Annotated in this window: 55 protein-coding genes and 1 pseudogene (2 of these 56 cut by a window edge); 28 read left to right on the top strand and 28 right to left on the bottom strand. The window is 59.7% G+C overall.

The genetic code is table 11. The features are described 5' to 3' along the window. Positions 1–212: the final stretch of an MFS transporter gene (locus tag TU74_RS06315; RefSeq protein ID WP_048375608.1), read on the top strand. 991 nt of this gene lie to the left of the window's left edge; only the last 212 of its 1,203 coding nucleotides appear in the window; the start codon falls outside the window, past its left edge; the stop codon is at positions 210–212. Positions 213–226: 14 nt separating this feature from the next. After that, the gene (locus tag TU74_RS06310) at positions 227–622 is read left to right on the top strand and encodes a hypothetical protein (RefSeq protein ID WP_047273427.1); all 396 of its coding nucleotides are present in this window, start codon (positions 227–229) and stop codon (positions 620–622) included. A gap of 68 nt (positions 623–690) precedes the next feature. Here the strand turns inward: TU74_RS06310 and TU74_RS06305 are convergent, their stop codons facing one another. The 4 genes from TU74_RS06305 to TU74_RS06290 are packed head-to-tail and all read right to left on the bottom strand — an operon-like array spanning position 691 to position 5,526. Beyond that, a complete protein-coding gene (locus tag TU74_RS06305) occupies positions 691–1,569 on the bottom strand; it encodes an efflux RND transporter periplasmic adaptor subunit (RefSeq protein WP_047280056.1) in 879 nt (292 codons plus the stop codon). Between the two features lie 10 nt (positions 1,570–1,579). Continuing rightward, a complete protein-coding gene (locus tag TU74_RS06300) occupies positions 1,580–1,780 on the bottom strand; it encodes a DUF1656 domain-containing protein (protein WP_016781859.1) in 201 nt (66 codons plus the stop codon). Continuing rightward, a complete protein-coding gene (locus tag TU74_RS06295; protein WP_047282096.1) occupies positions 1,770–3,956 on the bottom strand; it encodes an FUSC family protein in 2,187 nt (728 codons plus the stop codon). Before TU74_RS06295 ends, TU74_RS06300 begins: the two co-directional genes overlap by 11 nt. Positions 3,957–4,014: 58 nt before the next feature. Next, positions 4,015–5,526, bottom strand: a complete 1,512-nt coding sequence (locus TU74_RS06290) for an efflux transporter outer membrane subunit (RefSeq protein ID WP_048375605.1) — start codon at positions 5,524–5,526, stop codon at positions 4,015–4,017. A gap of 222 nt (positions 5,527–5,748) precedes the next feature. Here TU74_RS06290 and TU74_RS06285 point away from each other — a divergent pair, with 222 nt between their 5' ends. Together TU74_RS06285 and TU74_RS06280 are read left to right on the top strand one after the other, a co-directional pair. Then, the gene (locus tag TU74_RS06285) at positions 5,749–6,681 is read left to right on the top strand and encodes a LysR family transcriptional regulator (protein ID WP_047273423.1); all 933 of its coding nucleotides are present in this window, start codon (positions 5,749–5,751) and stop codon (positions 6,679–6,681) included. A 127-nt stretch (positions 6,682–6,808) separates the two neighbouring features. Continuing rightward, positions 6,809–7,798, top strand: a complete 990-nt coding sequence (locus TU74_RS06280) for a 2-hydroxyacid dehydrogenase (RefSeq protein WP_048375603.1) — start codon at positions 6,809–6,811, stop codon at positions 7,796–7,798. Positions 7,799–7,810: 12 nt separating this feature from the next. Here TU74_RS06280 and TU74_RS06275 read toward each other — a convergent pair whose 3' ends face one another. Further along, the gene (locus TU74_RS06275; RefSeq protein WP_047273421.1) at positions 7,811–8,707 is read right to left on the bottom strand and encodes a DMT family transporter; all 897 of its coding nucleotides are present in this window, start codon (positions 8,705–8,707) and stop codon (positions 7,811–7,813) included. Between the two features lie 135 nt (positions 8,708–8,842). Between TU74_RS06275 and TU74_RS06270 the strand changes: the two genes are divergently transcribed. Continuing rightward, complete coding sequence (locus TU74_RS06270; protein WP_048375654.1) at positions 8,843–9,718, top strand: helix-turn-helix domain-containing protein; 876 nt, start codon at positions 8,843–8,845, stop codon at positions 9,716–9,718. A gap of 4 nt (positions 9,719–9,722) precedes the next feature. Here TU74_RS06270 and TU74_RS06265 read toward each other — a convergent pair whose 3' ends face one another. The 3 genes from TU74_RS06265 to TU74_RS06255 form a co-directional block, all read right to left on the bottom strand. After that, entirely contained in the window at positions 9,723–12,158 is a 2,436-nt protein-coding gene (locus tag TU74_RS06265) for a TonB-dependent siderophore receptor (RefSeq protein ID WP_048375601.1), read from the bottom strand. 240 nt (positions 12,159–12,398) lie between these two features. After that, complete coding sequence (locus TU74_RS06260) at positions 12,399–13,385, bottom strand: FecR family protein (protein WP_186349312.1); 987 nt, start codon at positions 13,383–13,385, stop codon at positions 12,399–12,401. Then, entirely contained in the window at positions 13,385–13,939 is a 555-nt protein-coding gene (locus TU74_RS06255; protein ID WP_080960300.1) for an RNA polymerase sigma factor, read from the bottom strand. The genes TU74_RS06260 and TU74_RS06255 overlap by 1 nt, the downstream gene beginning before the upstream one ends. Positions 13,940–14,120: 181 nt before the next feature. Between TU74_RS06255 and TU74_RS06250 the strand changes: the two genes are divergently transcribed. From TU74_RS06250 to TU74_RS06235, 4 genes are all read left to right on the top strand, one after another. Continuing rightward, entirely contained in the window at positions 14,121–14,609 is a 489-nt protein-coding gene (locus tag TU74_RS06250; RefSeq protein WP_047280069.1) for a sigma-70 family RNA polymerase sigma factor, read from the top strand. Next, positions 14,606–15,571, top strand: a complete 966-nt coding sequence (locus TU74_RS06245; RefSeq protein WP_048375598.1) for a FecR domain-containing protein — start codon at positions 14,606–14,608, stop codon at positions 15,569–15,571. Before TU74_RS06250 ends, TU74_RS06245 begins: the two co-directional genes overlap by 4 nt. A 95-nt stretch (positions 15,572–15,666) precedes the next feature. Further along, entirely contained in the window at positions 15,667–18,003 is a 2,337-nt protein-coding gene (fecA, locus tag TU74_RS06240; RefSeq protein ID WP_048375596.1) for a TonB-dependent Fe(3+) dicitrate receptor FecA, read from the top strand. Between the two features lie 202 nt (positions 18,004–18,205). Next, positions 18,206–18,634 carry an HPF/RaiA family ribosome-associated protein gene (locus tag TU74_RS06235; protein WP_047273415.1) on the top strand — a complete coding sequence of 143 codons (429 nt, stop codon included), beginning with the start codon at positions 18,206–18,208 and terminating at the stop codon, positions 18,632–18,634. A gap of 77 nt (positions 18,635–18,711) precedes the next feature. Here the strand turns inward: TU74_RS06235 and TU74_RS06230 are convergent, their stop codons facing one another. Then, positions 18,712–19,212, bottom strand: coding sequence for a phosphate-starvation-inducible protein PsiE (locus tag TU74_RS06230; protein WP_047273414.1), 501 nt, complete (start codon positions 19,210–19,212; stop codon positions 18,712–18,714). Positions 19,213–19,468: 256 nt separating this feature from the next. Here TU74_RS06230 and TU74_RS06225 point away from each other — a divergent pair, with 256 nt between their 5' ends. Further along, positions 19,469–19,726 (top strand): YebG family protein, encoded by a 258-nt coding sequence (locus TU74_RS06225; RefSeq protein WP_047273413.1) that lies wholly within the window; start codon positions 19,469–19,471, stop codon positions 19,724–19,726. 102 nt (positions 19,727–19,828) lie between these two features. Here the strand turns inward: TU74_RS06225 and TU74_RS06220 are convergent, their stop codons facing one another. The 4 genes from TU74_RS06220 to hmgA all read right to left on the bottom strand — a co-directional run bounded on the left by TU74_RS06220 (position 19,829) and on the right by hmgA (position 24,230). Continuing rightward, positions 19,829–20,851: a Glu/Leu/Phe/Val dehydrogenase family protein gene (locus tag TU74_RS06220; RefSeq protein ID WP_047275527.1), complete on the bottom strand. Its 1,023-nt coding sequence runs from the start codon at positions 20,849–20,851 to the stop codon at positions 19,829–19,831. Between the two features lie 118 nt (positions 20,852–20,969). Beyond that, complete coding sequence (gene maiA / locus TU74_RS06215) at positions 20,970–21,608, bottom strand: maleylacetoacetate isomerase (protein WP_048375594.1); 639 nt, start codon at positions 21,606–21,608, stop codon at positions 20,970–20,972. A gap of 10 nt (positions 21,609–21,618) precedes the next feature. Further along, entirely contained in the window at positions 21,619–22,923 is a 1,305-nt protein-coding gene (fahA, locus tag TU74_RS06210) for a fumarylacetoacetase (protein ID WP_048375593.1), read from the bottom strand. Positions 22,924–22,925: 2 nt separating this feature from the next. Further along, positions 22,926–24,230: a homogentisate 1,2-dioxygenase gene (gene hmgA, locus TU74_RS06205; protein WP_047273410.1), complete on the bottom strand. Its 1,305-nt coding sequence runs from the start codon at positions 24,228–24,230 to the stop codon at positions 22,926–22,928. Positions 24,231–24,394: 164 nt separating this feature from the next. On the opposite strand from hmgA, the gene TU74_RS06200 reads away from it, so the two are divergent. Continuing rightward, positions 24,395–25,189, top strand: a complete 795-nt coding sequence (locus TU74_RS06200) for an IclR family transcriptional regulator (RefSeq protein WP_048375591.1) — start codon at positions 24,395–24,397, stop codon at positions 25,187–25,189. 12 nt (positions 25,190–25,201) lie between these two features. Here TU74_RS06200 and TU74_RS06195 read toward each other — a convergent pair whose 3' ends face one another. The 4 genes from TU74_RS06195 to TU74_RS06180 form a co-directional block, all read right to left on the bottom strand. Further along, the gene (locus TU74_RS06195; RefSeq protein WP_048375590.1) at positions 25,202–25,561 is read right to left on the bottom strand and encodes a hypothetical protein; all 360 of its coding nucleotides are present in this window, start codon (positions 25,559–25,561) and stop codon (positions 25,202–25,204) included. A gap of 104 nt (positions 25,562–25,665) precedes the next feature. Further along, complete coding sequence (locus TU74_RS06190) at positions 25,666–26,037, bottom strand: hypothetical protein (RefSeq protein ID WP_047273407.1); 372 nt, start codon at positions 26,035–26,037, stop codon at positions 25,666–25,668. Between the two features lie 488 nt (positions 26,038–26,525). Next, positions 26,526–27,212 carry an LrgB family protein gene (locus TU74_RS06185; RefSeq protein WP_047273406.1) on the bottom strand — a complete coding sequence of 229 codons (687 nt, stop codon included), beginning with the start codon at positions 27,210–27,212 and terminating at the stop codon, positions 26,526–26,528. Further along, entirely contained in the window at positions 27,202–27,588 is a 387-nt protein-coding gene (locus tag TU74_RS06180) for a CidA/LrgA family protein (RefSeq protein ID WP_047275470.1), read from the bottom strand. The genes TU74_RS06185 and TU74_RS06180 overlap by 11 nt, the downstream gene beginning before the upstream one ends. A gap of 99 nt (positions 27,589–27,687) precedes the next feature. Here TU74_RS06180 and TU74_RS06175 point away from each other — a divergent pair, with 99 nt between their 5' ends. Beyond that, positions 27,688–28,584 carry a LysR family transcriptional regulator gene (locus TU74_RS06175; protein ID WP_047273404.1) on the top strand — a complete coding sequence of 299 codons (897 nt, stop codon included), beginning with the start codon at positions 27,688–27,690 and terminating at the stop codon, positions 28,582–28,584. Here TU74_RS06175 and TU74_RS06170 read toward each other — a convergent pair. Beyond that, entirely contained in the window at positions 28,565–29,020 is a 456-nt protein-coding gene (locus TU74_RS06170) for a flavodoxin (RefSeq protein WP_047273403.1), read from the bottom strand. The genes TU74_RS06175 and TU74_RS06170 overlap by 20 nt on opposite strands. A gap of 160 nt (positions 29,021–29,180) precedes the next feature. Here TU74_RS06170 and TU74_RS06165 point away from each other — a divergent pair, with 160 nt between their 5' ends. Both TU74_RS06165 and TU74_RS06160 read left to right on the top strand, forming a co-directional pair. Further along, entirely contained in the window at positions 29,181–29,648 is a 468-nt protein-coding gene (locus TU74_RS06165; protein ID WP_047273402.1) for a PAS domain-containing protein, read from the top strand. A 59-nt stretch (positions 29,649–29,707) separates the two neighbouring features. After that, positions 29,708–30,313: a hypothetical protein gene (locus TU74_RS06160; protein ID WP_047273401.1), complete on the top strand. Its 606-nt coding sequence runs from the start codon at positions 29,708–29,710 to the stop codon at positions 30,311–30,313. Between the two features lie 2 nt (positions 30,314–30,315). On the opposite strand, the gene TU74_RS06155 is transcribed toward TU74_RS06160, so the two are convergent. Next, a complete protein-coding gene (locus TU74_RS06155) occupies positions 30,316–31,257 on the bottom strand; it encodes a MerR family transcriptional regulator (RefSeq protein ID WP_048375652.1) in 942 nt (313 codons plus the stop codon). A gap of 177 nt (positions 31,258–31,434) precedes the next feature. Between TU74_RS06155 and TU74_RS06150 the strand changes: the two genes are divergently transcribed. The 6 genes from TU74_RS06150 to TU74_RS06125 all read left to right on the top strand — a co-directional run bounded on the left by TU74_RS06150 (position 31,435) and on the right by TU74_RS06125 (position 34,442). Further along, on the top strand, positions 31,435–32,001 hold the full coding sequence (locus TU74_RS06150) for a putative antibiotic biosynthesis monooxygenase (protein ID WP_048375588.1): 567 nt from the start codon (positions 31,435–31,437) through the stop codon (positions 31,999–32,001). A 114-nt stretch (positions 32,002–32,115) separates the two neighbouring features. After that, the gene (gene folM / locus TU74_RS06145; RefSeq protein WP_047273398.1) at positions 32,116–32,826 is read left to right on the top strand and encodes a dihydromonapterin reductase; all 711 of its coding nucleotides are present in this window, start codon (positions 32,116–32,118) and stop codon (positions 32,824–32,826) included. Positions 32,827–32,849: 23 nt separating this feature from the next. Beyond that, positions 32,850–33,410, top strand: a complete 561-nt coding sequence (gene folE / locus TU74_RS06140; RefSeq protein ID WP_047273397.1) for a GTP cyclohydrolase I FolE — start codon at positions 32,850–32,852, stop codon at positions 33,408–33,410. Next, positions 33,410–33,781 (top strand): dihydroneopterin triphosphate 2'-epimerase, encoded by a 372-nt coding sequence (gene folX / locus TU74_RS06135; protein WP_047273396.1) that lies wholly within the window; start codon positions 33,410–33,412, stop codon positions 33,779–33,781. The genes folE and folX overlap by 1 nt, the downstream gene beginning before the upstream one ends. Before the next feature lie 30 nt (positions 33,782–33,811). After that, positions 33,812–34,108, top strand: a complete 297-nt coding sequence (locus TU74_RS06130) for a DUF1244 domain-containing protein (protein ID WP_047273395.1) — start codon at positions 33,812–33,814, stop codon at positions 34,106–34,108. Then, the gene (locus TU74_RS06125; RefSeq protein ID WP_048375585.1) at positions 34,101–34,442 is read left to right on the top strand and encodes a HopJ type III effector protein; all 342 of its coding nucleotides are present in this window, start codon (positions 34,101–34,103) and stop codon (positions 34,440–34,442) included. Before TU74_RS06130 ends, TU74_RS06125 begins: the two co-directional genes overlap by 8 nt. Here the strand turns inward: TU74_RS06125 and TU74_RS06120 are convergent. Beyond that, positions 34,439–35,587, bottom strand: a complete 1,149-nt coding sequence (locus TU74_RS06120; protein WP_048375584.1) for an AGE family epimerase/isomerase — start codon at positions 35,585–35,587, stop codon at positions 34,439–34,441. The two genes, TU74_RS06125 and TU74_RS06120, sit on opposite strands and share 4 nt — an antisense overlap. A gap of 380 nt (positions 35,588–35,967) precedes the next feature. On the opposite strand from TU74_RS06120, the gene TU74_RS06115 reads away from it, so the two are divergent. Together TU74_RS06115 and TU74_RS06110 are read left to right on the top strand one after the other, a co-directional pair. Then, positions 35,968–39,609, top strand: a complete 3,642-nt coding sequence (locus tag TU74_RS06115; protein WP_048375582.1) for a toxin VasX — start codon at positions 35,968–35,970, stop codon at positions 39,607–39,609. 382 nt (positions 39,610–39,991) lie between these two features. Next, on the top strand, positions 39,992–40,732 hold the full coding sequence (locus TU74_RS06110; RefSeq protein ID WP_241485544.1) for a hypothetical protein: 741 nt from the start codon (positions 39,992–39,994) through the stop codon (positions 40,730–40,732). A gap of 116 nt (positions 40,733–40,848) precedes the next feature. Here TU74_RS06110 and trxB read toward each other — a convergent pair whose 3' ends face one another. Beyond that, entirely contained in the window at positions 40,849–41,811 is a 963-nt protein-coding gene (gene trxB / locus TU74_RS06105; protein WP_047273390.1) for a thioredoxin-disulfide reductase, read from the bottom strand. Positions 41,812–42,123: 312 nt separating this feature from the next. On the opposite strand from trxB, the gene cysZ reads away from it, so the two are divergent. Then, complete coding sequence (gene cysZ, locus TU74_RS06100; RefSeq protein ID WP_047273389.1) at positions 42,124–42,873, top strand: sulfate transporter CysZ; 750 nt, start codon at positions 42,124–42,126, stop codon at positions 42,871–42,873. Between the two features lie 40 nt (positions 42,874–42,913). Next, a complete protein-coding gene (locus tag TU74_RS06095; RefSeq protein WP_082149834.1) occupies positions 42,914–44,128 on the top strand; it encodes a glycosyltransferase family 4 protein in 1,215 nt (404 codons plus the stop codon). On the opposite strand, the gene TU74_RS06090 is transcribed toward TU74_RS06095, so the two are convergent. Both TU74_RS06090 and TU74_RS06085 read right to left on the bottom strand, forming a co-directional pair. Beyond that, complete coding sequence (locus TU74_RS06090) at positions 44,125–44,607, bottom strand: glutathione peroxidase (protein ID WP_047273387.1); 483 nt, start codon at positions 44,605–44,607, stop codon at positions 44,125–44,127. The genes TU74_RS06095 and TU74_RS06090 overlap by 4 nt on opposite strands. Positions 44,608–44,739: 132 nt before the next feature. Next, positions 44,740–45,225: an FKBP-type peptidyl-prolyl cis-trans isomerase gene (locus TU74_RS06085; RefSeq protein ID WP_047273386.1), complete on the bottom strand. Its 486-nt coding sequence runs from the start codon at positions 45,223–45,225 to the stop codon at positions 44,740–44,742. On the opposite strand from TU74_RS06085, the pseudogene TU74_RS23330 reads away from it, so the two are divergent. The 3 genes and pseudogenes from TU74_RS23330 to TU74_RS06075 all read left to right on the top strand — a co-directional run bounded on the left by TU74_RS23330 (position 45,224) and on the right by TU74_RS06075 (position 48,606). Further along, positions 45,224–45,540: pseudogene (locus TU74_RS23330) on the top strand (DUF3565 domain-containing protein). The gene TU74_RS06085 and the pseudogene TU74_RS23330 overlap by 2 nt on opposite strands. A 60-nt stretch (positions 45,541–45,600) precedes the next feature. Further along, entirely contained in the window at positions 45,601–47,700 is a 2,100-nt protein-coding gene (gene pta, locus TU74_RS06080; protein ID WP_047273385.1) for a phosphate acetyltransferase, read from the top strand. Next, positions 47,701–48,606, top strand: coding sequence for an acyltransferase (locus TU74_RS06075; RefSeq protein WP_047273384.1), 906 nt, complete (start codon positions 47,701–47,703; stop codon positions 48,604–48,606). Between the two features lie 63 nt (positions 48,607–48,669). On the opposite strand, the gene cysN is transcribed toward TU74_RS06075, so the two are convergent. From cysN to TU74_RS06060, 3 genes are all read right to left on the bottom strand, one after another. Then, the gene (gene cysN / locus TU74_RS06070) at positions 48,670–50,568 is read right to left on the bottom strand and encodes a sulfate adenylyltransferase subunit CysN (RefSeq protein ID WP_047273383.1); all 1,899 of its coding nucleotides are present in this window, start codon (positions 50,566–50,568) and stop codon (positions 48,670–48,672) included. A 9-nt stretch (positions 50,569–50,577) separates the two neighbouring features. Further along, positions 50,578–51,495, bottom strand: coding sequence for a sulfate adenylyltransferase subunit CysD (gene cysD / locus TU74_RS06065; protein ID WP_047273382.1), 918 nt, complete (start codon positions 51,493–51,495; stop codon positions 50,578–50,580). 200 nt (positions 51,496–51,695) lie between these two features. Next, positions 51,696–52,454, bottom strand: a complete 759-nt coding sequence (locus tag TU74_RS06060) for a Nif3-like dinuclear metal center hexameric protein (RefSeq protein ID WP_048375577.1) — start codon at positions 52,452–52,454, stop codon at positions 51,696–51,698. A gap of 101 nt (positions 52,455–52,555) precedes the next feature. Between TU74_RS06060 and algW the strand changes: the two genes are divergently transcribed. Beyond that, positions 52,556–53,710 carry a Do family serine endopeptidase AlgW gene (gene algW / locus TU74_RS06055; protein ID WP_047273380.1) on the top strand — a complete coding sequence of 385 codons (1,155 nt, stop codon included), beginning with the start codon at positions 52,556–52,558 and terminating at the stop codon, positions 53,708–53,710. A gap of 64 nt (positions 53,711–53,774) precedes the next feature. On the opposite strand, the gene hisC is transcribed toward algW, so the two are convergent. Both hisC and hisD read right to left on the bottom strand, forming a co-directional pair. Further along, the gene (gene hisC, locus TU74_RS06050) at positions 53,775–54,827 is read right to left on the bottom strand and encodes a histidinol-phosphate transaminase (RefSeq protein WP_047273379.1); all 1,053 of its coding nucleotides are present in this window, start codon (positions 54,825–54,827) and stop codon (positions 53,775–53,777) included. Positions 54,828–54,829: 2 nt separating this feature from the next. Continuing rightward, on the bottom strand, positions 54,830–56,090 hold the 3' portion of the coding sequence (hisD, locus tag TU74_RS06045; RefSeq protein ID WP_048375575.1) for a histidinol dehydrogenase. 65 nt of this gene lie beyond the right edge of the window; the window shows 1,261 of its 1,326 coding nt (coding positions 66–1,326); its start codon lies beyond the right edge, outside the window; it ends in the stop codon at positions 54,830–54,832.

Below are 56,090 nucleotides of genomic sequence, written 5' to 3'. Positions count from 1 at the left end.
CCGCCAGCGCGCTCTGGAACCTCAACCGGCAGTTGAGCTTTCTGCTGGGCCCGGCGCTGATGATGGGCCTGTTCAGTGCCTTGAGCAGCATCACCTCGACGTCCCACGCCTTTGCCCTATGCTTTGCCATCGGCGCTGGCATGACGCTGGTACCGCTCATTCCCGCTTTACGCCTCAATACTCCACGCGTGCTGGCCTTGCTGGCGCCCTGACTCAAGAGAATGTGATGACTGACTACTCGCGCTACTTCGACCTGGTCCAAGAAACCCACGTCGAGATTGAAGGCTGGTTTTGCGGGCTGGAACCGGGCGTACTGCCCACGTTGCTGGCCCGCTTCTCAGCACAGTTTTCGATGATCACGCCCAGCGGCAATACGCTCAATTTAAGTAGCATGGAAGCCCTGTTTGAACAGTTGCGCGGGGCACGCCCGGGGCTGGTCATCACCCTCAGCGAATTTCAAGGCATCGCCTTATACGCAGGGGGGGCGGTCATCGGTTACCGCGAAGTGCAGGAAGAACACAACGGCAACCGAACCGATCGGCGGGCCACCGCTGTGTTTGAGCAAGACGCTCACGGCACGTTGCTGTGGCGTCATTTGCATGAGACGTTTGTCGCGGGTTAACCCTCAGGGTGTGTTCCCGCGTCATGGCAAGCCGCGTCGCTGGCTATAGGTGATACGCGCACAGCCCCTTAGTGCTCGGGATGCGTGTCCACGTCATCCTGTTGCACGATCACGGTACAGGTGGTGCCGGCAGCGAGCAGGAACCCCTCGGGGATTTCGTCGATGTGGATACGCACGGGCACCCGCTGGGCCAGACGCACCCAGTTGAATGTCGGGTTGACGTCGGCCACCAACTCGCGGCTTTCGGGGTTGTCCCGGTCGTAGATGCCGCGCGAGATGCTCTCGACGTGACCTTTGAGCACTTCGCCACTCATCATTTGCAGCTCGGCTTTATCGCCCACGCGGATGTGCGGCAGTTTGGTTTCTTCGAAGAAGCCATACACCCAGAACGAATCTTTATCGACCACCGCCATTTTCGGGTCACCGATCCGGGCGTAGTCGCCCCGGTGTACATTCAGGTTGGTGACGTAACCATCGACCGTGGCCAGTACTTGGGTGCGTTTGAGGTTCAGCAGCGCGGCATCGAGCTGGGCCAGCGCGTGCTGGTAATCGGCCAGGGCCGAATCCGCGATGTTGGTGGCGTCGTCACGGTTTTCTTTTGAGATCACCAGGTTGTCCATGTCCGCCCGGCGATGGGCGTTGAGCTTGCGCATCTCCCACGTGGCCTTGCGCGAAGCCACCAGCGACTGGGCCTGTTTGACGGCAATTTCGTAGTGCTCGGGGTCGATTTCCAGCAACACGTCGCCCTTTTTCACCAACTGGTTGTCCTTGACCGGCACGTTGACCACGTAACCGTTGACGTCCGCCGCGACGTTGATGATGTCGGCGCGCACGCGGCCGTCGCGGGTCCAGGGGGTGTTCATGTAATGCACCCACAGGGTTCGGCCGATCCATATTGCAAGGGCCAAAACCAGCAAGGTGGCAAGCAGGCTGAAGAACTTTTTCATCGGATCGGTCTCAACGGTAAACAGTGAGCGCCATGGCGCCAAAAAGACAAGCAAACAGGCTCAGGCGCAGCAGCGCCGGGTGCCAGAAGAAGCGGTACAGGTCGTAGCCGGAAAACAGTCGGTCAAAGCCCCACGCCAACCCCGCCGCGATAAAAAACATCAGGGTCATGGTGGGCATATAGACGCCGTGGAAGGCGATTTCACGAGGCATGTTCAAGTCCTTGCGGCTGCGCGTAGGCGGCCAGCGGCGATTGCGGATCCAGCAGTGAGGTACGAATGAAGTGCAGGTAGCTTTGCACCCGGACCAACGCCGAGGTGTCGAAGTTGCGGGCAAACGGTTCGTCGGTGGCCTGCACCCGGCTGATGGCGTGGTCCACGGCGATCAGGGCGCGTTCCAGGTTGCTTTCGCCGGGGCTGATAAACAGGCGCACCAAGGCCCGGCCCATGACGCGGATCGCCTGGCGCCAGGGCTGAGATTCGGCGTAGGCCGGGTGAATCGGCAAAATCGCTTGTTCTTTGCGCAATTCGATAATCGCGTGGCCCACTTCCAGCACCACGAACATCCAGCGCAACAAGGTCCGTTGCACCTGCGGCTGACCGGCGGCCAGACCGTAGGCCTGATTCATCAGGTCGCGGGTGCGGCTTTCGAGGCTGGAGCTCAAGCCTTTCAACTTGCCGCTGATGGCGTACACCACTTGCTCGCGCAGGTCTTGCTCCAGACGGCTCCATAACCAGCGGCTGTTGGGCGGCAGGATGATTGCGCCAGCAGCGGCGCAGACCAGCATGCCGATGACCATGGCGATGTAGTCGTTGATGAACTGGTACGGGTTGTAAACGGTCAGGTTGTCGGGCACTGAGCCGGTGCTGAAAAAGATCAACAACCCCAGCCCGACCCCGGCGTAATTGGCACGCGATGTCAGGAATGAGCCAAGCATGATCACCGGGGTCAGCACCAGGCACAGCAACGGGAAACCGTCGATGTGGGGCAGCACGAAGAACATCTCGAAAAAACCCACCACCGCACCGATGAACGTCCCGCAGGCCATTTGAAAAGCCATGCGCTTGGGGTTGGGCGTCGCCGCCGACAGGCCCACTGTGGCGGCGGCAATCAGGGTCATGGTGGCGCCGCTGGGCCAGGCCGTCATCACCCAGTACGTGCCCAGCACCACCAGAATGAACGAGGCCCGTATGCCCGAGGCCGCCGCCGACCACCAGTTGGTTTGCGAGATGAAGGGCTGATCCCAGCGCTCGCGCTCGTGGGTGTGATCGGCCAGCGAAGCGTGGGTCAGTGCGTAGCTGAGCATGTCGTCGACAAACCGGTACAACAGCTCATAAGCGGTGTTGAAGTCCAGAAAGTCCGAAGGGCTGGGGTCGGTTTCCAGAAACTGGACCCGCAGGTTGCGCACGTGCTCCGGCAAACCGGCCTTGAACGCCGCCAGTTGTTCGGCCAGCACGGCGGCGTCCTTGTCGGTCAGCGAACGGCCGCTGTAGGTGTCGAGCAACTGCGCCAGCAGCTCCAGCTCCGGCTCAATGGCGCCCACCACTTGCACCACGCCACGGCTGCGCAGACGGGCCAGCAATTGGTGCAGCGCATTGAAGCGCGTGGTGATGGCCATGAACTCGCTGTTCAGGCGGCTCAGGCGACCGCTGCGGCGGCGCATGTGCGGGTCTTCGAAGACGGTCACGCTGCGCATGCCTTCGAGCCCGACACTTTCGCCAATGAAACGCACGTTGCTGGCTTCGTAGTCTTGCTGGGTGGACTGGCCGCGCAAGCCCTGGGCCACGAATCCGGCGAACACACCGAAGCGCTGGTACAAGGCGTTGTGCATCGCCGCGCCTGCGGTTTTCGGCAAAATCGCGGCACTGATCACGGTGGAGCAGAGGATGCCGAGCGAGATTTCCAGCACCCGCCACACGGCGGCCATGAACGCGCCATCGGGGTGCGCCAGCGCGGGCAAGCCCACCATCGCCGCGGTGTACCCGGCCAGTACAAAGCCATAGGCGCGAAAGTTACGGCAGCGCGCGGCACCGGCCGAGCAAATGCCGACCCAGATCGCCATGGCACCGAGAAACAAGGCGGTGTTTTGCGCGAACAGCGCGATCAGCGCCACCATCACGGCCGACCCGGTCAGGGTGCCCAAAAAGCGATAAAAGCTTTTAGCGAACACCTGACCGCTCTGCGGTTGCATCACGATGAACACGGTGATCATCGCGGTACGCGGCTGCGGCAACTCCAGGCGCATGGCCAGCCACAGGGTCAGAAACGCCGCGACCAGTACTTTGAAAATATGCACCCAGGTCACGCCATCGCTGCGTGCCCAGTCAAAAAAGCCTCGGCGCCATTCCAGCGAATACAGCCAGCGTACCGGGGCGGGCAAATGGTTCATCTATAGGCTCTCAGCGTTAGCCATCAGGGGTTTGGAAGTCATGGAAGGCGGACGAAGATCAATGGTTGAAAATCGCCATCACCGCTGGCGGTTTGTCCGGGACATAGCGGTCGTCCTTGGGCACGTCGTTGCCCGCCCCCAGGCCGCCACCCAGCGCCGTCACCAGCTCGGCATGGGCACTCAGGCGCGCGGCCTGAACCTGCTGCTGAATCTGCTGCTGTTTGAACAGCAGGGTTTGTGCGTTGAGCACGTTGAGGTAGTCGGTCAGGCCGCGCTGGAAGGCGACCATGGCGATGTCGTAGGTTTTCTGCGCCGCTTCAACCGACTCGGCGGCGAATGCTTGCTGTTTTTCCATCGACTCACGTTTGATCAGTTGATCGGAAATGCCCTTGAGCGCAGTGACCAGGGTCTGGTTGTACTTGGCCACGGCCATGTCATACCCGCCTGAAGCCACCCCCAATTCGGAGCGCAATCGGCCGCCATCGAAGATCGGTAACGTGATGGCCGGGCCCACGTTGTAAGTGAGTTTTTTACCGGTCAGGAACTCCAGCGCCCCGCCGCCGGTGGCCATGAAACCGATGCTGCCCACCAAATCAACGTTGGGATAAAAACCGGCATGGGCGACGTCAATGCCGCGTGCTTGAGCGGCGACTTCCCAGCGGCTGGCGACCACGTCAGGCCGTTGGCCGAGCAACTCGGCAGGCAAGGCAGACGGCAATTTGAGGGCGGTGCCCAACGCCAGTGTCGGGCGCTTCAATCGGGCGCCCTCGCCCGGACCTTTACCGGCCAATGCGGCCAACTGGTTTCGGGTCAAGGCAATTTCTTCTTCCTGCGCATCAATTTGACGGTGAATCTCCGGCAGCGGGGCTTGCGCCTGACTCACTTCAAAATGCGTGCCGATGCCGCCATCCAGGCGTTTTTGCGCCAGGTCGAGAATTTGCTCCTGCTGGTGCAGGGTCGACTCGATGATGTCGAGCTGGGCGTAATGCAGCGACAACTGGATGTAGGCGCGGATCACGTTGTTCTGCAATTCGAGCTGGGCCTGGCGGACTTCGGCGGCACTCATGTGCGCCATGTCCACGGCCTGTTCGGTGGCATTGCTTTCACGGCCCCACAGGTCGAGGGCAAAACTGAAGCCCAGCGCCGCGTTGTTGTCCCAGGTGGTGGCGTTATCCAGCGCGCCCGGCCCATAGAAGGGGTCGGACGGCCAGTTATGACGTTTGAGCGTCGATTCACCATTGATTTGCAGCGACTCGGCAGACTCGGCCACACCCGCCATGGCTTTGGCCTGACGCACACGGGCGGCGGCCATGGCCATGGTGGGGCTGCCCTGCACCGCGAGGCTGATCCAGGCATCCAGTTGGGGGTCGCCATAGGCGTGCCACCACTGGGCCCTGGGCCAGTTTGCGTCTTTAGCGGCGTCTTGAATCGCTTCGTCCGTGGCCAGGGTATTGGCGGACATCATCTGGCTTTTGGGGCCGATGCCACCGAAACCGATACAGCCGTTTAATGCTAACGATAAAGCCAGAACACTGAGGGCTTTAAGCTCTCTGCTGATGCGACGCGGCACTGCTGCAAATTCCTGCATGAGGGGGGGAGAAGGCTTGAGTCGGATAAGTCTATGGGTTGGCACACGCAACGATAAGCTGGCATAACTGTGAATCTTTATTACCGTTATCAGGATAATCCGTTGGTCGAATGCATAAGCCTCGGTAAACACTGAAACTTCATGTCACAATTTGTTGCTGTCTACGTTGTTGTTGTCCCTTTTATTGCCCTCTGAGAGCACCCCATGGACACCTTGCAAAACATGCGCGCGTTCAGTTGCGTGGCTGAAGCCGGAAGTTTTACGGCGGCAGCCGCCATGCTGGATACCACTACCGCTAACGTGTCGCGCGCGGTCTCGAACCTTGAGGCCCACCTGCAAACCCGCTTACTGAACCGCACCACCCGGCGCATCGCCCTGACCGAAGCCGGTAAACGCTACTTGCTGCGCTGCGAGCAAATCCTGGCCTATGTAGAAGAAGCCGAAGCCGAGGCCAGCGACGCCCATTCGCGCCCTGCCGGGCAATTGAAAGTGCACACCATGACCGGCATCGGTCAGCACTTTGTGATCGACGCCATTGCCCGCTATCGCAAGACCCACCCGGACGTGACCTTCGACCTGACCCTGGCCAACCGCGTTCCGGACTTGCTCAACGAAGGCTATGACGTGTCCATCGTGCTGGCCAGTGAGCTGCCGGACTCGGGGTTTGTGTCCCAGCGTCTGGGCATTACCTACAGCATTGTGTGTGCCTCGCCCGGTTACGTGAAAGCCAACGGCACCGCGACCAAACCCAGCGACCTGCTCAACCACGCCTGCCTGCGGCTGGTCAGCCCGGTCATTCCGCTGGATAAATGGGTGTTCGACGGCCCTGAAGGCCAGGAAATGGTGCTGATTAACACCTCACCGTTTTTGGTCAACTCGGCTGACGCGATGAAAACCGCGATCACCAGTGGCATGGGGGTGGGCGTGTTGCCGGTGTATGCGGCCATCGACGGCCTGCGCAACGGCACCCTGGTGCGCATGCTGCCCCAGTACCGCTCGCAGGAACTGAACCTGTACGCCATCTATCCGTCGCGCCAGTACCTGGATGCGAAGATCAAAACGTGGGTGGAATACCTGCGCGGTTCGCTGCCGGAAATTTTGACCGCGCATCAGACAGAGTTGGCGACGTACAGCTGACCCGCAGCCAGCCCCTCCTGATCTTCTCCCCCCGCGAGGGAGGATCGGGAAGGGCTTGAAACGCTGCAATCTTCGGCCATGAATGTTAGCGTGCTCACATTCCCGCCAGCCGATGAGCCTTGTTCCGATGAGCCTTTCCAGCACAAAGAAAACCGTTCTCGCCTTCAGCCGCGTCACCCCCGAGATGATCGAGCGCCTGCAACAGGACTTCAACGTCATCGCGCCCAACCCCAAGCTGGGCGACATCAATGAACAGTTCAATCAGGCCCTGCCCCACGCCCACGGTTTGATCGGTGTCGGGCGCAAATTGGGCCGCCAGCAGCTGGAAAACGCCACGCAGCTGGAAGTGGTGTCCAGCGTCTCAGTGGGTTACGACAATTACGACGTCGACTACTTCAACGAACGCGGGATCATGCTCACCAACACCCCGGACGTGCTGACCGAAAGCACGGCGGACTTGGGCTTTGCCCTGATCATGAGCAGCGCCCGGCGTGTCGCAGAACTGGACGCCTGGACCAAGGCCGGTCAATGGCAGGCCAGCGTGCCGCCCGCGCTGTTCGGTTGCGATGTGCATGGCAAAACGCTGGGCATCGTCGGCCTGGGCAATATCGGCGCGGCGGTGGCACGCCGAGGGCGTTTGGGGTTCAACATGCCGATCCTCTACAGCGGCAACAGCCGCAAGACCGACCTTGAGCACGAACTGGGCGCGCAATACCGCAGCCTTGAGCAGTTGCTGGCCGAAGCTGACTTCGTGTGCCTGGTGGTGCCGTTGAGCGAGAAGACCCGTCACCTGATCGGTCCGCGTGAGTTGAAACTGATGAAGCCCAGCGCCATTTTAGTGAATATTTCCCGTGGCCCCGTGGTGGACGAAGCCGCGCTGGTCCACGCCCTGCAACATGGCACGATTCGCGGGGCCGGGCTGGATGTGTACGAAAAAGAGCCGCTCAGCGACTCGCCCCTGTTCCAGCTCAAGAACGCCGTCACCCTGCCCCATATCGGCTCCGCGACCCACGAAACCCGCGACGCCATGGCCCAGCGCGCGCTGGCTAACTTGCGCAGCGCGTTGCTCGGCGAGCGGCCGCAGGATCTGGTCAACCCGCAGGTGTTCAAAGGCTGACGCCGGGCAGCCTCAAGCCACTTTGGCCTGCAACACCGGCCGGGCGGGCTTGCGAAACACCAGCACGTTGCCAAGCATCACCAGCACCAGCCCCATCAAGGCCGGTGCTGTCCACTGATACCCCTCGGCGAAGGCCGACACGTTGAGCGCCACCAACGGGAACAGCACCGTGCAATAGGCGGCGCGTTCCGGGCCCATGCGCCCCACCAGCGTCAAGTACGCGGTAAAGCCGATCACCGATCCGGGGATCACCAGATACAGCAACGAGCCGATATAACGGGTGTTCCATTCCATGTCGAACGGGATGCCCCTTATCACGCAGTACAGCGCCAGCAGGCTGGCGCCATACAGCATGCCCCAGGCGTTGGTGGTCAGGGGTTTGAGGCCGGCCTTTTGTTGCAGGCTCGACAGCAAGTTGCCTGCCGAAAAACACATCGTACCCAGCAAGGCCAACCCCAGGCCCAACATCGTCTCAGGGGTTGCGGTGTGTGCACTCACCTCGGGCCAGAACAGAAAGCCCAGTCCGGTCAACCCCAAACCACCGCCCAGCAGCACGTTACGGGCGATTTTCTGCTTGAAGAAGATCCGCGCGTTCAACGCGTTCCACAGCGTGGCGGTGGAAAACACCACCGCGATCAAACCGGTAGTCACCCATTGGCTGGCGGTTAAAAAACACATGAAGTTCACGCAAAACAGGCACAGCCCCTGAGCCAGGCAAATCAGGTGCCCGCGCCGGTTCATGACCTGCAATGTGCGGCTGAGCAACAACAGCGCAAACAGCACCAGTGCCGCCAGCCCAAAGCGATACACGATGGACACCGGAATCGCCACCACACCCAGTTGCAACTTGAGGGCGATCCAGGTGGTGCCCCAAATCAACACGGTCAATACATATAACGATAGGTTCATGGCGCGCTCCTGAAGGTGGACCTCAGTGTGAATCCGCGCCCGTGGGCGCACTTGCAGATTCTTGCGCTTTTGTTGGGCGCAGGGCTGGCAGTGCGCGCACGCAGGAGTAGGATGCAAAACGTTGGAGAACTGACCATGCCTGCTTTCGATACCCTGCAAGTGTTTCAATCCATGAGCCGCTCGCCCAATGCTCGCCTTGAGCACAGTGCCGAGCTCGGTGACGGCATGGCCGCAGCCCTTTGGAGCAACCATCACGACGCTCGCGACTACCAAGCCCCGACCCACCACACGTTGTCGTGCTACATCTCGGGCGGCACCGGCACGTTTCGCCGGGAGCAACCGGGCACCAAAGGCGCGCCGGGCAAACTCTGCGTATTACCCGCCGAGCATGCGTCGGCCTGGGTGATTAATGGCGCGATTCGCCTGGCCCACGTGTACGTGAGTCAGGAGCAATTCGCGCTGGGCTGCATTCATTTGCTGGATAAAGAACCGCGCACCCTGCAATTGCGCGAGTTCACGTTCCTGGACGACGCACAGCAGACCCGGCGCTTTCATCAATTGTTGAAACTCAACTGGGCCGAACCGGGCGAGCGCCTGCTCACCAGCAGCCTGGCCAATGAATTGCTCGATCATGCCGTGCTCAGTCAGGTCGGCAAACGCGACGGTTTGCCACTGAAAGGCGGGTTGGCGGCGTATCAGCGTCGGCAGTTGGTCGAGACCATCGAGCAGCAACTGGCCGAGCCATTGAGCATCGGCCAACTGGCGGCGCAGTGCGCGTTGTCGCCCTATCACTTCGCCCGGATGTTTCGCGAAAGTGTTGGTCTGGCGCCGCATCAATACGTCTTGGCCAGACGCCTGAACCGGGCGCGGGAGTTGTTGCGCCACAGCTCACTGGCGTTGGGCGAGATTGCAATGGCCTGCGGTTTTGCCAGCGCCAGTCACTTCACCAACCGGTTCAGGCAAACCCTGGGCGCGACGCCGGGCGAATACCGCGCGGCGTTCAGGCCCTGACGCCTCAAAACTCCAGCGTGCTGGCCACCGAGACTTGCCGAGAATCCCCCATGGAGACGAAGGTGCGGCTTGCTGCCGAGGTGTAGTAGGTGCGGTCGAACAGGTTTTTGAGGTTGAGTTGCAGTGTGACCTTTTGCCCTTCGACCCGGGTGTCGTAAGTGGCGAAGGCATCGGCCACGGTGTAACCGGGCAGGTCGAAGTCATTGAGCGCATCCCCGGCGCGCTCGCCCACATACCGGGCACCCGCCCCCACGCGCAATTTATCGCCGCCCACGACCGTGCCAAAGTCATACACCGCCGACAGCGAGCCACTGTTTTTCGCCACGTTTTGCAGGCGCATGCCCTTGTAGATCGGGTCCTTGGTCACTTGCGCATCGGTGTAGGCATAGCTGCCGATCAGGCTCCACTGCTCGCTGAGCTGGCCACTGACGTCCAGTTCCAACCCGCGCGAGCTGACTTCGCCCGCCGCCGAATACACCGTGTCGTCGCCCACGGTGGTAGACACCAGTACGTTGCGTTTTTTGATGTCATACAGCGCCAGCGTGCCCGTGATGCGCCCCGGCATGTCCAGTTTGGCGCCCACTTCCCAGGACTTGGCCTGTTCGGGGGCTATGGCCGAGTCCAGCACCACGCCACCGGTCAGCGGGGCAATGGTGGAGTTGGGTTTGAACGACTCGGTATAGCTGCCATAAAACGACAGCTCATCGGTGTAGCGGAACACCAGCCCGGCACGCGGAACCCAGGTCTGGCCGTTGGTGTCGGTGTTGGCGGTGAAGGGGCGACCCTTGCCTGCCAGTTGGTCGTATTTCTGGAAGCGCCCGCCCGCGACGAAAATCCATTGATCGGTGAGGTGAATCGAGTCCTGCAGGAACAGCGAGTCGCTGCGCAGCACATCGGTCTGATTGCTGTCGCTGGCGCTGACGGTGGTGCCCGCCACCTCCTTGCCGTACACCGGGTTGAGGTAGCTGAAAGGGTACTGGCTGTTCTGGCGGATCAGGTCGGCGCGATAGATTTTGCGGTACTCGTCGTCCAGCCCGACTACCAGATCGTGCTGCATGCCCGCCGCTTGCACCTTGCCTTGCAGGCTGACCGTGGCAAAGCGGTCGGTGGTGATTGCGCCTTGGGTGCCGTCCATTTTGCGCGTCAGCGTGCCGGTCTTCGGATTGACCGCCGTGACCCGCACCTGACTGGCGTCGTAGGTTTCGCGGTTCCAGCTGTAGCCAACATGGGCGCTCCAGTTGTCGTTGAGGGTGTGGTCGACTTCCAGCCGGTACAGGTCCGAGCGCCCTTCCATGTTGTTGAAAGGTTCATCCAGACGGCGGGTGGCCGGGATGTCCAACGGGTGGTTGGTGGCCGGGTTGATGGCCGTTCCACGGTCAAACGGCGACAGGAATTCGCGGTGCTCGTACGCCAGCAACACCTGCGTGGTGTCCCCATACCACGCCAGCGAAGGCGCGATCAGCGTTTCACGGTGAGTGCCGAAATTGCGCCAGTAATCTTCGTCTTCGTGGTCAACGATCATCCGATACGCCAGCCCCGACTCGCCCAGTGCGCCGGTGCTGTCAAAACGGCCGCCGCTGCCGTTTTTGCCCGAACCGTAGGTCGAGCCGCGCACGGTCAGCGCGTTGAACTGCGCCAGTTGCGGCTTTTTGCTCACTACGTTGACCACACCGCCGGGGTCTTGAATGCCATACAGCAACGACGCCGGGCCCTTGAGCACTTCGACCCGCTCAGCCGTGGCATTGAGCGCCCGGCCCTGCACCAGCGGCATGCCGTCGCGCATGATCGAGCCGTCGCGATTGTCGCCAAACCCGCGTTTCATCACCGAGTCCTGAGTGCTGCCCAGCGTGTTGCCCTGGGTGATGCCGCTGATGTTGTTCAGCGCGTCATCCAGATTGCGCGGCGCTTGGTCGCGGATCACCTGCGCGGCCACCACGTTGACGGTTTGCGGGATCTCCATGCTGTCGCCCTGCCCGCGCACGACCGAGGTCACGGCAGGCGGCTGGTAACTGAAGTCGTCCATGGCCAGCGACGTGATGCTGGTCGCCCCCAGATTCAAGGCCCCGGCCGTGGGCGCAGGCTCAAGGGCGAAGGTATTGGCGTCGGTGCGACGCGCATTGAAGCCCGACTGGGCGAGCAATTGTTGCAGCGCCTGCTCGGCACTCATGCGGCCGTTGATGGCGGGCGCTTGCAGGCCATAGGGCGCTTCGTCGGTGTACACCACGCTCAGGCCGGTCACGCGGCTGAAGTCATTCAAGGCTTGCGGCAAGGGTTCTGCGGGCAGGTTGAACGCAAATTGCGTCGCGCTGTGCTGCACCGGGGTGTCAGCCGCGATGGCCACACTCAACGGGGTTAAGGCCAGACCGACCATCAACAACGCCGAAGCGCCTAACCCCTGTGTAATCGAACCGCGATGCGCTGACCTTGCCTGGGACTTCATGCTCATGACCTGTGTACCGACCTGTTACGTAATGCGAATTTTTCGCATTTTCAAGCACTACACGGATGGGCGCGGGGTATACCTCACCCCCGGACTGAAAAATAATTGCGCCGTTTTCTCCTCCCCCGTCCCCTCTTGCGCAAGGAGAGGGAACGGGATGTGCGTGAGCTCAGTTTCACCTGCTACCGACCCCGGTCTCATGTGTAAACGCTGTCCCCGGTCTCTACCGTGAGGGCCGTGTCAGCGCAACACGATCAAGCGCCCAAACACGGTGTGCTGTTCAAACCCCAGCACACCTTGCAGCGAATTGAGCACGGCCTGGGGGTCATGGCTGGGGAAGCTGCCGCTGATACGTCGCTGCCCCAACTCGGTATTCAACAGTACGATCTGGCCCGGGAAGTAGCGCTTGAGATCGGCCACCACGTCCACCAGCGGGGTTTTCGAATAGGTCAGCCAGCCTGATCGCCAGCCCAGCCGAGCCTTGCTGTCGACCCCCTGCACAGCACCCGACACCCCGCCGTCATACGCCACTTGCTGGTCGGCGCTGAGAATCTGCTGCGGCGCGTGCGCACCGGCCTTCACGCCGACGCGCCCTGACAAGACCGTCACTTGCGCGCCTTCCGGTTGCCTGCGCACTTCAAATTCGGTGCCCATCACTCGCGCTTCGCCGTTCTGGGCGTCCACGACAAAAGGCTCGCCCGTGTGGCTGACCTGAAAAAACGCCACGCCACGTCGCAATTGCACATGGCGCTCGCCGCCGCTGAAGTTCACCGCAATGGCACTGTCGGCATCCAGCGTGACCCGGGATTGGTCCGCCAGTGTCAGGGTCCGAACCTGACCTGGCGCACTGACATAATCGGCGCCCAGGTCGTCGATCCAGCGCGCCGGCTGCCACCCGGCGAATACCCCGAGCATCAGCAGCAGGCACGCCGCGACGGCCACGCCACTGGACCATTGCCAGACGCGGATGCGTTTCGAGACGTTCATCGCCGACAGGTAGCGCTGCATAACCAGCGCCTCTTCTTCGGCCAACCGGCTGCCCGCCACTTCGCTCAACTCCCACACCACCTGGGCTTGTGCGTAGGCCTCGGCATGGGCGGGGTCGGCGTGCAGCCAGCGGCTGAAGGTGGCCTGATCGCCGCTGTCGGGCTGGTCGTGCAATACGCTCAACCATGCCAGCGCGGTGCGCTCTTGCTCGGGCGTTACCTCAATCGTCGAACGGTTCATCACGGTGCTTTCCCGGTCGGCGGCTCACGCAGGCTGGCCTTGCAGGCCTCAAGGGCGCGCATCATATGTTTTTCCACGGCGCTTTGGGACACGCCCATGACCTTGGCGATCTCGGCATAGGTGCGGCCATGAATGCGGTTGAGCAAAAAGATATGCCGCGTGCGTTCCGGCAAACCGCGCAAGGCAGCCTCGACTTGACGCAAATCATTGCCCGCCTCCAACGCAGCCTGCGGCTCGCAGCCGTGGGTGTCAGCGTCTTGCTGCCAGTGCTGATTGATCCGCCCGCGCGAGCCTTCGCTGCGCAAATGGTCAATGGCGATATTGCCCGCGCAACGCAATAAATAGGTGCCCAATTCTTCGACCTGCACCAGCGGACGACGCCAAAACCGCACGAACAAATCCTGCACCAGATCCGCCGCGGTGGCCCGACAGCCCACGCGACGACTGACCAAGGCTTCCATTTGCGGGCGCTGGGAGAGAAACACCTGAAGGAAATGCGCACGTCCATGGCGCGATTCGCTGTCAGGGCCTTCCTGATGTTGGGGAGGATTCATGGGCGTCGAAGGTGGGCTAAAGGAAAGCGATACTAATGATAAATATTCTCATATGCAAAAGCAGATGACGGCCTGCGCATCCGCCTGACGATCGTCAGTGATTGCCCAAGACAAGGGCTCACCCCTACAATGCGAACAATTCTTGTTCTCTAAAGCGCGTTCGGTGCACTCGGGGTGGTGGTTGTCGCAGTCAAATACCATTGAAGGCCTGTATCTGGACCACCACCGCTGGCTCACGGGATGGCTGCGGCACAAGCTCGGCTGCCCGCAAGGCGCCGCCGACCTGGCACAAGACACGTTCATGCGATTGCTCACGGCACGGGAGACGCCGGACATCGCGCAGCCACGGGCGTTTTTGACCACGGTCGCCAAGCGCGTGCTGTTCAATCATTACCGTCGCCAAGACCTTGAGCGTGCTTATCTGCTGGCCCTGGCCGAGCAACCGCAAGCGCTGGCGCCCAGTGAAGAAGAGCGCGCCATCATCCTGCAAACCCTGATGGAGCTGGACCAATTGCTCGACGGCCTGCCGTCCCCGGTCAAGCGTGCCTTTTTGCTCGCACAAGTCGATGGCCTCAGCTACGCCGACATCGCCGCGCAACTGGGCATTTCGATTGCGACCGTCAAACGTCATTTGAACAAAGCCGCCATGCGCTGCTATTTCGCGCTATGAACGGCGTCTTCAACACCCCGCCAGAGATCGCGCCACAGGTCGCTGAACAGGCCGTGAGCTGGCTGGTGGAAATGCAAGGCGGCGCGCTGAGCCCGCGGCGCCAGCGCGCGTGGCAACAGTGGCTCGACGCCCATGCTGAACACCAGCGGGCGTGGGACCACATTCAGCGAGTCAACCAGCGCCTGCGCAGGTTATCGTCGCCCCTCGCCCACGCGGCCTTGAACGCCCCGCAAACGCACACCCGGCGTCAGCCCCTGAAACTGTTGCTGCTGTTGGGCGCCGGGTCGGCCATGACCTACGGCCTGCGCGAGCAACTGCCGCTGACCCCGCTGCTGGCCGATTACAGCAGCCCGATCGGCCAACGGCGCACTGTGAACCTGCACGACGGCAGCCAGATCCGCCTGAACACCGGCAGTTCGGTGGACGTGAGATTCGATGCACAACAACGGCTGATTCGCTTGCTCGACGGCGAGGTGCAAATGACCGTCGCCCAAGAGGCGCGCCCCTTGCACGTGCACACCGCTCACGGTGTGTTGCAGCCGGACAAGGCGCGTTTCAACCTGCGCCAGTTCCGCGACCGCACCCACATCGCCGTGTTTGAAGGACGCGTGCAACTGGCGCCACAGACCTACCCCGGCAGCCCGTTGCAACTCGAAGCGCGCCAGCAGGTGAGCTTTACCCCTCAGGCATGGAGCACCCCACACGCACTCGACGCGGGCAGCGGCGCGTGGGCCGATGGCATTTTAGTGGCCGCGCACATGCGCCTGGAAGACTTTATCGCCGAACTGAGCCGATACCGTCGCGGCCAGCTCCATTGCGATCCCAAAGTCGCCAACCTGCTGATTTCCGGCACCTACCCGATTGACGACACTGAACGCGTGCTCGATCTGCTGCACGTCAGCCTGCCCGTGCGGGTCAAGCGATTTACTCGTTATTGGGTGACAGTTGAGTCCAACGTTTAAGCGGCTGATTTTTATGTGCCGCCGTGAGCCGATTTCACATCTCGCGTGACAGAGCAGGTAAGCCCCCTCACTTTTGACCTGCTCGGAAACCCGTCATGCCTGTTCAGCCTTCACGTCTCTCTCCACTGGCCCGTCTGGTGCTGGGCGCCAGCCTCAGCCTGGGCGTACTTCCCCAGGCGCTGGCCGACGCCCGGACCTATCACATTGCCCCTGCTTCGCTGGAGGCCGCGCTGAACCAGTTTGGTCGCGAAGCCGGTGTGCTGATTTCATTCGGTTCGGCCACTGCCAGCGGCCTGCAAAGCCGTGGCCTCGACGGTGCCTTCAGCACCGAGCAAGGGCTGCACACCCTGCTCGAAGGCACTGGCCTGCAAGCCCGCGCGGAGGGTGAAGGTGCGTTCAGCCTGCAACCGGCAAGCACGCCCACAGTGCCCGCAAGCATCGAGCTGGGCGCCTCCACAGTGGTCGGCGACTGGTTGGGCGAAGCGGCTCAAACCGATGTGTTCGAACACCCCGGCGCCCGCGACGTGATTCGCCGCGAAGACTTCGAACGCCAGGGCGCCACCTCGGCGCGGGACGTGCTCAACCGCATCCCGGGCGTCAACGCGCCCGAAAACAACGGCACCGGCAGCCATGACATGGCCATGAACTTCGGCATTCGCGGCCTCAACCCGCGTCTGGCCACCCGCTCCACCGTGTTGATGGACGGCATCCCCGTGCCGTTCGCGCCCTATGGCCAACCACAGTTGTCGTTTGCCCCAGTGAGCATGGGCAATATGGACGCGGTCGACGTGGTTCGGGGTGGCGGCGCAGTGCGCTACGGCCCGCAAAACGTGGGCGGGATCGTCAATTTCGTGACCCGCGCCATTCCCGACGCGCCCACGGTGAAGGCCGGCTTTCAGACCCAGACCAGCCCCTCGTCCAGCCACGACGGCTTCAAGACCACCGGCAACGTGCTGGCGGGCGGCACGGCCGACAACGGCCTGGGCGGTGCGCTGCTGTACTCCGGCACGCGCGGGGGCGACTGGCGCGAACACAGCGACACGCGCATTGATGACCTGATCCTCAAGGGCAATTACTCAATCGATGACGCCAACAGCGTGCATGCCATGGCCCAGTACTACGAGGGTGAAGCCGACATGCCGGGCGGTTTGAGTACAGCGGCCTACAAAGCGGATCCGTATCAGTCGACACGCCCCAACGACAAATTCTGGGGCCGTCGCACGCTGGTCAACGTCGGTTACCGCTATCAGCAAGAGCGTCGCGAATTCACGGTCAACAGCTTCTTCACCAAAACCCTGCGCAGCGGTTATCTGGACCAGGGCACCTTCCTGTCACTGTCACCCCGTGAGTACTGGGTGCGCGGGATCGAAACACGCTTCTCCCAGGGGTTCGATCTGGGCAACACCACCCATGAAGTCGGCGTCGGCTATCGCTATATCAACGAAGCCGGGCATGAACTGCGCTATCGCACCCCGATTGCTGCCAATCAATTACCGACCGCCAACAGCCGCAATGACCGTGACACACGGGGTGAGACCGAGGCTCACGCGTTTTTCATCGATGACAAGATCGACATCGGCAAATGGACGTTCACACCCGGTATTCGCTACGAAATGATTGAACAGCAGCAGACCAACCTGCTGACCCACGTTAAATACAAAGGCGACTACAACACGCCGCTGCCCGCGCTGAACGTGCTGTATCACGTCAACGACAGCTGGAATCTCTACGCCAACACCGAAGGCTCGTTTGGCAGTGTGCAATACAGCCAGATGCCAAACCGGGTCAGCGGCGGCGAAGTCAAACCGGAAAAAGCCCGTACGTGGGAACTCGGCACCCGTTACGACAATGGCAACCTGCGGGCGGAGATCGGCGCGTTTCTCATCAACTTCAATAACCAGTACGACAGCAACCAGACCACCGACACCGTCATTGCCCGGGGCAAGACGCGGCATCAGGGCATCGAAGCGAGTGTCAATTACGCGCTGGAGGGCGTGAGCCCGATACTCAGCGGGTTTGATGTCTATGCCACCTATGCCTACGTGGATGCGACTATCCGCGAAGAGGGGCCTAACAAAGGCAATCGTGTGCCCTTCTCCTCCAAAAACAAAGGCACCTTAGGCATCGGTTATACGCAAGGGCCGTGGAAAGCCAACCTCGACAGCAGCTACCAGACCGATCAGTTTGCGGACAATGCCAATACACGCGCAGAAAGCGCTGACGGCAGCACCGGAAAGATCCCTGGCTACATGGTGTTCAGCAGCCGCGTGGGCTACGACTTCGGCCCACAACTGGCGGACCTCAACGTCGCCGTCGGGGTCAAAAACATCCTGAACCACGAGTATTTCACCCGCTCGTTCGACGATAACAACAAAGGCAAGTACGTGGGAGAACCGCGCACCGTGTACTTGCAGACATCTGTCGCATTTTGATTCAAATCGTTAAAGGCCCGGCTGCCCGGGCCTTTATGGCTGCCAAAGACTGACGCCGATCACAGTGCGCAACGTTTGCTGAAAATAGTGCTTGAAATATTTGCTCATCGGCTCAAACACTGTAACTGAGCGATGACGATGAACCTTTGTCCACTCGAGGCCGTCACAACTCACTCGAGCAAGCTGAAATAAGGGAAGCATTATGCAAATTAACGTCTTTTCCGATAAACACATCGACAGCGACAAACGCACTCAGGAATGGGTACAAGCAACTGTTGAGGTTACGCTCGAACGCCACTTGGAGGACCTGACTCGGGTCGAAGTGCATCTGAGTGATGAGAATGGTGGCAAGTCCGGTCCTAAGGACAAACGCTGCAAAATGGAAGCACGGCCAAAAGGCCATCAACCGATTTCCGTTTCCCAGGACGCCGATTCGCTGACGCAAGCCGTGGAAGGCGCTGCAGCAAAACTGGAGAACGCGCTGGAACATCTGTTCGGCAAACTGCGTGGCAAGCATTCGCCAAAACTGGCGGTTGAAGGGTTTGAAGAAAAAGAACCCAAAGAAAGCGCTGACGATTTGCTGGAAGAAGAGTTTTTGGAGAAAGAAAAAGAACTCGACAAAATCAGCTGATTTAGCCAAAAGGACGCACTAAAAAAGGGCGGGTCTACTTCGGTAGGCCCGCCCTTTTTTGTGTGCCGAACGTGGCGTTACAGCTCGCCCTTCTCCACTTCAGGGTGCTCGCCCGAGCCCGCGCCGGTCTTGCGATGCGGGTTCTCGATCTTCACGGACGGGAACTGCGAAGACGCGTATCGCACCACCAGGATCGCAAACGCCAGCAACAAAATGGCGCCCGTCAAATACACAACGCCCATGTCTGGCGGGTTGTGGTGCGACACGTTGGAAATCAGCAAGCGGGTCAACGCCGTGATCGCCACGTAGATCAGGAAGCGCACCGGCATGTGGTTGGTCTTGAAATAAATCCCGACCATGGCGCCCAGTTCGAGGTAGATGAACAGCAACAAGATGTCATCAATGCTGATATTGCCCTTCTCCACCATTTGCAAAAATTCCATCACGGCGGCCCAGGCCGTGACCGCGCCTATGGCGAACAGCGCCAAATAATGGAAGGTTTCGACAAACAGGTTGCCCATCGACTCGGCCAGTTCATGGACCTGGCGCCGTAGCTTTTCGGCTTTGTTCACTCTCACGATGCAGCTCCTTGAAACGACTCGAACGGATAATCCGCGATGCTCATGACACTTTTTGTATGCAGAAAAAAGGCCAGCACCACGAATGAGAAGGTGGCCGGGCGCCATTAGACACGTCCGCCCTGCGCTTCACACCCCAATTGCAGCTAGAGTAAAAAAGCCGCTATTCAAATGCTGGCGATTGGCTTATCCTTTTAGCTGTATATAAATACAGTAATCGCAAAACAACTTATCGTGAAGGCATATGAGGTGGTAAATGGCCGTCGAAGTGGTATACCGCAGCAGCCGAGATCTGGAGCGTTTGTTCATGGATAAAGCCGAAGCTGACCGTCATGACAAAATGCTGGAGCTGGCAGAGTTACTGGCTGAAGTGTTGCAAAAAGCTGTGCCGTCCCTGAACGAGCAGCAAGTCGAAGAAGCAGGCATCTACATGGCGAAAAATCGCGATATCTTTGCCAAGGCCTTCAAGAGCCAGCCGGACGCCTTGTCTGAGCTGCTGACCGACAGCGAGTAAACACCTGCAGCCGTCACCGGGCTCTGGCCAGCGAGCAGAGCCCGACCTTGTGACCGACCGGCATGCGGGCAATCAATCGAGCCCCGGGGCATGCGCTACAGGTTATTCGCCGTACAACATTTTTTTCGCCAGTTCATCCGACACCCTTGCCGGTGAGCGCTTTTCGGCTTGTGCGTGGGCATAAATGCCAGTCAGTCGCTCGCTGATGCGCAGCAGTTGCTGGTTGATGGCTTCAGGTTGCGCCCCTTGATGGGTCAACGCCATGAAGATCAAACCGCCCGAATTGATCACGTAGTCCGGTGCATACAGAATGCCCCGGCGCTCCAGTTGGTCGCCCACCTGCAAGTTGGTCAGCTGGTTGTTGGCGCACCCCGCCACGGCCGAACAGCGCAATTGCGCCACGCTGTGCCAGTTGAGCACGCCGCCCAGACCACAGGGCGCGAGTATGTCGCACGGGGTGCTGAGCAAGGCTTCCGGGGCAATGGGGTGCGCACCCAATTGCTCCATCGCCAGTCGCACTTTGCCCGCGTCGGTGTCGCTGACCAGCAACTCGGCGCCTGCTGCGTGCAGTTGTTCAGCGAGCGCGAACCCGACCTTGCCCAACCCCTGAATCGCTACCCGCAACCCTTCCAGGTTATCGCTGCCCAGTCGCCATGACGCCGTGCTGCGAATGCCCGCGAACACCCCCATCGCGGCATGAGGCGAGGGATCGCCCGCCGCAGTGGTGCTGGTGACGTGTTGGGTGTATTGGGCGATGCAGTCCATGTCGGCCGTTGACGTTCCGCTGTCGATGGCCGTGATGTAGCGTCCATCCAGTTGCTCGACACAACGGCCGAATGCCTCAAACAGGGCCGCACGGCTTTCAACATGCGGGGCGCGCATGATGACGGCCTGGCCGCCGCCCGCTGCCAGTCCGGCCAGTACCGCCTTGTAGCTCATGTCTTGGGCCAGGCGGATCGCATCATTGATCGCGCTTTCGTCATCGGGGTAAGCCAGATAACGGCAACCGCCCAGTGCAGGCCCGAATTGACTGTTGTGAATGGCAATCACCGCTTTGAGCCCGGTGACCGGGTCGACACTGAGATGAAGCGACTCCAGACGAGCGCTTTGCATGAGAGCAAACATGTTCCGGCCCTCGAGAGGTGACAGGTAATCGCCAGTATAGGCGTCGCCTGAAAAGTCGTTGAAGTGCGCAGGCATAAGCCCGAACAACCTGTGCGGTTTCGGGCATATGTTGCTGGGCTCAAGCCGGGGTATCGGGCTGCCGTGACGGGTGTGCGTTGATGAACGCCGGATGTTGCGCGGCCAGTTGCGCCACGCGCGCGATGCGTGGATAACCTGCCAGCGACACGCTAAAACGCTCGGCCGCATACAACTGAGGAATCAGGTACACATCTGCCAGGCCCGGCTGCGGACCAAAACAAAAACCGCTGTCGCCAATCAACTGCTCGATGGTGGCCAAACCTGAAGAAATCCAGTGGCCGATCCACTGCGTGACATGGGCTTCGCCCTGCCCCAGGGCACGCAGTTGATTGAGCACACTGACGTTGTGCAACGGGTGAATATCGCACCCGATCACACTGGCCACGCCGCGCTCATGTGCGCGGGTGATCAGGTTGTCAGAAAGCAGCGGCGGCTGCGGATAACGCTCTTCGAGGTATTCGATGATGGCCGGGGACTGGGTCAGCACATCGCAGTCGTCAGTGCGCAAAGCCGGTACACGGCCTTGTGGGTTGAGCTTCAGGTAGTGTGGCTGGCGATGTTCACCGCCCCCGGGCGCGATCAGGTTGACCGCGATCGACTGATAATCCAGCCCCTTGAGCGCCAGCGCGATACGCACCCGATACGAGGACGTCGAGCGATAGTAGGTAAAGAGTTCCATGACTCGCTCCTTAACGCGCCGCGATCACCTTGCCACGGCATTCGCCAAACCCGATCGGGGCAAAACCATCACGGGTGCAACGGGCACGCAGAATGATTTCGTCGCCGTCTTCAAGGAATTTACGCACTTCGCCGGAGGCCAATTCGACCGGGTGTTTTCCGCCCTCGGTGAGTTCCAGCAGGCTGCCCAATTGCGAGCGTTCAGGCCCCGACAACGTGCCCGAACCAAACAGGTCACCGGCTTGCAGTTGGCAACCGTTGACGCTGTGGTGCGTCACCAACTGCGCGGCCGTCCAGTACATGTTCAGGGTATTGCTCAGCCCCAGGCGATGAGGTGCCAGGTTTTGTTCGCGCATGGCCTGTGTCAGCAGCAGCACTTCCAGCTCGATGTCGAGCGCGCCAGTGGCCTGATCCTGCTCATCCAGCAGGTACGCCAGCGGCTGTGGATCTCCCTCCGGGCGTTGGGGCTGGGCACGACGGAATGGCTCCAGCGCTTCGGCCGTCACCACCCAGGGTGAAATTGAGGTAATGAAGCTTTTCGACAGGAATGGGCCCAGCGGTTGATATTCCCACGCCTGAATGTCCCGGGCCGACCAGTCGTTAAGCAGACAAAAACCGGCAATATGCTCGCCCGCCTCACTGACAGGAATGGCATCTCCCATCTCATTGCCCTGGCCGATCCAGATACCCAGCTCCAACTCGTAGTCCAGACGGGCACACGGGCCAAAACTCGGCTCGGTCTGGCCTGCTGGCAGGGTCTGACCTTTAGGGCGACGCACCTCGGTGCCCGACGCCCGGAGGGTGGACGCCCGACCGTGGTAACCAATCGGTACGTATTTATAGTTGGGCAACAGCGGGTTATCGGGACGGAACAACTTGCCGACGTTTTTCGCATGTTCGATGCCCACGTAAAAATCGGTGTAATCACCGACTCGGGCGGGCAGGTGCATTGTGCAATCGGCAGCCAGTGGTAACAGGGTGGTGCTCTGCGCTTCGATCTTTGCGCGCAGCGTGCTGCCTTCAACGAACAGTTCGATCAAACGCTCGCGCAGCGCGACCCGGGCACGGCGGCCCAATGCGAAAAGGGCATTCAATGTGCCGCCCAGTGTCGCTTCGACAGCCACCTTGGCCTGGCCTTCGAACAGACCGGCCGCCAGCCCCGCTTCCAGATCCAGAATGTGGTCGCCGATGGCAACACCGCTGCGGGGTGTCGAACCGGCGAGGCTGAACACACCCAAGGGCAAGTTCTGCAACGGGAAATCGCTGTGCCCGTTGGCAGAGGCGATCCAGCTACGGGCAAGAGTGGACTGGGTCATGCTTATCTCCGGTTCGGGGTGAAGGTGACGGGCAAGGAGGCCCAGCACGCGTCGTATTGAGTTTGCAGTTGCGGGCACTCCAGGGCGTACCGGGTCGCACGCAACACTTGGCTGGTCTCGAACATGAAGGCCATGGTGTTGTCGATCTTGCTCGGTTGCAGGTCGGCCGCAATGGCTTTGCTGCAGGTTTCGCCATCCGGGCCGTGGGCGCTCATGCAGCTGTGCAACGATGCGCCGCCGGGCAGGAACCCTTGCGCCTTGGCGTCGTAGCTGCCCTGAATCAAGCCCATGAATTCATTCATCAGGTTGCGATGAAACCACGGTGGCCGGAACGTATTTTCAGCCACCATCCAGCGGGGCGGGAAGATCACGAAGTCCAGGTTGGCCAGGCCCGGAACACTGGTGGGCGAGGTCAATACCGTGAAAATCGACGGGTCGGGATGGTCGAAACTGACCGTACCAATGGTATTGAAGCGGCGCAGGTCGTATTTGTACGGCACGTTGTTACCGTGCCAAGCGACCACGTTCAGGGGCGAATGATCCAGTTCACAGCCCCAGAGTTCGCCAAGGAATTTTTGCACCAGTTGGGTCGGTTGCTGACGGTCTTCGTAGTGCGCCACCGGGCTCAGGAAGTCTCGCGGGTTGGCCAGGCCATTGCTGCCGATTGGCCCCAGGTCCGGGAGGCGCAACGGCGCGCCGTGGTTTTCAGCGACATAACCGCGCGCCTGCGCATCCAGCAGCTCAACGCGGAATTTCATGCCGCGCGGAATGACCGCAATCTCCAGCGGCGCCAGGTCCAGACGCCCCAACTCAGTGGCAATCCGCAGGCGGCCCAGCTCAGGCACGATCAACAGTTCGCCATCCGCGTTAAAAAACACCCGCTGCATCGAGCTGTTGGCGCAGTAGTTATAAATGCTGATGCCTGAAGGCTGGTCTGCCGTGCTGTTGGCGGCCATTGCCACCAGGCCGTCGATGAAATCAGTCGACGCATCCGGGATCGGTAGCGGGTTCCAGCGTAAGCGGTTCGGTGTCACCGGGCCCAGCGTGCCGCCAGCCAGTTGCCGCTCAAGTTTGCTGAACGCAGGGTGATTGGCCGACGGCTGGATGCGGTACATCCACGTGCGGCGCGCTTCGCTGCGGGTCATGGTGAAGGCGGTGCCCGACAACAATTCGGCGTACAGGCCGTAAGGGGCTTTTTGCGGGGAGTTCTGGCCAACCGGCAAGGCGCCGGGCAGTGCCTCGCTGCAAAATTCGTTGCCGAACCCGGATTGATACTCAAGGGTCGACGAGGACAGTTCGAGGGTCATGGAGCCTCCAGAGTGGAGAAAGCAGTTAACTGCGCTCAGCGCTGAATCAGTGCGCGCACCACTGCATTATTTTTATCGTAATTCAATTACGCATAACGTAATTTGATTGCCGATTAGCGTCAAGCTATAAAGACGCCCATTCATCCCGAGATGTAAGCCATTCCATGGACAAGCCCAGCCCCAGCGCCGACACCACAGGCAAGCAAAAAGTACGTTCCGCTGAAGTCGGGACGGACATTCTCAAGGCACTGGCCGAGTTGTCGCCCTCCACCTCGCTGTCGCGTCTGGCTGAGCACGTGCAGATGCCCGCGAGCAAAGTGCATCGCTATTTGCAGGCCCTGATTGCCAGTGGATTTGCCGAGCAGAATCCCGCCACCAACCACTATGGTCTGGGGCGTGAAGCCTTGCGGGTCGGTCTGGCCGCGCTGAACAGTATGGATGTTGTGAAGGTCGCCGCAGCGCCCTTGTCCGAGTTACGCGATGACTTGAACGAGACCTGTTTTTTGGCGGTATGGGGCAACCAGGGCGCAACCGTCGTCCACATTGAACCAGCGGTGCGGGCCGTTACAGTGGTGACGCAATTAGGGTCGGTCTTGCCGCTTTTAAGCTCGTCGACGGGTCTGGTGTTCAATGCGTTCCTGCCCGACCGCGAAACCCGGGAGTTGCGCGCCTTGGAGCTCAGCAGTGAGCACCTGCACCCGCTACAAGCACCTGAAGCCTACGAGCAGTTGTGCGAGAAGATTCGTGAACGCGGCCTGCACGTGGTTCACGGTTTGTTGATGCCTGGCGTCGATGCCTTATCGGCGCCGGTGTTTGATGCGACCGGCATGGTAGCCGCCGTATTGACGGTGGTGGGCCCGGCGTCGCTGTTCCATCCCGATCAACAAGGCCCGGCTGCCAGCCGTGTATTGGCTGCCAGCCAGGCGATCAGTTGGCGCATGGGGTATCAGCAGCGCTGATACCCTCAGGGCTTACCTGCTCCACTGATATTTGGCTTCATCCTGCAGTTTGCGCATGATTTTTTCGATGTCATACAACGAAGGCTTGCGGATGCGATCGGCTTCATCAAACGTCCAGGGCTTGGAGAAAGCCTGGGTCAGCCCCTGGACGTAGGTGGGTTCACGGTCTTGCACCAAACACGTAAAACCGACTTCGAGCAGCGATTCGCTGGAGACCAGTTCAAGCGTGACCGGATCGTCCACGATGTTGATGTACACCTCGCCGCAATCCAGACCGTACCCTTCAAGCTGCTTGTTCAAAAAGGTCCGGATGCGATCATTTAAGGCGTTCAACAATTGCGGATCTTTTGAGTCATCAATAACGTTGTTCACGTTGCCATTCCTGTAAGGACCTCCCCCAGTGCGTTCGTTCTGACAGCATGATCCTGTCAATACCTCAGGTTTTCAGCGAACTTCGGGGGTTATGAAAGGGAATATCAGCTGTTCCAGTGTTCTTTGGCATGCGCCAACAGCTCTTGCATAAGCGCTTCCACTTCACGGACAGACGGGCTGCTCACGCGAACAGCTTCGTCATAGACCCAATGCTTCGAGAAGCACCCGGTCACTGCGGTGTCGTGAATTTGAACATTGCCCCACTCCAGCGTGTCATTGCCCAGGGCATTCAGGTCCTGGCTGAATGTCACGACAGGCTCGGCGGCATTGCTGACGGTGGTGATGTATACCTGCTGACTGTCTGTGCCGTGCGCCTCAAGCTTGGCGTTCAGGAATTCACGTACGCGCGTATCGATTTCCGGGCTTGGCTTGAGGGTGAAGTCGACGTCAGCAGCATTTTTATCAATCGTGTTCAAGGTAAAACTCCTTTTATAACTACCCGCCCTTCAGCCTCATGCTGAAATTGGAAAGCAGGCAGAAACCTGTCGATGGCTTATTAAATGCGATCTGACACGGGGCGATGCACTACATAGTTATTGACGGGATAGTCGCGAAGAGTCCCAAGAGATGTGGGCTAGAGAGCCGCATCAGGCATTTCACTATTGCCGAAGTTGTAACAGAGATTGTCTGAAAGCAGACTTACTCCCGCTCCGCCCACGCCGTATTCTTGCCCCCGGTTTCAGGCGCACTGCCAGAGCCCCACGGGCATTGAGTCGCGACGATTCTGCCGACCGAATTCAGTCCCAAGCCTTACAGGTCATGGGCAATCCAGGTTCACCTTGACGTTGATTTGTAGCTCCTTGATCGAACGTCTTCCTTGGCCGCTGTCTTTACAGCGGCCTTTTTTATGAGCGGGATTTGAAGGGTGGGCATAGCAGTGCCCGGCAGGCAATGAGCGTGGTGACTACAACACCATCGCCAACAGCGGTGCCGCAAAGAGATTGAGAATACCGGTCAGCACCATGACCAGCCCCGCGACGGAGCCTTCTTCGCTGCCGACCTCACGGGCACGGCTCACGCCCGCGCCATGGGCACCGATCCCGAACAACGCTCCGCGCGCCAAACTGCTGTGCAGCGGCAACCACTTAAGCAGGATGCCCCCGAGCAAGGCGCCAAACACGCCGGTAAACATGACGAAGACTGCGGTCAGCTCAGGTACGCCGCCCAGATCTTGCGCCAGTGGCATGGCAAAGGGCGTGGTGATGGAGCGTGGCACCAGCGACAGGGTCAACGAGGTGTCCAGCGCCAGCGCCCTGGCCAGCCAGAACGAGCTGGCGATGGACGCCGCACTCCCCGCCAGCATCCCCAGCAGCAACGCCACCCAGTGCTTGGCCAGCAAGAGCCGCTGTTGCCAGATCGGTACAGCAAAGGCCACCGTGACCGGCCCCAGCACGAGCATCAGCCAATGGGTGTTGCTGGCGTACTCGGCGTACGCCGTGTGCAGAGGCACCGCCACGGCCAGCAACAACGCGGGCACAAGGATCAGCGGCGACAGCAGGTAGCGCCCTGTGCGCCGATACAACCAGCGACTCAAGCCATAGGTCGCCAAGGTCAGCAGCAGCCAGAACATCGGCATCCATTCAAACTTCATGGCGCAACCTCCAGCGGCACACGGCCTCGACGGTGAAAGCCGTGACGACCATCACCAACAAGGTGCTGATCCCGATCACCAGCAAAATTCGCCAGCCTTCGTCCCGTACCAGTGCGCCGTAGTCGAGCAGGCTCATCAACGCCGGAATAAAAAACAGCAGCATTTCAGCCATGAGCACACCCGCGCCCAGTTGCAGCGCGGCCGGTTTGACCCAACCCAGCGCAAACGCCAGGAGCAACAGCGCCATGCCCACTACCCCACCCGGAATGGGCAGGTGTAACCACACCGAAATCTGGCAACCGAGAAAATAAATAGCCAGCAATACGGCGATTTCGCTGACTAGACGGCCCAAGCGTTTTACATCGAAGCGTTTCATTTTGTGTCCATCCCAAACAGGCTTTCAGTGTAAAGACACCCCTTCCATCCCGAAAACGAATTGTTAGACTGACAGCCATTCCAAACAGGAATTTGAAAAATGGAATTCAAACAATTGCGCACATTCGTTGAAGTTGCGCGCGCCGGGGGCTTTACACCGGCCGCCCATACCTTGCACATCAGCCAATCGGCAGTGAGCAAGCAGGTGGCGCAGCTTGAACACAACCTTGGCACGCCGCTGTTTGACCGCCTCGGTTCGCACGTGCGGCTGACCGCAGCGGGCACGGTGGTATTGCAACGGGCTGAGGGGATGTTGCGTCTGCAACAAGAGTTGTTGAGCGAACTGGACGACTTGAGTCAACTGACCCGCGGCGAGTTGCGCCTGGGCTTGCCGCTGTTGGGCAGCGATGCGCTATTCGCCAGCCTGTTTGCCGAATACCGGCGCCGGTATCCCAATATTCAGGTGCAATTGCTCGAAGGCGGCAGCCTGGTGGTTGAGCAGGCCGTGTTGAGCGGCGAGCTGGAGTTGGGCGGCAGTTTGACGCCGAAAAACCCGACCTTTGCCTATCAACCGTTTTGTGATGAGCCACTGGACGCACTGCTTCCTGCCGATCATCCGCTGGCTGAAGACGGCAGCGTGCGACTGGAGCAGCTGTCTGAAACCCCGTTCTTGCTGTATCAGCGCAGTTTTGTATTAAACGATCGGTTACTGCAGGCCTGTCAGCAATTGGGTTTTACCCCCAAAGAGGGGGGCCGCAGCGGGCAGTCGGATTTTCTGGTGGCGCTGGTGGCCGCCGGTCAGGGCGTGGTGTTGCTGCCCAGCGTGGTGGCACGCGGGCTGGTTCGCCCCGGCGTGGTGAGGCTAAAACTCATCGCGCCTGAAGATCTGCGATGGGACATCGCGTTCATCTGGCGCGAAGGGGCGTATTTGTCTCGCGCAGCGCAAGCCTGGCTGGAGCTGCTGCGCGAACGGCCGGTTACTGGGTCAGTGCTTTGATGAAGGCTTCGACCCACGGTTCGCAGTCACTTTCCGGGGTCACGGTTTCGCTGGCATCCAGGCGCAACATCGGCTGGACTTCACGCAATCCCAGTTCCGCGAACAACTCGCTCATCAGTTGACCGCCGCCGCAGTAGGTATCGCCATAGCTTTCATCACCGAGCGCGATCACGCCACCCGGCAAGCCGCGCCAGGCCGCAGGCAGTTGGTCACGGATGGTGCTGTATAACGGCGCCAGATTGTCCGGCAGCTCGCCCATGCCGGTGGTCGAGGTCACCGCCAGCAAGGCTTCTGGGGCAAATGCCTGGATATCGGCCAGGGTTGCGCGAGAATTGAGCAAAACCTCGCACCCGGCATCGGTCAGCAATTGTTTGGCATGACGGGCAACTTCTTCTGCGGTGCCATACACCGAGCCACAAAGGATGGCGACTTTCATCAATCTGATCCTGTCACTGACTAAAAGGCTGGGATATTAGCAGGTGACGCCACGTTTCGGTGATGGCACGTGGACAGCTCGTACCTTTGTCTTAGAATGCATGGGGCCTGCAGGCGCATTTGTCCGGAAACCATTCACTCACTTTCAGAAGAGCGGCTTGATGATCAACGCACGTTTGCTGCAACGCATGGTTGACGCGTCCCAAGACGGCATTGTGGTAGCCGAGCTTGAGGGGGACGACACCATCCTGATTTACGCGAACAAAGCCTTTGAAACACTCACGGGGTACAGCAGTGACGAGGTTTTGTACCAGGATTGCCGGTTTTTGCAGGCCGGTGATCGGGACCAGGTCGCGCTGCAAGTGATCCGCGATGCCATGGCCCGTGGCGAGCCGGTCCGTCAGCGGCTGCGCAATTACCGCAAAGATGGCACGCACTTCTGGAACGAGCTGTCGATCACCCCGGTTTTCAACGAAAGCGATCAGCTGACGTATTTCATTGGTGTGCAGAAGGATGTCTCTCAACAAGTGAAAGCTGAGCAGCGTGTAGCGCAACTGGAAGTCGAGTTAGCGGCGGTCCGGCAGGAACTGCAAACCCTCAAGGCGACGAGCGGCCTCAACAAAATGTAGAATCGATGGTCTGTTGTAAACAGTTACGACTTTTTATTGACCCGCTTCTGAGTTTCACCATGTCACACGATGCCCTTCTGACTCAGGACGAGTTGGATTTCATTCAGACCATGCATCAAAACCCGCTGCTCAATCAGCGGGATGCGTCGTCGAGCCTGACGCTCAACGGTGTGGCACAAATTCGCGATCTGCTCACGCGCCTGGCCGCCCATGAGCAAGTGACGCTCCAGGCTCAAATCGCCAACCAGCAAATGAGTTTCCCGCTGCGTCTGGTTGAAGATGAATTCCATGCGCAGCACTTGCAATTGGGGGCGCCGAGCATTTTTGAAGAGGGGCCGCTGATTCGCCCGTGGCGTTTCACGCTCGCTGAACCGGTTGCATTGGAGAATATTCGCGGGCGCAGTGGCCAACTGTGGGTCAGTGAGGTGTCGTTCAAGGGCATGCTGATTGATGTGCGCAATGACAGTCGCCCGCCGCGCCAGTTTTGCCAATGGTTCAGCCCCACCGGCTATGAGCGCATTGCCGTGCGCGGCACGCTGGAGCGCAAGACCGAGCTGGGGCAATACGCTTACCGTCTAAGCCAGCGCGATGCAGGTGAAACAGAACGCCTGCGCCAGTTCATCCTGCAACAGCATCGTCTCGCCCACCCCGCCTTGCATGCCTAGCCTCAGGCACCCTTGAGATACGCATCCAGTCGTTGACTCATCACGCCGGGTTCACACCCCAGACAACCGATGGATGAGTCCAGCAAATGGTCGTGTGCCAACTCGCACGCTTCGCCCGCCAGCCACACCGCGCAACTCACGCCGTGTACCAGACGCAATAAACGCTCGATCCGCGAAGGGCTCAGTGCACGTGTACCCAACAGGACCAGGGCCTGGGGATTGACCTTTTCGCAAATCAACGACAGTTCATTCAGCGGCTGCCCGACAGCCAACACGCGGATCGCCCGGTCATTGCGCGCCAGCAACAAGCCTGTCACCAGTAATTGCAGCTCATGGCACAGCTCTGGCAAACCCACCAGCACGACACACTGCGCATGCTCGGTTGCGCCTTGCATGTTCAGGCGTTGCAGCACACGGCCGCGCAGGAAACTGTCGAGCAATAGCCACTCGCTGGTACGACCAAACTCGTCTTGCTGACGCAACAAAAGCTGCCAAAGCGGCATAAACACATCGTTGAACACAATCTGCGGCGGATAGCTGGAAAAAATCTGCCCGTAGAGCCGCTCTAACTCGCGCTCATCAAAGGCATTGAGCGCCTCACTGATGCGTGATTGCCACTGCGCGTATTCATCCGCCTGCGGGGTGGACTCAGGGCGGTCAAGCTCGGCCCGGCGGGCCAGCAACTCACCCACTTTGCTGACAGAAACGCCCCGTTCAATCCAGCCTTGAACCTGACGCACTGTCTCAATATCGGTCATGGAATACAGCCGATGCCCACTTTCGGTGCGTTTTGGCTCGATCAAGCCATAACGTCGCTCCCAGGCACGCAACGTGACCGGGTTAATGCCGGTCAGGCGGGCGACCTCGCGGATCGGGTAAAGACCTTCGATGTCTGGCTCGGCCGCAGGCAAGACTGCAGGCGCACGATCAATAATCACGGGCATGGAATGGGCCACGTTCACGGTAAAGAAGCGAGTCTAACGCGCATTCACGGCTGTTCAAAATGGCGTGTGACCCGGATTTTGGAACAATCCTTGCTTGATGGCCTTGCAGCCCACCATCCCGGCGCTGCCCTTAATGCCTGCCCTACCCGGGCCGCATCCGTTTGATGGAGATACACAATGTCTACCTCCCCAGTCACCTTGATGGTTGCACGCCGTGTCGCCCAAGGGCGTTATCAGGAACTGATCGTCTGGCTACACGAAGGCGAACAATTGGCCACGGACTTCCCCGGCTATCTGGGGTCGGGCGTACTGGCCCCGCCGCCCGGCGACGACGAATTCCAAATCATTTTCCGCTTTGTCGACGAAGCAACCCTAAACGCGTGGGAACATTCTGTTTCGCGCAAATCCTGGTTGCTGCGCGGCAGCGATCTGTTTGCCCATCCCCACGAGCACCGCGTCAAAGGCATCGATGGCTGGTTTGGCGCAGCCGGGCAACGTCCGCCCCGCTGGAAGCAAGCAATCGCCATATGGCTCGCCTTTTTCCCGGTATCGCTGCTGTTCAACGTTGTGCTGAGCCCGTGGCTGGGCGAGCTGGGGCTGGTGACTCGCGTGTTGGTCAGCACGTTGGCCCTGACGCCGTTGATGGTGTATTGGTTTATTCCGCTGTCGACCCACCTGCTGGCGGGCTGGCTGCACAGCACGCCTGAGAAAAGCCTGCGCACCGCCGCCCCGCAGAGCCGCTGAGTCGCCCCCTCAAAACAGGAGAGTCCGCCCGGGCATGGCCGTGGTCCAGTGGACGCTGGTATAGTTTTGCCATTACGCCGCTGCACTCTCCTGTTTTTCTGACCCGAGCCTGCCATGCCTTCTCACTCTGCCCCCATTTTGATCACGGGCGCTGGCCAGCGCATTGGCCTGCACTGCGCGCAGCAATTATTGGCCGACGGTTACGACGTCATCTTCAGCTACCGCACTGAAAAACCCGGCGTGCAGACGCTAAGGGATCTGGGGGCAACGGCACTTCAGGCGGATTTTTCGACCGAGCACGGCATCCTCGGGTTTATCGAACAACTCAAACAGCACACCGACACCCTGCGTGCCATCGTGCATAACGCTTCGGCCTGGCTTCCCGAAAAAACTGACACACAAACCAGTGATTTCACGCAGATGTTCAGCGTCCATATGCTTGCGCCCTACCTGATCAACCTGCATTGCAGTGAACTGCTGGAGCGCTCTAACCCGGCGGACATCGTGCATATCAGCGACGATGTCACGCGCAAGGGCAGCAGCAAGCACATTGCCTATTGCGCGACCAAAGCCGGTCTCGACAGCCTGACCTTGTCATTCGCGGCTAAACTGGCGCCACGCATCAAAGTCAACGGCATCGCACCGGCGCTGTTGATGTTCAACCCGGACGACGACGCGGCATACCGTACCAAGGCGCTGGCCAAATCTGCGCTGGGCATAGAACCCGGCCCGCAGGTCATCTACCACAGCCTGCGTTATCTGCTGGACAACCCCTACGTCACCGGCACCACCCTGACCGTTAACGGCGGTCGGCATCTTAAATAAGCCGTCCGCGAGGAAGTATTTTCATGAGCACATCGTTGCCTGAGCATTACCGCGAGATCCTGGTGGGTCTCGGTGAAAACCCTGACCGCGAAGGCTTGCTCGACACCCCGAAACGCGCCGCCAAGGCGATGCAATACCTGTGTCACGGCTATGGCCAGAGCCTTGAGGACATCGTCAACGGTGCCCTTTTCGCCTCGGACAGCGATGAGATGGTGATTGTCGCCGACATCGAGCTGTACTCGTTGTGTGAACACCACTTGCTGCCCTTCATCGGCAAGGCCCACGTGGCGTATATCCCGACCGGCAAGGTGCTCGGCCTGTCGAAAGTCGCCCGCATCGTCGACATGTTCGCCAGGCGCCTGCAGATTCAGGAAAACCTGACGCGGGAAATCGCCGATGCCATTCAAAGCATCACCCAGGCAGCGGGCGTGGCGGTGGTCATTGAAGCCAAGCACATGTGCATGATGATGCGCGGCGTCGAAAAACAGAATTCCACCATGAACACGTCGGTAATGCTCGGCGCGTTTCGTGAACCGAGCACCCGCATGGAGTTCTTGCAACTGATTGGACGGAGCAAGCCGTAATGCCACAACTTCAGCCAGGAATGGCCCGTATTCGCGTCAAAGACCTGTGCCTGCGCACCTTCATCGGGATCAATGAAGACGAAATCCGCAACAAACAGGATGTGTTGATCAACCTCACCATCCTGTACGCGGCGCAAGAAGCCGTGCGCGATAACGACATCGATCACGCGCTCAACTACCGCACCATCACCAAGGCGGTGATTGCCCACGTTGAAGAAAACCGCTTCGCCCTGCTGGAGCGGCTGACCCAGGAATTACTGGATCTGGTGATGGCCAATACGGCGGTGTTGTATGCCGAGGTCGAAGTCGACAAACCGCACGCCCTGCGTTTTGCCGAATCGGTATCGATCACCCTGGCCGCCAGCCGCTAAGCTGGCCTGCCCTTACGCCCGGAGCACAACATGACTGACCAGCAACGCCTTGAACTCGAAGCCGCTGCCTTTCGCCGCCTCGTCGCCCACCTCGACAGCCGCAAGGACGTGCAAAACATTGACCTGATGAACCTTTCGGGGTTTTGCCGCAATTGCCTGTCCAAGTGGTACAAGGCCGCGGCCGATGAGCGCCAGATCGAGCTGAGCCTCGATGACGCCCGTGAAGTGGTTTACGGCATGCCCTACGCCGAGTGGAAAGCCCAGTACCAGAAAGAAGCCTCTGCCGAACAGGCGGCGGCGTTTGCCCAAGGAAAAAAGCATGACTGACCTGAACACCCTGCGCGCCAGCCTGAACAGCGGCGAACACGTTTTTGCCGATACCCTGGCGTTCATCGTCGAGCACTACGATTACCAGCCGCAGGCATTCACCAACGGCGACGTGGAAAACGCGGCCAAGCAAAACGAGGGTTCGTGCAAAACAGTGGGGCTGGCGTTGCTCGAAGGGTTGAGCGATCAGGATACTTTGCTGGCGTTTGGCGAACATTACCGCTCAGTCCTGGCGACCCCCGAGGGCAGCGATCACGGCAACATTCGCGCGCTGATCGCTCACGGTCTGGCCGGGGTGAAATTCACCGCCCGGCCACTGACGCGCAAGGCTTAAATCGGGCCGACTGACGCGAAGTACTGCGCCAGGCCGCTGTAACACGTGGCCAGGTGATAGGGCGTTGTTGATGGCATGTCGGCGCGGCTGACATGCCCTTGCGGATCCAGGCACTCGTACCAGCCCCCGTGGTGCAAGAAATGCTGCTGCAACGCCTGCAACTGGCGTGGCAGACGCTCAAGGCAATTCTTGCGCAATGTCAGCGCCCGCACATACTCGGCCTGTGCCCAGATTCGCTGAGTACCATCTCGCAATTGGCCATCACTGCCCAACATGCCGCACACCGCGCCTGTCTGCGCATCCACCCCGACCTGTTCGGCATAACTGAACGCGCGATCCAGCGAGCCGTGCAGCGCCGTGGTGCGCAGCAACGTCGACGAGTGCAGCAGGAAATACCATTCGAATTGATGCCCAGGCTCGAACCAGTTGTCTGCCGCGCCACGGGGTTTTTCCAGCATCACGCCATGCTCGGGGGCGATAAAACGTGTTTGCATGCCCTCGGCCAGCGCCAGCAATGCACGGCGGGTGGGCACATCGTCACGCACCGAAAGCGTGGCCAGAAACCCCTCAGCCAGGTGCATCAACGGATTTTGCAGCGGCCCGCTGCCCAGCGGCGACCAGTCCCGGTCCAGGCTGGCTTCATACAACCCCTCGCCATCGCTGAACCGCTCGGCCACGACCTGTAGCGCGGCATTGAGCACCGATTCAACCAGCGGTTCACGCACCTTGCCCCAGTAATGAGCACAGGCAAAAATGATGAACGCATGGGTGTAGAGGTCTTTGCGCTGATCCTGCGGCGCGCCGTGCGGGTCGATGCTGTAGAACCAGCCCCCGTGCTCGGCGTCATGAAAGTGTTGCTGCATCGAGCGAAACAGCGCCGCTGCCCGCTCGGCCGCGCCCGGGAAGGCCGGGTCACCGATCAGGCTGGCGAAGACATACAACTGACGGGCGCAGGCCATGGCGCGATAACGCTGAGGGGCCAGGGGTTGATGGTCGGCGCTCAACGCTTCATAGGGCAACGCCAGTTCGGCATTCCAGCCGGGACCTTGCCACAACGGCACGATGACCTGACGAAAATGCTGCTGCACGGCCGCAAACCGGGCAATCAGTTCGGAAGGAAAAACAGGGCTGGTTACATCGGGCATCGGCAGGATTCGTCACGGCTGGGGCGTTTGCGCGACATGATACACCCAAAGTTCGCTGGCACCGATGAGGGTGTTTACCGCTCGGCGCAGGGACAGAAAACGGCGTGCCAGCGCTGTTTTGGCAAAACAGGCCAATTTGCGCAGAAAGCTGCGCAGCGACTTTCGGATAAGCCCCCACCTCAAGGCTACAGCCCGCGCAGACAACGCCTTCTGGCGTATCGGGCAACAACTTGCGCACATTGACGGACATACAACACCGGGATCCACCGGGCTTGCGGCGCAAAGTGCCGGTTTACAAGGGCGGCAGGGAGGCTGGCATAAGTCTTGAGTGGTGCTGACTTTTAACCGTCGCGGGCGTCACACCTGCGGGAGCCTCAGACATGGCCAATAGCATCCCTCGCCGAAACCCCAACAACATCAACCGAAGCCGACTGGACGCCAAGGTCGCGCTCGGCGTATGTCCGCTTAGCAAGCCCACCCTGCAACTGGTGCCACTGCGCTACGGTTTGGTAGACAACCCGGCGCTGGACCCGGCCAATGCCCTGTCCATGCCGTACCGCCTGAGCAGCCGCCCGCTCGGGATACGTTTGCCCCGTGACGGCTGGCTGTATGTGATCGACAGTGCCACAGGCGAATTATCCGAATACCGGTTGCTTGACGGCCTGCTCACGCAGTTGCTGCTAAAAAGCACAACCGTCACAGAAGACGAGCGGCAGACGTCAATCGGCCCGCCTCACTTGATTGTGTCCAGGCACAGCTCCTTGTATGTCACGTATGCCGAGACGCAGTGGACGGCCAGAAAATGCCAGCAAGTGCTCAACTCGGCCGAAGAACGCACTCATTTTATGCAAGCGGTGCATCCCGGCCTGACGAACTGCCAAACGGGCGGTACGCACTTGCTCACCCCGCAAATGGCCGAGCAATGGCTGGCCGAAGTGGCCACTGAATATGTGGACTATCACCAGCAGCACCTTGACCAGACCGCGAGGTTGGCCGAACACGCGGCTTTTGCCGAACGCCAGCGCCAGTTGGCCAAAACCCCTGAACACGAGCGCCAGCCTTATCTGTGGGAACAGCCCCGACGCTTCCAACAGATATCCATGGGCACCCTGGCCAGCAGCGTGGCGCCGGAGTACCACCATGACATTCTCTATTTAGTGCTGGATGACACCCTGGGCGTTTTACGTGACTTGGCCAATTATCAGGATGAAGTCGTAGGCTGGGTCACTGACTGGGCCAACGGTGGAGCGCAAAAGGGTCACAACGAGCGGAATTACCTGTTGGGGTGTTACATCGAGTCCCTCACCTGGTTGGCCGAATCGGACTGGCAAACATTCGCGGCCACCCTCGATGACCCGGCCATCCAGGCACTGCTGGAAGACTTCAAAAAACTGCCTGAGCCTGAGCGCGCGGTGACGGGCAAAGCGATACACGAGTACCTCAATCGAGGCGGACTGATGACGCCGCCCCCCAACACATCGATTCCAGCAGACCTTGAAGCCCTGAGGCGTGAGGCTGAGATGGAGGCAGCGCTGTATCAAGCGTATGTGCCAGACCTACAATTGCTCGCGGTGCGAGCCGTTGAAGATATCGACCGCTGTTATTACACGCGAGCGCATTTTCGCGTAGCACCTGCTGCGTTTGTCGAGGCCCATTTCGACGCGTTGATAACCCTGGGTAAACAACGCAGCCGTGATACCCAAGACATCCTGTTTGGCGCACGGTTCGGCCAGCGAGGCGTGAACGAACTCATCGACCGCCCCGCCATGGATCGCGAGCTGCAGGCACATCGTGACGGGCTTGAGCGCTGGAACCGTGTGCTGGACAGCATCACCGCTGACCGGGTTGCTCTGATAGCCCGCGGCGCCTTTCACAACGCTGCCTGGTACTTCGATGCCCAACAGGCAGGGCAAGTGGATCACGCGTTCTCACTTGAATACGCCTGCCTGAAAGATATTTGCCGCAGCGATGAAGCGTGCGACCAATTGCTGGCCTACCTCGAAGGCAACCCGCAATTCGTTCTCACGTTGTACTACACCCTGCCCATTAGCGAACAAACGGCGTTGTGGGTTCAGTACGCCTTTTTACTTGCCAGCAGCTTGGCCGTGTACAACAACTTGCCCGAGCAACTGGCGCGTCTGGACACCCTGGAACGCGGTCGCCTGCCAGCGCTGGACGAGCTACCAGAAAGCACGCGCAACGTGGCCCATGCCGCACAACACGCCTGGAGCCCGGCCCTGAACCGCGGGCTGGAATCCCTGGTTACCAGTTTTGACGGCATTGTCAAAGGCAACACCATGCCGGACCTCGACCAATTGTTTCGAGACCTGCCCCAGGCATTGACCCTGCGCATTTTGCAGGCGGCCAAAACGGAAGGCGCAACCTTTCACTTTGCCACCCCGGCCGAGCTGGACAGCCTGCGCGAAACCCTGAAAGAGGTGCTGGACCAGCGCGAAAGGCTGTTGAAACTCAAGCATAAGCGTCAGCAGGTCAACCGCGTTGACGGCCATCGCTCGCTCAAATCCCAACAGCTACTGCACGAAATCAACACCCTGCGCGGGCAACTGACCCAAGGAGAGGCCCGACTGGCCGCCAGCATCAGCCCCATCCCGGAACTGCCCGACGAACATGTCAGGCTCTTCGGATCGGCACCCGGGCGTGCAGGCATGACCGTCATTTTCGCCCCGGAAGGCCATCGCCAAGTCGCAAGTTTAATGAGCAACTTTAAAGAAGGCGTTCACCGTGCGCCGGTGATGAATGTGCTGGGGGACGGGGCAGCGCTGTTGTTGTTTTTCGCGCAGTTGGTGAACTTTCTTCAGGTGACTAAAGAGGTAATGGGTGTTGCTCGGAAAGATCGTAAGTTTATGCCACTTATAAGCTCTCTGGCAGCGACCGGTGCAAGTGGTTTTGCTGCTGCTCAAGGCGCTTTTGATACAGCATTGAATGCTCAGATTGAAAATTTGAAAGCCAGTTTAAGAATGACCTCTCCAAGTAGTTTACAAGTCACTCTGGGGAAGTTGCATGTTGGATTGGGAGTTGGGACGTATGCTTTTGGCTTATACTCAGCATTAATTAGCTCCAGTACTTACCACGGCAATTGGGTAGAAGCTGTACGAAGCGGCAATCGAGGTACTCAAAACGGTGCAGTATTACAGCTGATCAGTGCCAGCGGTTTAGGCGCCAGCAATGCATATGGTCTATTTAACAGTATTAGCTCAGTAGCTCAGGTATTTAGTGCAGCTAAAGGCCCAGCCAGAAACACTGCCTGGATAATTTCAGGCGCTCGTCTTTCCCTGGTGTTTCTCCGCTTCAGTCTTGTAGGAGGACTATTCACCCTGCTCGAACTTGCAGGAACTTGGATGTACAACCACTACAACACCAGCGCTCACGACCAGTGGCTACAAAGCACACCGTGGGGGCTGGAAACAGACAAACAAAAAAACCTCAGCCTCGCCGGCTTTCAAAGTCACCTTCAAGCGTTGCTGCAAGCCCCCTTCGTTCAGGTCAAGCGCCGCCCGGAACGCTCGTATTTGGCAGGCTGGTTCCCGGCCACTCAAGTCGGGGAGATCACCATCAATCTGCCGGGTTTAAACCTGCAAGACTTTCAAGCGCCATTAGGCGGGCAGCCCCCTCATGGGTTAAAGGTTGGGGCCCGGCGTTTTATCACGGTATTGGACGGGGGCAGACGCCCCAGAAAGTACGCGCAAGAACTCAGTGAACCGGTACAGGCCGGGCTTTTTCGTGTGGAAACGGGCGCACCTAATACGCCGGGGCTGAGGTTAAACCTGAGTTATCCGAATCACCCTGAACGCATTAACGGCAAGTTGCATGAAGAACTGTTACTTGAACTTCAGCTGATGTCTGCGGATGAACAGGGCCAACCGGTCGTGCGCTCGCACCTTATCCACTTTAACCCCTTTGAGGAAGGCCAGTATCCTTCAGCCGCCCACCCGTTACCCTCCCCTGCGCTGACCTTGTTGGCTGTCGACGTTTTGGCATTAAAGGAAATCCCTGATGCGTGAATACCCAAACAGATCGCATTTGAGCTCTGTGCCTGAAGCGTTACGCCGGGCAGGTGATGTCGAACCTTTCCTGACGGGTCGTAAGACATACCTGGCACCGTTACCTCTTCCTACAGATGCCCATCCGTATTGCCCATATATCAGCGACATCAACGATGTGTATTTAGACTTTGGGGGCGGTAACCCGCAAGTGTTCTCGTACCAGATGTCATTGGGAGCACCATTTACGTGTGCCTGTATTATCGCTTTTGGTTTCCCGATGATTAGCGGCTTTGCGGCAGCACTGCTCGACTATTCTCCTGAGCTGGTCAGAGAGTTTACTGAGGACGTTTTCTTCGCTTGCTGGCCCATTGCCGTAATGATGTGGCTTTTCACAAGTGCCATGTGCCTTTTCGTCTGGCTCAAGGCCCACAAGCTCTTCACCGAAATCATCCCCACCCGCTTCAACCGGCAACGGCGCGAAGTCTGTTTCATGCCCGACGGAGCTACCGAGCCTTTATTTGTGCCTTGGGAATCACTCTGCGCATGGGTGATTCAGTCCCATAGCGCCACGCAATACGGCGCCACTCGCCAGTACGGCATGGGCATGGGTTTTGAACATGAGGGTGAATGGGTCACTCTGGAATTCCAGTGTGCCGGGTCGCAACTGGGCATCGCCCATTGGGAGGCCGTTCGCGCTTATATGGCATACGAACTGGATGACCTCAAGGCCATGCAAGACCCGCTGGGGCTGCAAGGCCCAAACGATCCACCCCATGAAGGGCTGCACACTTTCCGCAATGCCCGGGCCGGCCTGCACCGGCGTTTGCGTGAGAAAGAAGTGGGCTGGGTGTACGCATTTTTCTGGTACGTCTACCACGTCATGACCTTCTGGACCCTGCCCAATCGCCTGGTCGAGTGGGAAATCAAGCGCATCGACAAAAACGGCCGCCGCGCCCTGCCTCAGGCCCTGATCGACTGGTCGCAACCCCTGCCAGTGGAGCAACGAGCCAAGCCCAGCAACACCTTGGTGCGGCTCAGCGCCAAGGTGCGCACCCTGAGAAAGCAATACCCGCGGCATGACATCACCGAGATTTTCGCGCACGTGTATCGCGCTGAGCGGCAGGCGTCGGACAACACATGAACGATTGGTCTTAACGTGTACAACCAAAAATGCCCACATCGTGAGAGGCGGGCATTGAGGTAAACCGGGCAGCGGGGGGGTTAAAGCCCCACTGCCCCCTTTCGTTCAGACGGCTATCAGAACTCGGCGTTCTGCAGGCCGTCCAGGTAGCGCTCGGTGTCCAGTGCTGCCATGCAGCCCGCACCGGCCGATGTGATGGCCTGGCGGTACACGTGGTCCGCGACGTCGCCGGCCGCAAACACACCTTCGATGCTGGTCGCGGTGGCGTTGCCTTCGCGGCCGCCCTGCACAACCATGTAGCCATCCTTGAGTGCCAGCTGACCTTCGAACAACGCGGTGTTCGGGGTGTGGCCAATGGCGATGAACACGCCGTCGACCTTGATTTCATCAAAGCTGCCATCGTTGTTTTTCAGGCGCGCGCCGGTCACACCCATGTTGTCGCCCAGTACTTCGTCCAGGGTCGCGTTCAGTTTGAGTTCGATCTTGCCTTCGGCCACACGGGCGTTGAGCTTGTCGATCAGGATCTTCTCGGCGCGGAAGGTTTCACGACGGTGGATCAGTGTCACCTTGCTGGCGATATTGGCCAGGTACAGTGCTTCTTCCACAGCGGTGTTACCACCGCCCACCACGGCGACCGGCTTGTTGCGGTAGAAGAAACCATCGCAGGTCGCACACGCCGAAACGCCTTTGCCCATGAATGCTTCTTCAGACGGCAGGCCCAGATAACGGGCGCTGGCGCCGGTGGCGATGATCAGGGCGTCACAGGTGAACGTGCCGCTGTCGCCTTTGAGGGTGAACGGTTTGTTCTTGAGGTCCACTTCGTTGATGTGGTCGAACACGATCTCGGTTTCGAAACGCTCGGCGTGTTCGCGCATACGCTCCATCAGAGCCGGGCCGGTCAGGCCGTGAACATCACCCGGCCAGTTGTCGACTTCGGTGGTCGTGGTCAATTGACCGCCCGCCTGCATGCCCGTGATCAGCAGTGGCTTGAGGTTGGCGCGGGCCGCATAGACAGCAGCGCTGTAACCGGCAGGGCCGGAACCCAGAATAATCACTCGCGAATGACGTACTTCAGACATGACTCACTCCTATGACCGCCCGCATCACACCGGGTCGGAACGCCGCTAGAACGGCTGGAATAAAAAGGGATCGCGAAGGTGTACAGGCTAGACCTGAAACGCGTCGATCCTGAAAAATTGTGGGTGCAGCGTATCGAGGTGGCAGAGATTAAGGAAATACGGTTTAACAATCCAGCTCATAGCAGGTCTCAATGAGATCACCGGCGTCCTCAAGGCGCCTTTGTAACAGTTATTGTCGATCCCGAACCAAGGCTTTCGCGGCGTCTATAAAGCCGCTAAGGTCGCCCGGTTTCCCACTGCCCGGAGCCCACTATGCCCGCCCCTGTTCTTTCTGGCCCGCAGTACTTGCGCGAAGGCCTCAAGCTGGTACTTAGCCCTGGCCTGCGCGTGTTTGTGCTATTGCCCCTGCTGATCAACCTGCTGCTGTTCGTCGGCCTGATCTATTTTGCCGGCCATCAATTCAGCCTCTGGGTCGATACGTTGATGCCCTCGCTGCCCGACTGGCTGAGTTTTCTCAATTACGTGCTCTGGCCGTTGTTCGTGGTGCTGGTGGCGCTGATGGTGTTTTTTACTTTCACCCTGCTGGCCAACATTATTGCCGCCCCGTTCAATGGTTTTTTGTCTGAAAAAGTCGAAGTCGTGGTGCGCGGCAGCGATGATTTTCCCGCCTTCAGTTGGGGCGAATTGATCGCCATGGTGCCGCGTACGCTGGCCCGTGAAATGCGCAAATTGGGGTATTTCCTGCCTCGCGCCCTGGCGTTGATGGTCCTGTCGTTTATCCCGGTGTTGAACTTGATCGCCGCGCCCCTGTGGTTGGTATTCGGGATCTGGATGATGGCCATCCAATACATCGACTACCCGGCGGACAACCACAAGCTGGGCTGGAACGAGATGCTCGCCTGGCTGCGTGAAAAGCGCTGGCAGAGCATGAGTTTTGGCGGGATTGTTTACCTGGTGTTGCTTATCCCGGTGGTCAACCTGCTGATGATGCCCGCCGCCGTGGCCGGCGCCACGCTGTTCTGGGTGCGTGAACGCGGGGAAGATGCGCTCCAGAGCCGCTGACAGATTCATAAATCCATCATCACCGTGAAACATCGACGTCATGGCTCCGCCCGACACTGGAGTCATGACCACTGCCCTTCGCATCGCCCTCATCACTGAAACCTTCCCACCCGAAATCAACGGCGTGGCCCATACCCTTGGCCATCTATATGAAGGATTACGCGCGCTGAATCACCACGTGGAGCTGATACGCCCGCGGCAACACGTGGATGGCACGCAGCGCAGCAATGAGCACGTGATGCTATGCCGCGGTTGGCCAATCCCTCGCTACTCCGGCTTGCAATGGGGCATGACCTCTGCCCGGCGCTTGAGCAAACGCTGGCAGCTACAGCGGCCGGACGTGGTGTACATCGCCACGGAAGGGCCGTTGGGCCTGTGTGCGTTGCGGGTAGCCAGGCGTTTGGGAATTGCCGTGGTCAGCGGTTTTCACACCAACTTCCAGCAGTACACCCATCCGTACGGCTGGGGTTTCATCACGCGCGCCCTGACCCACTATTTACGCTGGTTTCATAACCGTTGTGCGCTGACGCTGGTGCCCAGCACCAGCCAGCGTCTTGAGCTGGAGCGCAGGCACTTTGAGCGTCTGCACCTGCTCAGCCGGGGGGTCGACAGCCGACGCTTCAACCCGTCCAGGCGCCAACAGGCCTTGCGTCAAAGCTGGGGGCTGCGTGAGGACGACATCGCGTTGCTGCACGTGGGACGGCTGGCCCCAGAAAAGAATCTCGGCGCGCTCAAGCGGGGTTTGCAGGCATTGGAAGCGCAATACCCTTCGCGACGTTTCAAATTGATCATCGTCGGAGACGGCCCCAAACGGGCTCACCTCGAAGCGTCGCTGCCCGAAGCGATCTTTTGTGGCATGCAGTGCGGGGAGGCGCTGGCCGAACATTACGCCAGTGGGGATGTGTTTTTGTTTCCGAGCATGACCGAAACCTTTGGCAACGTCGTACTCGAAGCCCTGGCATCGGGGCTGGGCGTGGTGGCGTATGACGAAGCCGCTGCGGGCTTGCACATCCGCCAGGGCTATAACGGCGTGCTGGCCATGACCGGGGATGAACATGCGTGGACGCAAGCCGCGTGCTGGCTGCTGGAAAACCCGGAAACCCTGCGTACGGTGCGCCTGAATGCGCGCCAGCATGCCAGCCGTCAGGGCTGGCCCGCCATCATCAGGCAGTTTGAGGGGTTGCTGTACAGCGCGTGTCACGGCCAGACCGGCACCCAGGCGGTGCCGGTTCCCGTCGCGGTGAAAAAGCCTTAAGCCAGCGCTTTTTCAATCGCCTGAATAACCGTGGGGTCATCCGGTGGCGTACGCGGGGAAAACCGCGCCAACACCCGACCGTCCTTGCCCATCAGGAATTTTTCGAAGTTCCAGGTGATCTCGCCCGGGAACTCGGCGCCTTCGCCTGCCAGCAAGCGATAGAGCTGGTGACGTTCCGGGCCATTGACGTCAAGCTTGCTGCTCATCGGGAAAGTCACCCCGTAGTTCAGGCTGCAGAACGCCTGAATATCTTCCCCGGTGCCCGGCTCCTGCCCGGCAAACTGATTGCAGGGCACGCCCAGCACACTGAAGCCTTGCTCGCGGTATTGCTGATACAGGTTTTCCAGCGCTGCGTACTGAGGCGTCAAGCCGCACTTGGAAGCCACGTTCACCACCAGCACGACGCGGCCCTTAAGGCCGGCCAGGGGCAATTCATTGCCGTCGAGGGCGTCCAGGGTAAGGTCGTGAAAAGCACTCATGACGGACTCCAAAATCTCGGGATCGGGTTCAGGCAATCGCTCCGGATGCCGATCGCCGTAGGCTGTACAGATGAAAAAAGGCGCCCGCAGGCGCCCTTCTCTGGCTCGCTCAACAGAGCGTAGCAGCCGTCATCAGTGCTGATGACCGCCTTCGCCGTGTACGTGGCCGTGAGCAACTTCTTCTTCGCTCGCGTCACGAACAGCAACAACTTTCACTTTGAAGTTCAGACGCTGACCAGCCAACGGGTGGTTACCGTCAACCGTCACGTCGTCGCCGTCCAGGTCACGGATGGTCACGATTTGCATCTGGCCGTCCGGCGCCGAAGCGTGGAACTGCATGCCCACTTCAAGTTGATCAACGCCTTCGAACATGCTGCTGCTCAACGTGCTGACCAGCTCGGCGGAGTACTCGCCGTACGCGTCTTCAGGCTCTACGGAAATTTCCAGCTCGTCACCGACTGCTTTGCCTTCCAGAGCCTTTTCCAGACCTGGAATGATGTTACCTGCGCCTTGCAGGTAAACCAGCGGCGCGCCACCGGCGGAGCTGTCGATGACCTCACCAGCGTCGTTGGTCAGGGTATAGTCGATGGAGACAGCCTTATTGGCGGCGATCGTCATGGGGCGAGACCTTTTGCAAAAATATTGAGGGCGCAAGTTTAACCAAGCAAACGCTCGAAAGCGAACACAACGAAACACAACCAAGACCAACGGATACCTTTGAAAAGTTCAACAATCATTGGATGGCGTCAGGACGAAGAGGCACATTGGGTGGTCGTACTGTCCTGTGGCCACACTCAACACCAGCGCCATCAACCGCCCTGGCAATCGCGGGCCTGGGTGCTTGACCCCGAACAACGCGACGCAAAAATAGGTCAGCCCTTTACGTGTGGCTGGTGTGCTCAAGCGGCGGATAGCGCTAATCTTGGCAATTGATTCAGGCACATGACCCGTTCGGCGGGCGTGCCCTTGCACTGCTCACGTCAGGAAGCTCGCATGCAAACTTTCTTTATTGCCCCCACTGATTTTGGTGTGGGCCTGACTTCTATCAGCCTGGGGCTGGTGCGCACACTGGAGCGTGCCGGCCTGAAAGTCGGCTTTTTCAAGCCAATTGCCCAGCCGCACCCCGGCGATGTCGGCCCGGAGCGCTCGACCGAACTGGTCGCCCGCACCCACGGGCTGAAACCGCCACAGCCATTGGGGTTGGCGCACGTTGAGCGGATGCTGGGCGATGGCCAACTGGATGAACTGCTCGAAGAAATCATCAGCCTCTACCAGCAAGCCGCGGTCGGCAAAGACGTCCTGATCGTCGAAGGCATGGTTCCGACCCGCAGCGCCAGCTATGCCGCCCGGGTCAACTTGCACTTGGCCAAGAGCCTCGATGCAGAGGTGATCCTGGTGTCGGCGCCCGAGAATGAAGTGCTGACCGAACTCTCGGGCCGTGTCGAATTGCAGGCTCAACTGTTTGGCGGCCCCAAAGACCCGAAAGTCCTCGGTGTGATCCTGAACAAGGTACGCACTGACGAAAGCATGGAAGACTTCGCCGCGCGCCTTAAAGAACACTCGCCCCTGCTGCGCACCGGTGACTTCAAGTTGCTGGGCTGCATCCCGTATCAGCCCGAACTCAACGCGCCGCGCACCCGTGACGTGGCCGATCTGCTGGGTGCCAACGTGCTGAATGCCGGGGACTACGAGACCCGGCGCATGTCAAAAATCATTTTGTGCGCCCGCACCGTGCTCAACACCCTGCAATTGCTCAAGCCCGGTGTGTTGGTGGTAACCCCGGGGGATCGCGACGACATCATTCTGGCGGTCAGCCTGGCGGCGATGAACGGGGTGCCGCTGGCCGGGTTGCTGCTGACCAGCGACACCCAGCCCGACCCGCGCCTGATGGAATTGTGCCGCGGCGCCCTGCAAGCGGGTCTGCCCGTGCTGTCGGTCAGTACCGGTTCGTATGACACCGCCAACCGCCTGAACAATCTGAACAAGGAAATCCCGATTGATGACCGCGAACGTGCGGAAATCATCACCGATTTCGTGGCCAGCCACCTGGATGCCAAATGGTTGCACCAGCGTTGCGGCACGCCGCGCGAAATGCGCCTCACCCCTGCCGTGTTTCGCTATCAACTGATCCAGCGTGCTCAGCAAGCCAACAAACGTATCGTCTTGCCTGAAGGCAGCGAACCGTTAACCGTACAGGCGGCGGCGATCTGTCAGGCACGCGGCATTGCACGTTGTGTGTTGTTGGCCAAGCCTGACGAAGTCCGGGCGGTGGCCAAGGCCCACGGTATTGAACTGCCGGACGGGCTGGAAATTCTTGACCCCGACGTGATTCGCGATCGGTATGTCGAGCCGATGGTGGCGTTGCGCAAAACCAAAAGCCTCAATGCCCCGATGGCTGAACAGCAGCTCGAAGACCCGGTGGTGATCGGCACCATGATGTTGGCGCTGGACGAAGTGGACGGCCTGGTGTCCGGGGTCATTCACTCCACTGCCAACACCATCCGCCCGGCCCTGCAATTGATCAAGACCGCACCCGGCTGCACGCTGGTGTCGTCGGTGTTCTTCATGCTTTTCCCCGAGCAGGTTCTGGTCTACGGCGACTGCGTGATGAACCCGCACCCGTCGGCGGCTGAACTGGCCGAAATCGCCCTGCAAAGTGCCGACTCTGCGGCAGCGTTCGGCATTACACCGCGGGTGGCGATGATCAGTTATTCCAGTGGCGACTCGGCCAGTGGTGAAGAGGTCGAAAAAGTCCGTGAAGCCACCCTGCTGGCGCACGAATCGCAACATGCCCTGTTGATTGACGGCCCGTTGCAATATGACGCCGCAGCCAATGAGGACGTGGCTCGACAACTCGCCCCCAACAGTCAGGTTGCCGGGCGCGCCACCGTGTTTGTGTTCCCCGACCTCAACACCGGCAACACCACCCACAAAGCCGTGCAACGCAGCGCTGATTGCGTCAGCCTCGGCCCCATGCTGCAAGGCCTGCGCAAACCGGTGAACGACCTTCCCCGCGGCGCTCAGGTCGACGACATTGTGTACACCATCGCCCTCACGGCGATTCAAGCCGCCAACCGACCTATGGATGTGTAAATGCTGGACTCCCTGCCTGCGCCGTTACGCGGCGTGATTGCTTCCCTGCTGCTGGCGATCAACACCATCGTGTGCTGCACGCCGCTGTTCGTGGTGGCCATTTTCAAACTGTGCCTGCCCTTTGCCGCCGCCCAGCGCTGCACCGACTGGCTGATGCGCCATATCCACGAAGCGTGGGTCAGCAATAACAAACGCTGGATGGACCTGCTGGGGCAGACCCGCTGGCAGATCAAGGGGCTGGAGGGGCTCGATTACGAGCATTCGTACCTGGTGACCAGCAACCACCAGAGCTGGGTCGACATCATGGTGCTGCAATACGTGCTCAATAAACGCATCCGCCCGCTGAAGTTCTTCCTCAAGCAGGAGTTGATCTGGGTGCCGGTGATTGGTCTGGCGTGGTGGGCGTTGGGTTTCCCGTTCATGAAACGCTACTCCAAGGCGTACCTGGCCAAACACCCTGAGAAAAAAGGCGCCGATCTGGCGACCACGCGCAAAACCTGTGCGAAGTTTAAAAACCAGCCAGTCGGCATTTTCAACTTCGTGGAAGGCACGCGTTTCACCGAAGCCAAGCATGGGCAGCAACAATCACCGTTTCGCTACCTGCTCAAGCCCAAGGCGGGCGGTATTGCCTTTGTGCTGGACGCCATGGGCGAGCAACTGAAATCCATCGTCAACGTGACCATTCACTACCCCGGCGGGCGCCCCGGGTACTGGGATCTGCTGTGCGGCAACGTGCGCGAGGTCGTGGTGGTGTTTGAAGAGTTGAGCATTCCGGCTGAGTTTCTGGGGCGCAACTACGATCAGGATGCCGAGTACAAATTGGCATTTCAGAGCTGGATCAATCAATTGTGGGAAGACAAAGACCGCCTGCTGGGCGAGTTGCATCGCGAATACCCCAAAAGCTGATTCGCAAGCAGATAGACAAAAGCCCGCCACCGATCCCTCGGCAGCGGGCTTTTTCAGTGTGGCTTAAATCGCGCCGCGTTGACGCAACAGGTCCAGCACCAACTTGACGCCTTCATCAACCGTCAGCGCCTGCGTGTTCACCACCAGGTCTGCATCGAGCGGGACGTCATACGGGAAGGACTCACCCGGAATGTTGTCACCACCCGCTGCGTACAACCCTTGCGGGTCACGTTCGGCGCATACGGCAGGTGACGCCTGCACATACACGGTGATCAGGCGATCATCGCCAATCAACGCTTTGGCCTGATCGCGGCCTTGTGCGTCCGGCGCCACAAAGGCAGCCAGCGTCAGCAGACCCGCCTCATTGAACTGGCGCGCGACATGGGCCGCACGACGCCAGTTTTCTGTGCGTCCGGCGCGGTCTTGTGCCAACCCCTTGTTCAAGTCATGACGCAGGTTCTGGCCATCCAGCACAAACACCGCACGCCCCATGTCGAACAACTTGCGCTCAACGGCATAGGCCAGCGTGCTTTTACCCGCGCCCGACAGGCCGCTGAACAACACGGTCGCCGGTTGCTGACCGAAGCGTTGCGCACGCTCTTGAGTCGTCACGTGAGCCAGCTCGCCATGATGGCCAGTGCTGCCATGGCTGACCGGCTGGGCAACGATCATGCCTGCGCCCACGGTGCCATTGGTCAGGCGATCAATGATGATGAACGAGCCCGTGGTGCGGTTGCTGTCGTACCCGTCCAGCGCAATGGGTGCGTCGAGGCTGATCTTGACCTTGCCGATTTCGTTCAGTTGCAACGCGCTGGCCGGACCTTCTTCCAGTGTGTTGACATCGACCTTGTTGATGATGCTCGCGATGGAGCCCGGCACGTAGCTGGTCGCGCGCTTGATGTCGTACTTTTTGCCCGGCAGCATGGGCTCTTCGGCCATCCACACCAGCATGGCGTCGAAGGTATCAGTCACCGGCGGTACGCTGTCGGCGTGTACCAGCAAGTCACCACGCGAAATATCGATCTCGTCTTCCATGGTCAGGGTGATCGCCTGACCCGGCCCGGCGTGCTCCAACTCACCTTCAAACGTGACGATGGATTTGACCCGGCTGCTCTTGCCCGATGGCAATACCATCACTTCATCGCCCTTGCGCACGATGCCGCTGGCCAGCGTGCCGGCAAATCCCCGGAAGTTCAGGTTGGGACGGTTGACGTATTGCACGGGGAAACGCAGGTCGGTTAGGTTACGGTCGGCCGCCACCTCGACGGTTTCAAGAATTTCCATCAACGATTGGCCGGTGTACCACGGCGAACGCTCGCTTCTGTTCACCACGTTGTCGCCCTTGAGCGCCGACATCGGAACAAAATGCAGGCTGCTCGGCTTCATCTTCAAGCCTTCGGCAAACTTCAAGTAGTCCGCCTTGATCGACTCGAAGACGCCTTCGTCAAACCCTTTGAGGTCCATCTTGTTGATGGCGACCACGATGTGTTTGATGCCCAGCAACGACGCGATAAAGCTGTGGCGGCGCGTCTGGGTTTGCACGCCGTAACGGGCATCCACCAAGATAATTGCCAGATCACAGGTCGATGCGCCCGTGGCCATATTGCGGGTGTACTGCTCATGGCCCGGGGTGTCGGCAATGATGAATTTGCGCTTGGCCGTGGAAAAGTAACGGTAGGCCACGTCAATGGTAATGCCCTGTTCGCGCTCGGCTTGCAGGCCATCCACCAGTAGCGCCAGGTCGATGTCATCGCCCGTGGTGCCGCTTTTTTTCGAATCGCGGGTAATGGCTTCCAGGTGATCTTCGTAGATCATCTTGGAGTCGTGCAGCAAGCGCCCGATCAGGGTGCTTTTGCCGTCATCGACGTTGCCGCAGGTCAGGAAGCGCAACATCTCCTTGCGTTCGTGCTGGCCCAGGTAGGCGAGGATGTCCTCGCTGATCAAATCAGATACGTGCGACATGACAACCCCTTAGAAATAACCTTGACGTTTTTTATCTTCCATGGAGCCTGCGCCATCGTGATCGATGACTCGGCCCTGGCGCTCGGAAGTTCGCGTCAGGAGCATTTCCTGGATGATGTCGGTCAGGCTTTCAGCCTCCGATTCCACCGCGCCGGTCAGCGGGTAGCAACCCAGCGTACGGAAACGGACTTTCTTCTTGACGATGCGCGCCTTGTCTTCGTCAGACAGGTGCTCAAGGATGCGCTCGTCATCGATCATGATCAGGGTGCCGTTTTTCTCGATGACTTCACGCTCAGCTGCGAAATACAGCGGCACAATCGGAATGCCTTCGAGGTAGATGTACTGCCAGATATCGAGTTCGGTCCAGTTCGACAACGGGAAGACGCGGATCGATTCGCCCTTGTTAACGTTGCCGTTGTAGACGTTCCACAGTTCAGGCCGCTGGTTCTTCGGATCCCAGCGGTGTTTGCTGTCACGGAACGAGTACACGCGCTCTTTGGCGCGGGATTTTTCTTCGTCGCGGCGTGCGCCACCGAAGGCCGCATCAAAGCCGTACTTGTCGAGCGCCTGTTTCAGGCCCTCGGTTTTCATGATGTCCGTGTGCTTGGCACTGCCATGGGTAAACGGGTTGATGCCCTGCGCCACACCGTCCGGGTTGACGTGAGTGATCAAGTCCAGGCCCAGCTCGGCGACCATCTTGTCGCGGAAGCGGTACATCTCCTGGAATTTCCACTGCGTGTCGACATGCATCACCGGAAACGGCAGCTTGCCAGGGAAAAAAGCCTTGCGAGCAAGGTGCAGCATCACGGCGGAATCTTTACCGATCGAGTACAGCATTACCGGGTTATCGAACTCGGCAGCCACCTCGCGGATGATGTGGATGCTTTCCGCCTCCAGCTGTTTCAGGTGCGTCAGTTTGTCGACCATGGCTACTCACGAAAGCTATCTTATGAACGGCCTGCGGGCCGTGTTCGAGCGGAGAATGCTAGCACAGCACCTTCTTATATTGAGGGCGCCAACTAGATCGAAAAAGTCTAAGAATAGATCGCGGGGTTTGGGCTCAGCGCCACTGAAAAAGCGCTGCAGGCTGTCAGAAACCTGCAGCGACCGCGCCTGTCAGTGAGCGGCTAGATCGGGTTGGGGCAATCGATGAACAGGTGCTCCAGCGCAAAACGTCGGGCGAGGTAATCACCCAGCGCTTGCACGCCATACCGCTCGGTCGCGTGATGCCCAGCAGCAATGAAGCTGATGTCGTTTTCACGGGCGCTGTGAAAGGTCTGCTCGGACGCTTCCCCGCTGAGGTACAGGTCAACGCCGGCCTGGACGGCTTGATCGATGTAACCCTGCCCGCCTCCGGTGCACCAGCCGACACGCCGTATCATTGGGCTGCCTTCTATCAGCAGTGGTTCACGCCCCAGTACGTCTTGCACCCGTCTGGCAAAGTCCCGCGCCGTCATGGGCTCAGCCAACGAGCCCACCAGCCCTACCACTTTGGCATTGTCGGGATCCAGCGGCCCTTCAACAGTGATGTCCAGTTGCCGCGCCAGTTGAACGTTGTTGCCCACGTCCGGGTGCAGGTCGAGCGGCAAGTGGTAGGCCAACAAGCTGATGTCGTGCTTGAGCAGGGTTTTAAGGCGACGCTGCTTCATGCCGGTGACGCACGGGTCTTCACCTTTCCAGAAGTAACCGTGATGCACCAGCACCAGATCGGCACCGGCCTCCACAGCCGCATCCAGCAAGGCTTGACTGGCCGTCACGCCGCTGATGATGCGCAGCACTTGCGGCCGCCCCTCAACCTGCAAGCCGTTGGGGCAGTAATCGCTGATTGCAGCGCAATTGAGGTATCGATTTGCTTCTTCGACCAGCGTGCTCAAGGCGACGGCCATAAAAGACTCCTAAATATAGCGTTCAGAGGCGCGCAGCCCTCGTATAATGGCCGCCATTATGGGCCGTCATGGTGGCTCTGCAACCTTCAGGACTTAGTTCAATGCTCAAGGCTTTGCGTTTCTTTGGCTGGCCACTGCTGGCCGGCGTTCTTATCGCTTTGCTGATTATTCAGCGCTACCCGCAATGGGTCGGGCTGCCGAGTCTGGACGTTAATCTGCAACAGGCGCCGCAAACCAATTATGCGCAGCAAGGGCCGGTCACCTACGCCGATGCGGTGGTGCGCGCCGCGCCAGCCGTGGCCAACCTGTACACCACCAAGGTGGTGAACCGCAACGCCCGCCCCTTGTTTGAAGACCCGCAGTTCCGTCACTTTTTCGGCAACAACGCCCCCAAGCAAAAACGCATGGAATCGAGCCTCGGCTCGGCGGTATTGATGAGCCCCGAAGGGTATTTGCTCACCAATAACCACGTGGTGCTGAACGCCGACCAGATCGTCGTGGCCCTCAAGGACGGGCGTGAAACCCTGGCCCGAGTGATCGGCAGCGACCCGGAAACCGACCTGGCGGTGCTCAAGATTGATCTGAAAAACCTGCCGGCCATTACCATTGGTCGCTCCGACAGCCTGCGCATCGGTGACATTGCACTGGCAATCGGCAACCCGTTCGGGGTCGGCCAGACCACGACCATGGGCATCATCAGTGCCACCGGCCGTAACCAGCTGGGGCTGAACAACTACGAAGACTTCATCCAGACCGATGCAGCGATCAATCCGGGTAACTCCGGCGGCGCACTGGTGGACGCCAATGGCAACCTGACCGGCATCAACACGGCTATTTTCACCAAATCCGGCGGCTCTCAAGGCATCGGCTTTGCCATCCCGATCAATCTGGCGATGGAGGTCATGAAGTCGATCATCGAACACGGCCAAGTGATTCGTGGCTGGTTGGGGATTGAAGTGCAACCGTTGACCCCGGACCTGGCCGAATCGTTCGGCCTGAGCGGTCGTCCGGGGATTGTCGTGGCGGGGATTTTCCGTGATGGCCCGGCGCAAAAAGCGGGTCTGCAGCTGGGTGATGTGATTCTGAGCATCGATGGCGCCCCCGCCAGCGACGGTCGTCGCTCAATGAACCAGGTGGCGCGAATCAAGCCGTCGGAGAAAATCAGCATTCAAGTGATGCGTAATGGCAAAGAGCTGAAACTGACGGCCGAAGTGGGCTTGCGTCCACCACAGGAACAGCCGCCGCAGCAGGAATAAACGCACTTCGTACGGCCGCTGCCCTGGTGACACTCACGTCATGGGCAGCGGCAATACTGTCTGATTAAACGCCTGACAACCCCTCAATCAGCGCTGCGTTCTGCTCCGGCGTGCCGATGGTGATGCGCAGGAACTGGTCGATCCGCAATTGCTTGAAGTGGCGCACGATCACACCTTGTGCACGCAACTTGGCGGCCAGCGCCGCGGCATCGTGCTCCGGGTGGCGGGCGAAGATGAAGTTGGCCGCTGACGGCAGCACCTCAAACCCCAGCCCCTCAAGTTGCCCGACCAGCTGTTCACGGCTGTCGATGACGGCCTTGCAGGTCTGCTCGAAATAGTCACGGTCCTCGAACGCCGCAGCTGCACCGACTATCGCCAGGCGGTCCAGCGGATAGGAGTTGAAGCTGTTTTTGATGCGCTCCAGCGCCTCGATCAGGTCGGGATGCCCTACCGCGAGCCCTACCCGCAGACCTGCCAGCGAGCGGGATTTGGACAGGGTTTGGGTCACCAGCAGGTTCGGGTAACGATCCACCAGGCTGATTGCCGTCTGCCCGCCAAAGTCGATGTAGGCTTCGTCGACCACCACCACCGAGTCCGGGTTGGCGTTGAGTATCTGCTCGATCGCTTCCAGCGCCAGCAGGCAACCGGTCGGCGCATTCGGGTTCGGGAAGATGATGCCGCCATTGGGTCTGGCGTAATCGGTCGGCTGGATCTGGAACTGTGCATCCAGCGCTACGGACTCGAACTCGATGCCGTACAGCCCGCAATACACCGGATAAAAGCTGTAGCTTATGTCCGGAAACAACAACGGCTGGTCGTGCTGAAACAAGCCATTGAAGACATGGGCCAGCACTTCGTCCGAGCCATTGCCCAAAAACACCTGACGCGGCTGCACGCCGTAATAGCTGGCCACCGCCTGCTTGAGCAAGTCGCTGTTCGGGTCCGGGTACAACCGCAGGTTGTCATTGAGCTCGGCCTGCATGGCCGCAAGGGCTTTGGGCGAAGGGCCGTAAGGGTTTTCGTTGGTGTTGAGCTTGACCAGTCGGGTCAGTTTCGGCTGCTCGCCCGGCACGTAAGGCACCAGGTCTTTAACAAAAGAACTCCAGAATTTGCTCATGCTTATTGCCCCTTTTTGTCAGCAATAATCCGGTACTCGGCACTGCGGGCGTGGCCGGTCAACGACTCGCCACGGGCCAGGACCGAAGCCGTCTTGCCCAACTCGGAAGCGCCTTGTTCGGAGCAAAAAATGATCGATGAACGCTTCTGGAAGTCATAGACCCCCAACGGCGAGGAGAAACGCGCCGTGCCCGAGGTCGGCAACACATGGTTAGGGCCCGCGCAATAATCACCCAGCGCTTCTGAGGTGTGACGACCCATGAAGATTGCACCGGCGTGGCGAATCTGCGGCAACCACGCCTGGGGATCGGCAACCGACAACTCCAGGTGTTCCGGGGCGATACGGTTGGCCACGTCGATGGCCTGCTGCATGTCGTCCACCAGAATCAGCGCGCCACGGCCATTGATTGAGGTGTTGATGATCTCGGCGCGCTCCATGGTCGGCAACAGTTTGGCAATGCTGGCGGCGACCTTGTCGAGGAACGCGGCATCGGGGCTGACCAGAATCGCCTGAGCGTCTTCGTCGTGCTCGGCCTGGGAAAACAGGTCCATGGCAATCCAGTCAGGGTCGGTCTGGCCATCACACACCACCAGAATCTCCGACGGCCCGGCGATCATGTCGATACCGACCTGACCAAACACGTGGCGCTTGGCAGTGGCGACATAAATGTTGCCCGGCCCGACGACTTTGTCGACTTTCGGTACGCTTTCGGTGCCATAAGCCAGTGCGGCAACCGCCTGCGCGCCGCCGATGGTAAATACCCGGTCCACGCCCGCAATGCAGGCGGCAGCCAGCACCAGTTCGTTGAGTTCACCCCGCGGGGTCGGCACGACCATGACCACTTCGGTTACACCGGCCACCTTGGCCGGGATCGCGTTCATCAGCACCGACGACGGGTACGACGCCTTGCCGCCCGGCACATACAAACCGGCACGGTCCAGCGGCGTGACTTTTTGCCCGAGCACCGTGCCGTCGACTTCGGTGTAGGTCCAGGAGTCCTGCTTTTGCTTTTCGTGGTAGCTGCGCACTCGCTGGGCGGCTTTTTCCAGCGCCTCGCGCTGCTCGGCGGTGATGCGGGTCAAGGCCAGTTCCAGGCGCTCACGAGGCAGGATCAGATCCGCCATCGAAGCCACTTCCAGGCCGTCGAAGCGCTGGGTGAATTCCACCAGCGCCGCATCGCCACGCTCACGCACTGCCTTGATGATGTCGAGCACGCGCTGGTTGACCGAGTCGTCAGACACACTTTCCCAGCTCAGCAGATGA

The organism is Pseudomonas lundensis, from assembly GCF_001042985.1.
Taxonomy (GTDB): domain Bacteria; phylum Pseudomonadota; class Gammaproteobacteria; order Pseudomonadales; family Pseudomonadaceae; genus Aquipseudomonas; species Aquipseudomonas lundensis.
Note: the sequence above shows the minus strand (reverse complement) of the source record. Positions and strands in the feature narration are given on the sequence as shown.

Bases quoted from the DNA above. Each gene is read 5' to 3' on its own strand.
- TU74_RS06060 (WP_048375577.1), bottom strand. From the start codon at position 52,454: ATGGCCGTCGCCTTGAGCACGCTGGTCGAAGAAGCAAATCGATACCTC.
- TU74_RS06275 (WP_047273421.1), bottom strand. From the start codon at position 8,707: ATGAACCTATCGTTATATGTATTGACCGTGTTGATTTGGGGCACCACC.
- TU74_RS06300 (WP_016781859.1), bottom strand. From the start codon at position 1,780: ATGCCTCGTGAAATCGCCTTCCACGGCGTCTATATGCCCACCATGACC.
- TU74_RS06185 (WP_047273406.1), bottom strand. From the start codon at position 27,212: ATGAAGTTTGAATGGATGCCGATGTTCTGGCTGCTGCTGACCTTGGCG.
- TU74_RS06115 (WP_048375582.1), top strand. From the start codon at position 35,968: ATGGCCAATAGCATCCCTCGCCGAAACCCCAACAACATCAACCGAAGC.
- TU74_RS06095 (WP_082149834.1), top strand. From the start codon at position 42,914: ATGGCTCCGCCCGACACTGGAGTCATGACCACTGCCCTTCGCATCGCC.
- cysZ (WP_047273389.1), top strand. From the start codon at position 42,124: ATGCCCGCCCCTGTTCTTTCTGGCCCGCAGTACTTGCGCGAAGGCCTC.
- TU74_RS06270 (WP_048375654.1), top strand. From the start codon at position 8,843: ATGCCTGCTTTCGATACCCTGCAAGTGTTTCAATCCATGAGCCGCTCG.
- hmgA (WP_047273410.1), bottom strand. From the start codon at position 24,230: ATGACCCTCGAACTGTCCTCGTCGACCCTTGAGTATCAATCCGGGTTC.
- TU74_RS06120 (WP_048375584.1), bottom strand. From the start codon at position 35,587: ATGCCCGATGTAACCAGCCCTGTTTTTCCTTCCGAACTGATTGCCCGG.
- TU74_RS06235 (WP_047273415.1), top strand. From the start codon at position 18,206: ATGCAAATTAACGTCTTTTCCGATAAACACATCGACAGCGACAAACGC.
- TU74_RS06110 (WP_241485544.1), top strand. From the start codon at position 39,992: ATGTGCCTTTTCGTCTGGCTCAAGGCCCACAAGCTCTTCACCGAAATC.
- TU74_RS06085 (WP_047273386.1), bottom strand. From the start codon at position 45,225: ATGACGATCGCCGCCAATAAGGCTGTCTCCATCGACTATACCCTGACC.
- pta (WP_047273385.1), top strand. From the start codon at position 45,601: ATGCAAACTTTCTTTATTGCCCCCACTGATTTTGGTGTGGGCCTGACT.
- TU74_RS06130 (WP_047273395.1), top strand. From the start codon at position 33,812: ATGACTGACCAGCAACGCCTTGAACTCGAAGCCGCTGCCTTTCGCCGC.
- folM (WP_047273398.1), top strand. From the start codon at position 32,116: ATGCCTTCTCACTCTGCCCCCATTTTGATCACGGGCGCTGGCCAGCGC.
- TU74_RS06295 (WP_047282096.1), bottom strand. From the start codon at position 3,956: ATGAACCATTTGCCCGCCCCGGTACGCTGGCTGTATTCGCTGGAATGG.
- cysD (WP_047273382.1), bottom strand. From the start codon at position 51,495: ATGGTCGACAAACTGACGCACCTGAAACAGCTGGAGGCGGAAAGCATC.
- folX (WP_047273396.1), top strand. From the start codon at position 33,410: ATGCCACAACTTCAGCCAGGAATGGCCCGTATTCGCGTCAAAGACCTG.
- folE (WP_047273397.1), top strand. From the start codon at position 32,850: ATGAGCACATCGTTGCCTGAGCATTACCGCGAGATCCTGGTGGGTCTC.
- TU74_RS06170 (WP_047273403.1), bottom strand. From the start codon at position 29,020: ATGAAAGTCGCCATCCTTTGTGGCTCGGTGTATGGCACCGCAGAAGAA.
- fecA (WP_048375596.1), top strand. From the start codon at position 15,667: ATGCCTGTTCAGCCTTCACGTCTCTCTCCACTGGCCCGTCTGGTGCTG.
- TU74_RS06310 (WP_047273427.1), top strand. From the start codon at position 227: ATGACTGACTACTCGCGCTACTTCGACCTGGTCCAAGAAACCCACGTC.
- maiA (WP_048375594.1), bottom strand. From the start codon at position 21,608: ATGGAACTCTTTACCTACTATCGCTCGACGTCCTCGTATCGGGTGCGT.
- TU74_RS06125 (WP_048375585.1), top strand. From the start codon at position 34,101: ATGACTGACCTGAACACCCTGCGCGCCAGCCTGAACAGCGGCGAACAC.
- TU74_RS06255 (WP_080960300.1), bottom strand. From the start codon at position 13,939: ATGAATCCTCCCCAACATCAGGAAGGCCCTGACAGCGAATCGCGCCAT.
- TU74_RS06260 (WP_186349312.1), bottom strand. From the start codon at position 13,385: ATGAACCGTTCGACGATTGAGGTAACGCCCGAGCAAGAGCGCACCGCG.
- TU74_RS06160 (WP_047273401.1), top strand. From the start codon at position 29,708: ATGTCACACGATGCCCTTCTGACTCAGGACGAGTTGGATTTCATTCAG.
- hisC (WP_047273379.1), bottom strand. From the start codon at position 54,827: ATGAGCAAATTCTGGAGTTCTTTTGTTAAAGACCTGGTGCCTTACGTG.
- TU74_RS06150 (WP_048375588.1), top strand. From the start codon at position 31,435: ATGTCTACCTCCCCAGTCACCTTGATGGTTGCACGCCGTGTCGCCCAA.
- TU74_RS06075 (WP_047273384.1), top strand. From the start codon at position 47,701: ATGCTGGACTCCCTGCCTGCGCCGTTACGCGGCGTGATTGCTTCCCTG.
- trxB (WP_047273390.1), bottom strand. From the start codon at position 41,811: ATGTCTGAAGTACGTCATTCGCGAGTGATTATTCTGGGTTCCGGCCCT.
- TU74_RS06280 (WP_048375603.1), top strand. From the start codon at position 6,809: ATGAGCCTTTCCAGCACAAAGAAAACCGTTCTCGCCTTCAGCCGCGTC.
- TU74_RS06165 (WP_047273402.1), top strand. From the start codon at position 29,181: ATGATCAACGCACGTTTGCTGCAACGCATGGTTGACGCGTCCCAAGAC.
- TU74_RS06285 (WP_047273423.1), top strand. From the start codon at position 5,749: ATGGACACCTTGCAAAACATGCGCGCGTTCAGTTGCGTGGCTGAAGCC.
- TU74_RS06245 (WP_048375598.1), top strand. From the start codon at position 14,606: ATGAACGGCGTCTTCAACACCCCGCCAGAGATCGCGCCACAGGTCGCT.
- TU74_RS06200 (WP_048375591.1), top strand. From the start codon at position 24,395: ATGGACAAGCCCAGCCCCAGCGCCGACACCACAGGCAAGCAAAAAGTA.
- TU74_RS06090 (WP_047273387.1), bottom strand. From the start codon at position 44,607: ATGAGTGCTTTTCACGACCTTACCCTGGACGCCCTCGACGGCAATGAA.
- cysN (WP_047273383.1), bottom strand. From the start codon at position 50,568: ATGTCGCACGTATCTGATTTGATCAGCGAGGACATCCTCGCCTACCTG.
- TU74_RS06265 (WP_048375601.1), bottom strand. From the start codon at position 12,158: ATGAAGTCCCAGGCAAGGTCAGCGCATCGCGGTTCGATTACACAGGGG.
- TU74_RS06220 (WP_047275527.1), bottom strand. From the start codon at position 20,851: ATGTTTGCTCTCATGCAAAGCGCTCGTCTGGAGTCGCTTCATCTCAGT.
- TU74_RS06155 (WP_048375652.1), bottom strand. From the start codon at position 31,257: ATGCCCGTGATTATTGATCGTGCGCCTGCAGTCTTGCCTGCGGCCGAG.
- TU74_RS06305 (WP_047280056.1), bottom strand. From the start codon at position 1,569: ATGAAAAAGTTCTTCAGCCTGCTTGCCACCTTGCTGGTTTTGGCCCTT.
- algW (WP_047273380.1), top strand. From the start codon at position 52,556: ATGCTCAAGGCTTTGCGTTTCTTTGGCTGGCCACTGCTGGCCGGCGTT.
- fahA (WP_048375593.1), bottom strand. From the start codon at position 22,923: ATGACCCAGTCCACTCTTGCCCGTAGCTGGATCGCCTCTGCCAACGGG.
- TU74_RS06225 (WP_047273413.1), top strand. From the start codon at position 19,469: ATGGCCGTCGAAGTGGTATACCGCAGCAGCCGAGATCTGGAGCGTTTG.
- TU74_RS06175 (WP_047273404.1), top strand. From the start codon at position 27,688: ATGGAATTCAAACAATTGCGCACATTCGTTGAAGTTGCGCGCGCCGGG.
- TU74_RS06180 (WP_047275470.1), bottom strand. From the start codon at position 27,588: ATGAAACGCTTCGATGTAAAACGCTTGGGCCGTCTAGTCAGCGAAATC.